This is a genomic window from Streptomyces wedmorensis (assembly GCF_000716445.1).
GTDB lineage: Bacteria > Actinomycetota > Actinomycetes > Streptomycetales > Streptomycetaceae > Streptomyces > Streptomyces wedmorensis.
The window spans coordinates 57672-115342 of record NZ_JNWK01000009.1 but is presented as its reverse complement, the minus strand read 5'-3'; the positions used below and the strand labels follow the sequence as shown (position 1 = coordinate 115342).

Sequence of the window (57671 nt, the reverse complement as noted above, 5' to 3'; positions counted from 1 at the left end):
CCTTCCATGGTCCCATCATCCTTCCGAGCGGTCGCGATCGCAGTGCGCTCGGTCCGGTCCGGACGGCCGCCGCACAGCGCGGGCGGGGGGCGCGTCCCGCAGTGCTTTCGCTCCTGGGTTCCGGTGGCACGGGGCGTGGCAGCGTTGCGAACGCTCTCGCGCTGAGGGCAGGGCTTCGCCCTCCCGATCCCGCCCCGCCCCGTCCATCCCCTGGACGACATCGGGCTCCGGGGCGAGTCCGTCGACCCGTCGAGCGGAACACGGCAGCCGGAACGCATCCGGACACTCCCTCCGGATCTCGCGGGGGACCCGACCGCGGTCGGCTTGCGGGGCGTCGGCGACGGTCGCATAGTCCGAGGTATGGACGCGCGTGAGGCGGCGCTCCGGCAGGCGTACGACCATGCTGTCCGGTGGCTGGCGAGCCTGCCCGACCGCCGGATTCCCGCCCGCGCTTCGGTCGACGAGATCGTGAGCGCGCTCGGTGTCGAACTGCCTGCCGGCCCCAGCACGCCCGCCGACGTCGTCGACCTGCTGGCCACTGCCTGTGAGCCGGGGCTCACCGCGTTCCCCAGCGGCCGCTTCTACGGGTTCGTCGTGGGCGGCACCGAGCCGGCCGCGCTGGCTGCTGACTGGCTGGTCAGCGCCTGGGACCAGAATTGTGTGATGCGCACCGTCTCGCCCGCGTACGCGGCGACGGAGGAGATCGCCGGCGCCTGGTTGCTCGATCTGCTCGGCCTGCCGAGGGACAGCTCCGTAGGCTTCACCACGGGTGCGACGATGGCGAACTTCACCTGCCTCGCCGCCGGGCGGGACACGGTGCTGCGCCGCACCGGCTGGAACGTCGCCCGCGACGGCCTCACGGGTGGTCCGCACGTGCGTGTCGTCGCCGGCGAGTCCCGGCACATGGCCATCGACCTGGCCTTGCGCTACCTCGGGCTCGGTCGGCCCGACCTGGTGGCGGCGGACGGTCAAGGACGCATCGAACCCGAGGCCCTGCGCAGGGCGCTGACAGAAGGCGGACAGAGCCCCACGATCGTGATCCTCCAGGCCGGCGACATCCATTCCGGCGCCTTCGATCCCTTCGCCGCGAGCATCCGTGCGGCGCGCGAGGCGGACGCCTGGGTCCACGTCGACGGCGCGTTCGGACTTTGGGCAGCCGCCTCGCCACGCCGCGCCCACCTGACGGCGGGCTGCGCGGACGCGGACTCCTGGGCGACGGATGCCCACAAGACGTTGAACGTCCCCTACGACTGCGGACTCGCGATCGTGCGCGACGCGTCCGCGGTCCGGGCGGCGATGGGCCAGCGTGGCGACTACCTCATCCACCACGAACAAGGCGACCCCATCGACAAGGTGCCCGAACTCTCGCGGCGTGGCAGAGCGTTCACCGTGTGGGCCGCCCTCAGGTCCCTCGGCCGATCAGGAGTCTCCGACCTCGTCGAGCGGCTGTGTCGCCACGCCTCCGCGTTCGCCGCCGGCATCGCCGAGATCGACGGCGCGACCGTTCTCAACGAGGTCGCGTTCACTCAGGTCTGCGCCGAGTTCGGCAGCGACGGACGCACCGACCGGGTACTCTCCCGGCTCCTCGACGACGGCACGGCGTGGATCAGCGGTTCCACCTGGCACGGCAGACGCGTCATGCGGATCTCGGTGAGCAACTGGTCGACCACCGACGACGACGTAGCGCGCACACTCGACGCGATCCGGCGCGCGGCCGCCGGGGCCTGACGACGGTCGAACCGCCCCCGCGCACCCCTGCACCAGGAGTGGTGCGAGCTGGTGGATGCACAGGGGGACGCCGCCACTCCGCGGGTGGTGTTCGAGAATCGGACCGGTGGGGGCGTACATCTTCTGCCGCGAGGCCCACGAAGTCCATGGCAGGAATCCCGAGGCCACGGAAGCTCACCGCTCCGCGCCGGGAGGCCGGTAGCGGACTTGTCCGGCGCTGCGGAGGGCGTCCAGTGTCTCCTCGACGGTCAAGAGAACGGTGGTCTCGAAGGAGCTGAGTGCACCGCCTCCGCTGATCGCCAGCGCGACGGCGGCCATGGACACGTTGTCCGGAGCTTCCCACAGGTTGTAGCCGTCATGCGTGCCGAAGGCGTACCAGAAGCCGTGGAGCTTCCCCCCGACAGACTCGATGTACGACCGAGCGGCCTCCGCGCGGTCCTCGGGGTGCCCGATCAGCCTCGCCCACGTCTCCGGCGTGTAGCTGAACCTCGACAGATAGAGCGGCATCAGGTCTCTCCTTCGTTTTCCCCACGGATGCCCGCGCTGGGGTGGAGAGGCGACGGACGCGGCCCGCGAATCCCCCGAACGGCCGGGCACGATGACCGGTACAGCCCACGATCGACGGTGAGCGTGCGGACCGGGCCGTGCGCAGAGGGTCGCTCCCTCGGCGTGAGGTGCGCCACAGGGACCGCCCGGAGGCAGGTCGGGCGCTTCCGTGGGCACCGTGCGCTCTGGTAGACGTGGTGGCGTACTTGTTCGATTCGTCCCGAAAGCACCGCCATGAGCCACGGCCCCGGTCCTCGTTCCGAACTGGTCGGCTTCAGCATCGACCTCACTGTCGAGGAGGCACGTCGGCGTGCCGAGGTCGTGGCCGCCCTGGGGCCCGACTGGGACCCCGTCGCCGTTCTGCGTGAGGAGGAGGCGGCGCACGCCCTGCTGTACTCGGGCTTGGACGAGGAGCAGCAGAGGCTTCACGCGATGCTGGTCGCGGCCGGTGTGCTGCCCGGGGAGGTGCCGGGCCGTGCGTCTTCCGCTTGACCCCCACGCCGACCCGGCTCGGCGGGCCTGGGTAGCGTGCCCCGGCTGCGACGACGCCCGTGACTGCGCGACCTGTCTGGAGCGCCGGAACTGCCGGAGCCACTGGCGCTATCTGATCGGGAACAACGGCCTCAGGGTCCACCTGCAGTGCCCGAACTGCACCCACACGTGGACCCTCGACACCTCCCGTGAGCGACGCGGCCGCCGGGCCTGAGCTCAGCAGATCCGCGGCAGCTGCTCTCCGAGCGGCATGTCCACGACGCGGGTGCCGCCGAGTCCGGTACGAGCCACCACCATGCCCGGGTGGGTCTCGACCGCCTCGCCGATCACCGCTGCTGCGGTGCCCATGGGGTGAGCGCGCATCGCGGCCAGTACGGCGTCGGCGTGGTCACGCGGGACGAAGGCCACGAGCTTGCCCTCGTTCGCCACGTACATGGGGTCGAGTCCGAGCACCGCGCAGGCGTTGCCGACGGCTTCGGGGACCGGGACGGCACGCTCCTGGATGACGACGCCCGTGCCCGACGCCGCCGCGATCTCGTTCAGCGAGGCGGCCAGGCCCCCGCGCGTGGGGTCGCGCAGCACGTGCAGGTCCGGCGTGACGGCGAGCATCGCCTCGACGAGGCCGCCGAGCGGCGCGCAGTCGCTGTTGATCTCGACACCGAATTCGAGGCCCTCCCGCACGCTCATGATCGCCACGCCGTGCATTCCGATCGGGCCGCTCACGATCACCACGTCTCCTGGCACCACCCGCTGCGGACGCAGGTCGACTCCGTCGGGGATCAGCCCGACCCCCGAGGTGTTGATGTAGACGCCGTCGCCGTGACCGGCCTCCACGACCTTGGTGTCACCGGTGACGACCTGGACGCCGGCAGCGCGCGCCGCCTCACCGAGGGCTTGCGCGACGCGGGCGACCACGTCGGTCTCGACGCCTTCCTCCAGGATGAACCCGCAGGAGAGGTGGCCGGCCCGGGCGCCGCTCATGGCGAGGTCGTTCACGGTTCCGTTGACGGCGAGGTCGCCGATGCTGCCGCCGGGGAAGAACAGGGGGCGCACCACGAAGGAGTCCGTGGAGAACGCCAGGCGGGCGCCGCCGATCCGGATCTCGGCCGCGTCGGCGGTGTGTGCGAGGGCCGGTCCGCCGTAGGCGGGCGCGAAGACGTGCTCGATCAGTTCGGCGGACAGCGCTCCTCCGCCGCCGTGGCCCATGACGATGCGGGGTTGGTCGCGCAGCGGCGCGGGGCAGGTCCAGGCGAGCATGTCGGGTACCGGCTGCGCGGTGTCGACCGCCGGGGTGGTGCTGACGGTGGTGTCGGGCACGGTGTCAGGCAAGGGGGCTGCCCTCCAGAGAGGCGGTGACCGGGGACGGGGTTCCGGAGGCCGCGCGGGCCGCCGCGGGAGGCCGCTGTCCCGGGGTTCCCGCGTCGAGCCTCCGGTAGAGGTAGTAGGCGGCGCAGGCGCCCTCGCTGGACACCATCGTGGCGCCGAGCGGGGAGCGGGGCGTGCAGGTGGTGCCGAACGCCTCGCACTCGTTCGGTTTCAGCAGGCCTTGGAGGACTTCGCCGCTGCGGCACTCGGCGGGCTCGCGGGTGTCGATTCCCTCGACGGAGAAGCGGTGCTCGGCGTCGTGGTCACGGTAGCGTTCGGACAGGCGCCAGCCGCTGTTCGGGATGACGCCGATGCCGCGCCAGGCCCGGTCGGTGATCTCGAAGACATCGCTCAGCATCGCCTGTGCCGCCGGATTTCCCTCGGCCGTCACGGCGCGCTGGTAGGCGTTCTCGACCGTGTGCTCGCCCCGCTCCAGCTGAAGCACGGTCCTGCGTACGCCTTCCAGGATGTCCAGCGGCTCGAATCCGGTGACCACGATCGGCACCTGGTGGCGTTGGGCCAGCTCCGGGTACTCGGCCGTGCCCATCACGCTGCAGACGTGGCCGGCGGCCAGGAACCCCTGGACGCGGCAGTCCGGGGACCGCATGATCGCGTCGATCGCCGGGGGGACGCGGACGTGGGACACGAGCAGGCTGAAGTTGCGGATGCTCCGCTTGCGGGCCTGATGGACCGTCATCGCGTTGGGCGGCGCCGTGGTCTCGAAGCCGATGCCGAAGAAGACCACCTCCCGGTCCGGGTTCTGCTCGGCGATCCGCAGTGCGTCCAGCGGGGAGTAGACCACCCTGACGTCGCCGCCCTGCCCGCGGACCTGGAACAGGTCGCGGCCCGTGCCGGGGACGCGGAGCATGTCGCCGAAGGAACAGAAGATCACCCCTGGCCGGGAAGCGATCTCCAGGGCCTTGTCGATCATCTCCAGCGGCGTGACGCAGACCGGACAGCCCGGGCCGTGGATCAGCTCGATCTCGGGAGGCAGGAGCTGGTCGATGCCGTGCCGGATGATGCTGTGGGTCTGGCCGCCGCAGACTTCCATCAGGGCCCAGGGTCGGGTCACCGTCGCACGGATCTCGTCGAGCAGCCGGCCTGCCAGGGCCGGGTCCTGGAACTCGTCGATGTACTTCACGGCCGCACCTCTCCGTGGACGCCGTCCTGCGCCTGCCACTCGCTTCCCGCGGCCTCGGCGGCCTCCCACGGGTCTCCGAACTCCTCCTGGAGCAGGCCGAGGGTCTCGAACAGCTCCAGCGTCCGCCTGGCCGACTCCTCGTCGAGCTTCTGGAGGGCGAAGCCCACGTGCACGATGGCGTACTCACCGGGCTTCAGGTCCGGCAGGTACTCCAGGCACACCTCCTTGACCACGCCGCCGAAGTCGACCGTGGCCATCCGGGTGCCGTCCCGGTCCTCGACGTCCAGCACTTTTCCGGGTACCGCCAGGCACATGGGTGTGTCTCCTCACTGTCGCTCTCGTCGTGGGGTGCCGGGGGCCGCCCGGTCCGTGCTCCGGGCGGCCACGACGAGCTGGCCGAGAGCCAGGCCGCCGTCGTTCGGCGGGATCAGGCGATGGCGCAGCACGGTGAAGCCGTCTTCCCGGAGTCCTTCGGCGCAGGCCGAGGAGAGCACCGTGTTGGCGAACACTCCCCCGGTCAGGGCCACGGTCTCCACGCCTGTCTCGCCGCGTGCGGCGGCGCAGACCGTCCGCACCAGTCGGGCCACGGCGCGGTGGAACCGCGCCGCGACGACGGCTGCCGGGGTCCCGGCCAGGACGTCGGCGGTCACCGCCGTCAGCAGCGGTGCGGGGTCCGCGGTGAGCGGGGCACCGGCCCGCGCCGAGCCGAGCCGGAAGGCGTAGCGTCCGTCCTCGGCCTCGGTGGGTGCGCGCAGGGCCGCGGCCTCCAGCTCGATCGCGGCCTGTGCCTCGTATCCCGCGTGATGGCGGATCCCCGCGAGGGAGGAGACGGCGTCGAACAGGCGCCCCATGCTGGACGTGGGCACGCAGTTCAGCTCGCGCGCCAACTGCCTTTCCAGTACAGACAGTTCCCCGGGCTCACAGGCTCGCGTGCAGGGCAGAGCTCGGTCGGCGGCGAGGCCCGCGGCCCGCAGATGGGACAGGGCCATACGGTAGGGCCGTCGTACGGCCGCGTCGCCGCCCGGCAGGGGGACGTAGGCAAGGTGCGCGAACCGCTCGAACCCTGCGTAGTCCGCGAGCAGGAACTCACCTCCCCACACGGCGCCGTCGAGACCGTAGCCGGTGCCGTCGAAGGCCACGCCGATCACGGGGTCCGTGCCGTCGAGGCCGTTCTCGGCCATCGCCGCCGCGACGTGCGCGTGGTGGTGTTGCACGGGGACGACGGGCCGTCCCGCCGCGTGTTCACGGGCCCAGCGGGTGGACCGGTAGGCGGGATGGCGGTCGGCGGCGAGCAGTCCGGGCCGTACGCCCGTGACGGACTCCAGCTGCCGCTCGGCGGAGGCGAGGGCGAGTTGGGTGGCGAGGTCGTCCATGTCGCCGATGTGGGCGGACAGCCAGGCCTGGCGTCCTTCGCCGAGGCAGAAGGTGTTCTTCAGGTCCCCTCCGACCGCGAGGGCGGGGGCGACCTCGACGGGCAGCGCGACCGGCAGCGGCGCATAGCCGCGGGAGCGGCGCAGCGTCAGCTGTTCGCCGTCGCAGACGCGGACGACGGAGTCGTCGCAGGGCACGTGGATGGGCCGGTCGTGCAGCAGCCAGGCGTCCGCCAGACCGGCGAGCCTGGTCAGCGCCTCCGCGTCGTCCGTGACGATGGGTTCGCCCGCGAGGTTGCCGCTGGTCATCACCAGCAGGCGGGGCCCTTCCCGGTCCGCCGAGCCGAGGCCGAGGAGGAGGTGGTGCACCGGGGTGTACGGGAGCATGAAGCCGAGGTCCGGGCTGCCCGGCGCCACCGCCCGCGCCGGCGCGGCCCCGTGGCGCGGCCGGGCGTCGTCGCGGCGGCACAGCAGGACGACGGGCCGGACGCCGCCGGTGAGGAGTTCACGTTCGAGCGTGCCGAGGTGCGCGAGGGACTCGATGTCGGCGAGGTCCGCGGCCATCATCGCGAACGGTTTGTCACCGCGCGCCTTGCGGCGGCGCAGTTCGGTCACCGCGTCGGGGTTCGTCGCGTCGCAGGCCATGTGGTAGCCGCCGAGGCCTTTGACGGCGAGGATCGCGCCGGAGGCGAGCATCCTGCGCGCGGCGGCGACCGGGTCGGCACCGGGATCGTGGCCGGGTTCGCCCCGGTCGTGCTCGGGAGCCGGGTCCGTACCGAGGGAGGCGGGGCCGCCTGGCGCCGTGACCAGCCGTAGCCTCGGGCCGCAGCGGGGGCAGGCGACGGGCTGCGCGTGGAAGCGCCGGTCGGCCGGGTCCGCGTACTCCCGGGCGCAGTCCGGGCACATCGGGAAGCCGGCCATGGTGGTGTGGGCCCGGTCGTAGGGCAGTCCCGTGACGATCGTGAACCGGGGGCCGCAGTTGGTGCACGTGATGAAGGGGTGCAGGTACCGCCGGTCGGCCGGGTCGGCGAGCTCCGCGAGGCAGTCGTCGCAGGTGGCGGTGTCCGGCGGGACGAGGGTGCGGACGGCGCCGCCCTGGCGGGAGGGCACGATCGTGAATCCGCTGCCGCCGCTCGCGGCCACCTCGGCCGCCTCGACCGACTCGACCCGGGCCAGCGGCGGGGCGTCGGGCGCGAGGCGGGCGCAGAAGGACGCGACGTCCGCGGGAGCTCCCTCGACCTCCGCGACGACGCCGTCCGCCGTGTTGGTGACGTGGCCGGACAGCCGCAGCCCGGTGGCGAGGGCGTAGACGAAGGGCCGGAAGCCCACGCCCTGCACGACACCGCGGACGACCACACGGCTGCGCCGCGGGGCCGTGGCGGGTGCGGGTCCGGGCCGCGCCGTGGTCACGCGCCGGCCCGGGCCATCACCGGGGTGTGGACACGGTTCCCCTCGGCCGTGGCGAGGGCCCGGTCGAGGAGCGCGCCGGCTCCCTTGCCGTCGCGCACCGAGCTGAGGACGACCTCGACACCGGGGTTGACCTGCTGCACGTTGGCGCGGAAGGCCGCCTCGTCGAACTCCGCGGCCTCGGCCATGTCGGTCTTGGTGACGATCACCAGCTGCGCGAGGCCGAACGCGGTGGGGTACTTGAGCGGCTTGTCCTCCCCTTCGGTGACCGAGGCGAGGACGACGCGGAGCGACTCTCCGAGGTCGTAGCCGGCGGGGCAGACGAGGTTGCCGACGTTCTCGACGAAGAGCAGCCGGGTGGACTCGGGCAGCCAGTCGTGGAGGTGCCGGGCGACCATGTCGGCCTCCAGATGGCACAGGCCGTCCGTGAGCACTTGCTTGACGGGGACGCCCGAGCGGGCCAGGCGGCGGGCGTCGTTCTCGGTGGCGAGGTCGGCGGTGAGCGCGGCGGCGCTGACGCCCCGTTCGCCGGCGAGACGCAGTTCGCGCTCCAGCAGGGCGGTCTTCCCGCTGCCGGGGCTGGAGAGCAGGTTGACCACGGTGGTGCCGCGGGCACTCAGTTCGGTACGCAGGATCTGTGCCGCGGCCTCGTTCTTGGCGAGAACGGCGCGCTGGAGATCGACGGCTCGGCACATGCTCAGCTCTCCTCGGTGATCGGGTGGCGATGTTCTTCGCGCGGCGCCTCGGGGTCGGCCCGGCGGCCCTCCCGGACCTCGGGGTCGGCCCAGCGGACCTCCCGGATACGGAGTTCACGGCCGGAGACCAGTTCGTCGGCGGCGCCGCCGCAGCCGGGACAGAGCAGCCGGGGCGGCATGCCGACCGCCCAGTCCTCGGCGCACGGTGCGCAGCGCGCGGTGCCCGGGACGGTACGGGTGATCAGCTCGGCGCCCTCGACGACGGTTCCGGCGCAGGCGAGTTCGAAGCAGAAGGCGAGGGCGTCGGCGACGACGCCGGCCAGCTCGCCCACGTCCAGTTCGATGCTGCTGACGCCGACGGCCCCGCGGGACGTCGCCGCGGCCTCGACCTGGTCGACGACGGCGACCGCGAGGGACATCTCGTGCATCGGTCTCCGTCCTGGGCGCGGGGGTCTCGGGCGCCATTAGAGAACGGGGAGCGGCGGGGGCACCCCCGGCGCGCCGGGACCGGACGGCGGTGTCGTCCGTTCGGTGCAGCCGCCGCCACCGGATCCGCAGGTGCGTCACATCCTGCTGATGCGCAGATAGCGCCGGAGGTCGGGGAGGACTCCGACGACGACGGCCGCGACGGCCAAGGCGGCGGTGGCGGCGACTGCGGCGCCGAGGACGTTCCTGTGCATGGTGCTCTCCGTTTCGGTTTTCATACGACGGCTTCCTGGCGGACCAGTTCGGTCACCATGCGCACCGCCTCGGGCACGGCCGCGGCGACCTGCGGACTGAGCCCGATGCCCTCGTCGAGGCAGGCCGGTTCGCAGCCGACGACGAGGATCCGCCGTGGCGGCGCGGCCCCGGTTCCCGCGCACAGGGTGTCGAGCAGGGCGAGGACGGCGTCAGGCGTCATCCGGTGGCCGTCGAGCGGCGCGGGCTCCGTACCGCCTGCGCGGTCGCCGCCCGCGGAGGCGTCGATCAGGTACAGCGTCCCCGGTTCGCCGCCGCGGGCGGTGACGTCGACGAGGACGAGGGTGTCCCAGCCGTCGAGGAGTTCGTAGGCGAGGTGGACGCCCCGCACCCCGACGTCGGTCAGCTCGACGGAGGCGGGGAGTTCCTCGCGGGTGAGCCGCCGCAGGGTCTCCACGCCGAAGCCGTCGTCGCCGAGGAAGATGTTGCCCACCCCGGCCACGAGGGTGCGGGCCGTGCCGGGCGCCGGGGCCACGGGTGCGGGGCCGTTCACATGTCCTCCAGGGCTTCGACCTCGTCGGGCTGGAAGTAGAGGAACCGGCCCTGTTCGCGGCGGATGTCGGCGCCCGGGTCGTCCTCCACGGTCACCGCGATGTGGACTCCGCCGTCGACGTCGTGGAGGACGGCCTCGACCAGCGCGCTGCGCCCGTCGAGGAACAGGTCCTGGGCGTCCGTGCGGCGCAGCCGGGGGCGCAGGACGACCCTGCTGCCCGCGCGGACCGCGCGTCCGTCGACGAGGACGTGGTCGCTGCCCGGATCGACACCGGTGTCGCCGCCCGGGTCCCACCAGGGCGTCTCCGGTTCGAGGATGTCTCCGCCCGGCTTCGGGGGGCCGGTGACGCTCTGGAGGCTCCGTACCGCTCCGTGCAGACGCTCGAGGACCTCGGGCGGCATGGTGTCCGCCAGCTCGATCACCGCCGCCGCGCGGGCGTCGGTCCCTCTGGCCTCGCGCTTCTCCTCGTCGGTGAGGGCCGCCGTGCGCAGGGCGAGGATCTCGTCGATCTCGGTCGCGTCGTAGAGGGCGCCGGGGCTCTCGGGAGCGATGGCCGGGTGGTCCTCCAGGATGATCGGCGAGGAGAGCATCAGGTCGTCGCGGCCGGGTTCGCCGGCCAGGACGGGCCAGGTGTGCAGGTTGCGGCAGGCGGCGACGGCGCCCTTGGCCCATTCCGGCGGGTCGGTCATCGACAGGAACGAGCCGCCGTCGATACGGAGCAGCGTGTGGGTGGCGACGAGGGAGTACGGCAGTGCCGCGTGGCGGTCGGTGCCGCGCTCGGCGGCCCAGTCGCTGGTGTTCTCCACCGTGACCGAGAGGCGCTCGACGCGGTACGGGCCGTCGAGTTCGTCCGCCGAGATCCGCAGGGTGCCGCTGACCTCCTCGCGGCGGCGTACGAGTCGGCCGAGGACGCGTCCGTCGGTGTCGGTGACCTCCTCCGTCTCCTCGGCGGCGGGACGGGTGAAGGGCAGGGCGGTGCCGTCACCCCGCAGTTCGGCGACGGGGACGACGAGGGTGACGCGCTCCTCGACACCCTCGTCCCAGGCCACCAGGACCCGGTCGGCCAGCCGGAGTTCACCGGTCGGAGCGAAGGTCCCGTCCTCGCGCAGTTCCTCGACGGTACGCCGCTGGGCGCGCAGGAAACGGACCTCCACGGCGAGCTCGGCGCCGGTCCTGGGCTCCATGAGGCATTCGGTGAGCTGGAAGTCGTGCTCTTCGGCGGCGGCGCTCCAGGACGGCGGCACCAGGACCCCGAACTGCCAGCGGAGCCGGTTCTTCGCGGCGGACGCCCGGTACGGGTAGAGGACGTAACCCTCGAAGAGGACGGCGTCGGCGACGTGCCGGGCGACGGCGAACCGGGCCTCGGTGCCGGGGGTGAAGGTGAGGGTGGTCATCGTGTCCTCTCCCCCGCCGCTTCGAGCAGGGACTCGACGGTGGCCTCCCACGACGGGAGGGCCCGGCGCGAGCGATAGGCGAGCAGGGCGTCCATCGCGTCGCCCGGGAGCCGGATCCATCCGCAGCCGGGGAAGTGCTGGTCGATCATCTCGCGCCATACCTTCACGGGCATGCGGTGGGAGACCTCCTTGTCCCAGGGAACGGGCTCGACGTGGAAGCCGCCGGCGCCGGTGAAGGCGGTGCCGGAGAAGAGCAGGAGCAGCGGGACGTCGCCGTCGGAGAGCGCCCGGAAGTAGCGGGACGCGGCGATGTCGGTGTCGTAGGTGCACGGCACGACGAGGTCGGTCTCGATCTCGCCGGTGAAGCCGGGCACCATGACGGAGGCCTGGGCGAACTGGACCGGGTTGAGGCTGCTGCCCCACCGAGAGCGCTCGCCGAAGAGATCGCCCAGGGCGGCGGCCTCGTGGTCGTCGTAGCCGCGCCGGGCGGGTTCGATACGGATCTGGCAGCGCAGGGCCATGGCGTGGACCCGGGTGCCGCCGGTGGCGGTGATCCGCAGCCGGAACACGAGCGTGGGTCCGGCCGCGTAGGCGTCGGCGCGGACGTCGGTGCAGCTGAAGGAGAACTCGGTCACGGCCGGCTCCCCTGCGGCTCGCGTGCCAGGCCGCGTACGTGGGTGAAGAGGGCGTCGAGGTCGGCCCGCGCCTCCGCGCCGCCGTCGAAGCCCTGCCAGTGCAGTCGCATGCGGCCCACCAGTTCGTAGCAGAGGTCGATCGGCACGAGGAAGCACTCGGTGCGGCCCTCGTGGCGGCGCAGCAGCAGGGCCTCGACGTCGGGTTCGAGGTGGGCGGCGAGCCGGGTGGCGTCGAGGACGGACCGCCAGGCGTCCTCCTCCAGCTCGCTCTCGGTGGCGCCGGCGGGGCTCGGGTAGAGCGCCACCGGCCGGTCGAGGGCGGAGTTGCGGAAGAAGAACGCGACCGAGACCGGGATCCGCAGCGCCTCCCAGGCCCGGTCGTCGATCCGGTGGCCCGGGTCACTGAGGAAGCGGCCGGGGACGGCCCGGAACCGCCCCGGTGAGGCGGCGGAGCGGTCCATGAGCTGCGCGCACGGTCCGCAGGCGCAGACCAGGGCCCGCTTGTCCGTGTCGACGAGATGCGGGTGACGCTCCTCGGCCGCCAGCGGGGCCCCGCACAGTTCGCAGCGCTCCTCGCGGGGCGGGCGGGGGGTGGTGAACCGGCGCAGGCCGGTGGGCGCCGGGGGCCGCACGGCGCTGTTCGGCGGCCCGTTCACCGGGCGGCCGGTGAGCGGCCGTCCGCGCCCGCGAGGGACGGACGGGTGCCGATCTGGAGCAGCGCCGGTTCGCGCGGGGCTCCGGTCTCCAGCTCCACGCCGGTGACCTCGGGGGCGAAGCAGGCGAGGGCGTCCACGGCCGCCTGCCGGAGGGACTCCTGGGTGCCGGAGCAGCCGCAGCCGGTCGAGGCGGTGACCCGGAGCCGCAGCACGCCCGTCGCCGGGTCGAATCCGGCGTTCTCCACGGGCTGCGGCAGGGCGGACAGGGCGCGGTCGATACGGGTCGGCGCGTCCTCGGGGTGCAGTCCGTGCAGGTTGAGGAGGCTCGCGACGAGTTCGTCCGCGAGCAGCGGGCCCAGCGGGTCGGCGGGCGGACGGGCGGCGGGGCGCCCGAGGAGCTCGACGACGCGGGCGATGCCGCTGCCGTAGAACTCCATGAGGACGCGTACGACTTCCTCGGCGGCAGCGCAGGCCTCGGCGTCGCCGTTCCCGGCCAGCCGGTCCAGGACCTCCTCGACCCGCCGGCCCGCCTGTTCGGCGGTGGTCGCGCTCATCCGGCGAGACCGCTCAGGCCGGTGGGCACGTGCATCTGCTTCACGGTCCTGCCGTTGCCCGTGTACATGTGGACGCCGCACGGCAGGCAGGGGTCGAAGCTGCGCACGGCGCGCATGATGTCGATGCCCTTGAAGTTCTCGGGCGTGTTCTCCTCGAAGATCGGGGTGTTCTGCACCGCGTCCTCGTACGGACCGGGGGTCCCGAACGTGTCGCGCGTGGAGGCGTTCCACGGCGTCGGCGGATAGGGGTGGTAGTTGGCGATCTTGCCGTCCCTGATGACCATGTGGTGCGAGAGGACGCCCCGTACGGCCTCGGTGAAGCCGACACCGATGGACTCGTCCGGCACCTCGAACTTCTCCCACGTCTGCGTGCGTCCGGCGCGGACCTCCTCCAGGCCCTTCTCGGCGCAGTGCAGGGCGACGGCGGCCGCGTACGCCTGGAAGTAGGTCCGGGCGCGGTTGCGCTCCAGGGCGTTGCTCCACTTCGGGATCTTCCACTCGAAGGTGGTCTCCGGCTTGGTCATCGTCCGGGGGAGGTTGATGACGACGCTGTGCCCGGTGGCCTTGATGTAGCCGATGTCGACGAGGCCGGAGAGCGCGGTGGACCACAGGCGCGCGATGGGTCCGCCACCGGTGTCGAGTGCCAGGTGGTCCTTGCCGTCGAACCAGCGCGGGGACATGACCCAGCTGTACTTGTCGTCGAAGTTCCGCTTCTGCGGGGCCGGGATGGTGTGCTGGTTCCACGGGTGGCGCGGGTCGACCGGGTTGCCGAGCGGATCGTGGGTGACGAACTGCTCCTGGCCCTGCCAGTCCTCGTAGTACGAGCTGCCGAGCAGGATGCGGATGCCGAGGTTGATCTCGGTGAGGTCGTTGGTCACCAGCTTGCCGTCGACGACGACACCGGGGGTGACGAACATCCGCCGGCCCCAGTCGGTCATGTTGGCGTAGGTGAAGTCGCAGTGCTCGGGGTCGTTGAGCGCGCCCCAGCAGCCGAGCAGCACGCGGCGGCGGCCGACCTCCTCGTAACCGGGCAGCGCCTCGTAGAAGAAGTCGAAGAGGTCGTCGTGGAGCGGGACGACCCGCTTCATGAACTCCACGTAGCGCATGAGGCGGCTCATGTAGTCGGTGAACAGCTGCACGGACGCGACCGTGCCGACGCCGCCGGGGTAGAGGGTGGAGGGGTGGACGTGCCGCCCCTCCATGAGACAGAACATCTCCCGGGTGTAGCGGCTGACCTGGAGCGCCTCGCGGTAGAACTCGCCTTCGAGGGGGTTGAGGGAGCGCATGATGTCCGCGATCGTGCGGTAGCCGTGCTCGGCGGCGTGCGGCGCCTCGGTGCGCTCGGCCAGCTCCAGGACTCCGGGGTTGGTCTCGCGGACCATCTTCTCGCAGTAGTCGACCCCGACCAGGTTCTCCTGGAAGATGTTGTGGTCGAACATGTACTCCGCGGACTCGCCGAGGTTGATGATCCACTCACCGAGGTGCGGCGGCTTCACGCCGTACGCCATGTTCTGCGCGTACACGGAGCAGGTCGCGTGGTTGTCACCGCAGATGCCGCAGATGCGGCTGGTGATGAAGTGCGCGTCGCGGGGGTCCTTGCCCCGCATGAAGACGCTGTAGCCGCGGAAGACGGAGGACGTGCTGTAGCACTCCGCGACGCGCTTCTGCTTGAAATCGATCTTCGTGTGGATGCCGAGGCTGCCCACGATCCGGGTGATGGGGTCCCAGGCCATCTCCACAAGGCCGGAGCCGTCACCCGTCGTCTTCGCCGGAGATGCCATGGTCGCTGTGATGCCCTTCGTCAACTCTTCGACTGAACGAACAGTGGGATGGATGGGGGGGTCCTGCGGGGTGGCGTGACGGCGTCACGTCACCAGGGCGGCGGGTAGCCGGTGGTGATGCGCTCGCCGGTGTGCCGCCACTTCGGCTCCTTGTCCACGGTCTTGGCCGTGATGGTCCGCAGGCGGCGGATGACGGAGCCGTACACGCCGCTGGCGGTGCTGGAGACCTTGCTGCCGGGAGGTTCGTCCATGAACGGCATGAACTTGTCCGGGAATCCGGGCATCGTGCACGCGATGCAGATGCCGCCGACGTTCGGACAGCCGCCGACGCCGTTCATCCAGCCGCGCTTGGGGACGTTGCACTTGACGACGGGGCCCCAGCAACCGAGCTTGACCAGGCACTTGGGCGAGTCGTACGTCGAGGCGAACTGACCCTGCTCGTAGTAGCCGGCCCGGTCGCAGCCCTCGTGCACGGTCGCCCCGAACAGCCAGTTCGGACGGAGCTTGTCGTCCAGCGGGATCATGGGCGCGGAGCCGACCGCCTGATAGAGCAGGTAGGTCAGCGTCTCCGCGAAGTTGTCCGGCTGGATGGGGCAGCCGGGGACGCACACGATGGGGATGCCGGCGTGCGACTTCCAGTCCCAGCCGAGATAGTCCGGGAGGCCCATCGCGCCGGTCGGGTTCCCCGCCATGGCGTGGATGCCGCCGTACGTGGCGCAGGTGCCGATCGCGACCACCGCGAGGGCCTTGGGTGCCAGCCGGTCGATCCACTCGCTGGTGGTGATGGGCTGACCGGTCTCCGGGTCGTCGCCGAAGCCGCTCCAGTAGCCCTCCTGCTTGATGGCCTCGTTCGGGATCGATCCCTCGACGACCAGCACGAACGGGTCGATCTCGCCCCGCTCCCCCTTGAAGAACCACTCGATGAACGTGTCGGCGCCGCCCACCGGACCGCACTCGAAGTCGATCAGTGGCCAGTGGACCGCGATCCTGGGCAGCCCTGGCAGCCCCGCGAGGGCGATCTCCTCGATGCTGGGCTGCATGGCGGCGGTCAGGGCCACCGAGTCGCCGTCGCAGCTCAGACCCGCGTTGATCCAGAGGATGTGGATCGGCTTCTCTTCGCTGCCGGGTGCGGCACCCTGGTCCTCGACCGGGGCCGGCTTTACTGCGCTCATGGGTCGCCTCCTGAGGAGGGATGGGGCGAAGGCCTCATTTCTGGCCTAGGTCTTGCTTAACAGTCGGCCGATCCACCCGCTCCCGCACCTGGGCCGTCCGGGAACGCCGCTCGGGGGCCTCCTTCCGGACGAAGGCCCGGCGCCGTGCGTGGTAGCTCGCGGCGGGATCGTCGAAGATCGCCCGCATCCGGGAGAGCTCCTGCTCACGGTGGGCCGCAAGGGGAGCGACGGACTCCCGCCGCTCGTGCTCCGCCTTCTTCGCCGCGATCCGCGGCTGGAGACCGCCACGGGATGCCAGCTGGAGGGCCAACCGGGTGATTTCGGCGGCGAACTCCCCGGGTCCGCAGTCGACGACCCGGTCGACCAGCCCCATGTCGAGCGATGCCGCCGCGGACACCGGCCGGGCCTCCTCGGTGAGGCGCGCGGCCAGGGCCTCGCCCACCTTCCCGGGCAGGGTGCGGGTCCAGTACTCCGATCCGTACAGCCCCATGCGCCGGTAGTGCGGATTGAGCACCGACCCCGAACGGCACCAGACCTCGTCGGCGGCGAGGGCGAGCATCACCCCGCCGGCGGCGGCGTTGCCGCCGATCGCGCTCACCACGAGCCGGTCGGTCGTGGTGAGAACCGCCTCGACCAGGTCGTTCATGGCGTTGATGTTCGCCCAGGACTCGGCGGCGGGGTCGGCGGCGGCCTCGATGACGTTCAGATGGATGCCGTTGGAGAAGAAGTCGCGCTGCCCGCCGAGCACCAGGACGGAGGTGGGGCGCCCGCGGGCGGTCTCGTACGCGTCCAGCAGGCGTCGACACTGGTCGGTGCTCATCGCCCCGCCGGGGAACGCGAAGGAAAGGACGCCGACCGGTCCCTGCTCGCGGTACCGGATGTCGGACCAGGTCCGCCGGCCTGGCGCCGGGTCGGCGGGGGCCGGCAGTTCGGGGAGCTCCGGCAACCGGCCCGCGAGGGCCAGGGTGGCGGGGAGCTTGCAGGCGCGCGGCCTGCCGGGGCCGGTGCGGGCGCGGAGCTCGGGGATCCACACCGCGCCGTCCACGGTGGCGCGGCAGACCGCGCCCGCCCGGGTGGCGAGCAGCGCGCCGGGCCGCCCCCGCAGACCGTCCTCCGCGTGGCCGCCGTGCAGGAACCACTCGGCGTCGAGCAGCCGGTCGGGTACACCGGGCTGCGAGTCGGCGGCCCGCAGGGTGCGCAGGACGGTCTCGGTGGTGTCCTCGCTCCAGGAGATCCGACGCTCCTCCTGACGGAGAGCGGGGCGGGCGCGGATCCCGCCGGTCTGCGGACGCGGTGTCGCCCCGGCGGCGACCCTCTCGACGGCGAGGAGCACGGCGGCCACGGCGGCGTCGGACAGCTCGTTGCGGTACAGATCGCTCTTGCCGGCCTCCGGGACGCGGAAGGTCTCGGACGCCCAGACGTCGCCCGCGTCCATCTCCTCGTCGGCCTGGAGGACGGTGACGCCCCACTCCTCGACCCCGTCGAGGATCGCGTGGTCCAGCGATGACGGGCCCCGGTCGCCCACCGGCCCCGGGTGCACGATCAGGCAGCGGTGTGCCGTCCACACGTCGCGGGGCACGACGGCCTTCAGCATGGGGGCCACGACCAGATCGGGCGCGTGGCGCGCCACCGCCTCGCGGACGGCAGCGCCGTCGGGCGTGACCTCCACGGGAACGGTGTGCCCGCGGTCACGCAGCTCGACCAGGACGCGCTGGGTGAGACTGTTGAAGCTGCTGGCGACGAGCAGGATGCGCATGGGCGGCCTTTCCGGGTCGCGGTGGAGGTACGGCCCTGGGAACCGCAGTCCACCGACCGCCTGCGATCATCGGGCAGCGCGAGCCGGGCAGCGGGGTGACGGAGCCCGCACCTCACCCGTTCGAGGTGTGCGTCCGACCGATTGGCGGGCTGATCGCCACGGTGCGCGGTCCAGGAGACGCGCCATGTGTCCCGTGGGAAAATCGAAGTCCTACAGGTGTGCGGATGCATACCCCCCGTACGGACGGGCAGGTCGGCTCATGGCCGAGAAATCGAAGTCCTCCAGGCCCTCGCGCGGCGAGCCCAGCCGCGACGGTATGGCCGGGCAGCACGGTTGGTCCCCCGATGTGGACGAGACGCGGCAGCAGGAGAATCCGAGCGCTTCGCGTTCCTTCCACCCCGAGAAGCACGCGCCCCCGCCCGGCAAGGGCCGGAAGGTCGCCAAGGAGGAAGAGCGGGAAGTCCCCGGCGACACCGTTCACAGCGACACGACCAGAGGTGAGAAGCGAGGCCGCTCGTCGGAGAAGGGCATGCGCGACACCGGCCGGAGGGGCCGGACACAGCGCCCCAGCGGCACGAAGGACGACTCGGCGTTCACCGGCGTGAACCCGGACGACGACTCCTCCGGCCCCCGCCCGGGCTGACGCGCGGTTCGCGGTTCGCGTGACCGCGCCCTCAAGTGCCGACGGAATCGCTCCCCGGAACGCGGAGGAGTGACCGCCGGAACGCGTCCAGGCTGCGTACCCAGGCCGGCCCCGTCGGGCCGTCGGGCCGGAGCGTGAGCAGATGAGGCCACAGATCGGCGGAGAAGGCGCGGCTCGACTCCGTGGGCAGCAGCGACGGGAGGTTGTCGAGGGCGATCACGTCGAGCGGCGGATCGCCCTCGTGGACCCGGACCACGGGTTCCGCCCAGGTCGTGGGCCGGTCGTAGACGGGGACCGCGTTGCAGGGTGATCCCACATCGCACGTGACATCGCACAGGAGGCGGAGTCGGCGGCCAGGATCGTCGAGGTCGGCCTTGGTCACGAAGGGCGCCACCGGCGTCGCCGTGCCGATGGTGTTGACCAGCAGATCATGGGCCAGCAGCGCCTTGCGGTCCAGGCGCTGCGTCTCGTCGTGCCCCCACCGGGTGGCGCGGATCCCGGCCCGCTCCAGCGCTTCGCAGGCTCCCGCACCGCAACGCCCGGCCGCGCCGATCACCAGGGCCGACGTCCTTTCGTGCGCGGATCGGCCCGTGTCGCCGAGCGCGACGAGCGCGGCGTCCCACGCGTCTCTGCCACCAGGGACCAGCGGACGGCCGAGTCTCCCGTACGCGTGCAGGGCGGCGACGTTCGCACCCACGTAGCCGGCCCAGTATCCGAAAGCGGCGATCCGCCGACCGGCGGCGTCGACGGCGTACTCGAGATCGAGCAGCGTCCCGCCTCCGGCAGTGAAGCGCCGCAGCAGCTCGGAGCCGCCTGGCTGACTCTTGTAGGCGTGTCCGAAGAAGACGTGCCGGTGCACCAGAGCGTACGGCCGCGGGGGAAGTTCCTTCAGGCCCAGGACGTAGGCGTCCACGGGGGCATCGGGCCAGGAGCCCGCCGGAGCCACGGCACAGCCGGCCGCCGCGTACGCCTCGATCGGGAAGGTCCGATCCGCCGACTCCTCCACCACCAGCCGGACACCCAGCCGCACCAGCTCACCCGCGTGCTCCGGCGCCAGCGGAGCACGCAGCTCCGACATCCGCGTCTCATGCCGTACCCACAACAACACACCCACCAGCGAAACGACCTTCCAGCACGGAAGCAGAGCCCAACGGGGACGCTCGACAGCCCATCAGACGGCCCGGATGTTCACGGCGGATACCGCCCACCGTGGGCACGGCGCCGGCGAGCAGGCCACCGCCGCCGACGTGCGCACCGCCGCTGAGCACCTTCTCGGCCGGACACGCCGACCACCGCTCCCGGCCGTCGGTCGGTCGTCTTCGGTCTGCGGCTCGCTCCGCGACGGTCACCGCGTATCGCTGGACCGCCGGTGTGCGGATCTGAACAGAAGTCCTGACTCGGAAGACCGGGAAGGCCCGCGACGGGACCTGTCACGCGGCGGCGATCGCCGCAGGTGTCGGCGGCAGAGGTCCGGGTGGTGGGCGACGGCGCGCCCGTCCGACTGTCCGGATCGCTGCGCCGCTGACGTCAGCGGGTTCGGCGGATTCACTGAGGGGCGGCGGACGCTTCGGGGGCGGGGGGTTCGCCGGCGCAGGTGGTCCGGCCGAAGGCGCCGGTGGCGGTGGCGCGTTGGACGTGCTTGCCGCGGACGGCCAGGGTGCAGCTGGCCGTGCCGCCGTTCTCGCCGAGGGTGACGTTGACGATCGGCGAGGCGCCGAGCGGAACGCTCACGGTCTTCCGCCAGGGCAGGCCGACATGCGTGACGACCTGCGTCTCGTCGCCGCCCGACCCCCGGTAGGAGACGTCGACCGCGCCTTCGCCGAGCACCTCGTAGGTCACGTCGTAGGACGCCACGGCGGTGGGCGTCGCGGCCCGCTTGCCCGCGGCCTCGTCATCGGTTCCGGTGTCGAGGAATCCGTACATGACGAACGCGCCGCACACGAGCAGTAGAGCCGCGGCGACGGCTACGCCGCGGCGGTCGATGCGGTCGATGCGGTGATTCGGTTCATCGGTCGTCGGCATGGCAGGACCTTCTGTCGAGGAATCGGATTGGGTTATACACCACCGGATTCGATGGACGCCAGGCAACGGAAATGTCGGGCAAGGCAGTCCCAAATCACCAATCGTCGGTCAGCGAAATGCCCTTTATGGGCAATCAGTTGACGGCACATCAGTTCCGTGGTGAAGAATCCCACCGCCCGCGATCGAAGCTCCGGCGAGGCCGCTTCCCCGTGCGGGGACGTGGCCTGGTTCGCCATGCGTTGAGGCGCTTCGGTCGATGTCGGATCCACCGAAGAGGGGAATGGCGTGAAAGTGAGATACGGGCCGGCGATAGCCTGCCTCGTGGTTTCGGCGGTCGTCGGAACCATGATTCCACAAGTCGCCTATGCAGCACCGGTTTCATCCGATGAAGGCGAGGGTATTGCCGATACTTTCGCCGGCTGGTTCACAGAGGACGAGAACGAGGACGGGCCGGAACTGCCGTCGACCGGCGGGTCCCCGGCGCTGCCGAGCCGGGAGAAGCTGCCGCAGGGAAAGGCGGCCGGAAAGCCGAAGCGCGTCGCGGAACTGACGGACCGTCGCACAGCGAACGCCCGGTACTGGAAGTTGTCCGACGGGCGCGTGCAGGCCGAGGTGTCGGCGGAGCCGACGGCGTACCGGTCGGGGAAGTCGTGGAAGGACATCGACCCGACGGTCACGGCGGCCGGGTCAGGGGGCTTCGCCTTCACCAACACGACGAACGTCGCGCGTACGTCCTTCGGCGCCGACGCGGCGAGGCTGCTGCGCTTCGAGGCCGGCGACGGTCACGCGGTGACCCTGGGCCTGGAGGGCGCGGGCACGCTCGCCCCCGTCGCCAAGGGCGACACCGTCACGTACAAGGACGCCGTGGCCGGCGCGGACCTGACGTACCAGGTGGGTCCGGGGCGGGTGAAGGAGAACATCGTCCTGGACTCCCGGCCGGCCGGCCCGGTGACGTTCACGTTCACGCTGGACGCGGGCGGGCTGACGCCGAAGGCCGGCAAGGACGGCTCGATCCGGTTCTACGGCGAGGGCGCGGATCCGGTCCTCGTCGTTCCGGCCGCGTTCATGACGGACGCGCGGAAGGACGCCTCCTCGCCGTACGGCACCGGGTACAGCTCCGCTGTCGAGCAGAAGCTCGTCCGGGCGGGCAAGAGCTGGAAGCTGACGGTCACGCCGGACGCGAAGTGGCTCGCCGCGCCGGAGCGGCAGTACCCGGTCACGATCGACCCGACGATCTCGATCGCGCCGACGCCGAGCACGGCGCAGGACGTGATGATCTCCTCGGACGGTCCGGGCGACAACTACGACGAGAACTGGCGGCTGTCGGTCGGCAACACCAGCACCGGCACGTCGCGTGCGCTGCTGCGGTTCCCGCTGACCGGCGTCCCGGCCGGAACCACGCTCGATTCGGCCGATCTGAAGCTGTACTACGACCAGACCCACACCACCGGTGACACCGAGGTCCAGCTGGAGGCGCACCGCGCCACGCAGGCGTGGACCGAGGACAAGGCCACCTGGAACAGCGCGAGCGCGCTCACGGGCGAGCTGTCGGGCACGTCGGTCGTGGTGGACGACGGCGACGCCGGACGGACGGCCGCCGTCGGCGCCTGGCCGGCCTCGGGCAACACCGCGTTCACGCAGTACGCGGTGAACCAGGACTACCTGTACAACAAGGACTCGGTCGCGGGTGGCACGTACACCTGGCAGCCGAACCTTCCCGAAGACGGCACCTACCAGGTCGAGGCGCATTACGTCCCGGCCTCGGACCGCGCGACCAACGCGCCGTACACCGTCACGTACGACGGCGGGTCGAAGACGTACACGGTCGACCAGCAGGCCGGCACGGCCGGGGTCTGGAAGACACTGGGCTCCCACCCGTTCAAGGCGGGCACGCTCGGCAAGATCGCCCTGGGGGACGGTCCGGCCTCGACGAGCACCTCGGTGATCGCGGACGCCGTCCGGTTCACCAAGGGCGGCGTGGTCACCAAGAAGCCGGGCGAGCTCAACACCTGGCACTCCTTCCCGGTGACGAAGACGGTCCAGCAGTGGATCGACGGCACCTACGCGAACAACGGCTTCGTGATCAAGGCCGGCGACGAGTCCGCGAACGGCCCGAAGGGCGGACCGCGGTACGAGGGCAGCGAGTACGGGTACGGCGGCGAGACCGCCCACTACCCGCGCCTCGTCATGACCTTCGGGCGTCAGGGCGTCGACCTCGCGACCCCGACCACCATCCACGACACGGGCGCGGAGCTCACCTGGTCGGCGTACCAGGACCCGGACCCCATCGGGACCGGCGACGACATCGCCGAGTACCAGGTCCACCGCTCCGTCAACCAGGCCTACACCCCGTCGGCCGCCACCCTCGTCGCGCCCCTCGCGTCCACGGTGACCTCGTTCACGGACACGAGCGCCGTGCCTACGAGGGCCGACGACCCCGACCCGTTCGGCCGCGCGTACTACTACATGGTCGCGGTCAAGACGAAGGACGGGCAGGTCCTCGCCGCGCCCAGCCGGCTCGTGCGGCTGCCGAAGGCGGGCCGGACGACGAAGGTGCTGGACGCGACGCAGGACACCACCCTGTCCTCCGCCCGGCCCACGTCCCTCCTGGACACGATCGACGACGGCGGCCCGAAGAACTGGCTCAGCGTCGGCAACAACTCGGCCACGTACGGCGACACCCGCGCCGTGCTGAAGTTCCCGGCCCTGGGCATCCCCACCACCGCGCGCGTCATCGAAGCCAATGTGCGCCTGTGGAGCACCCAGACCTCCACGGACGCCGCCGGTGCGGTCTACGAACTCCGTCCGCTGACCCGTGACTTCGACGAGGCCGGCGCGACCTGGGTCAAGGCCGACGCGACCACGAACTGGACCGCGCAGGGCGGTGACCTCGGATCCTCCGTCGGCGACGTCGGGGCGATGACGAACGACCCCGCCCGTCACGACTGGGACTTCACCTCGCTCGCGCAGTCCTGGGTGACGACTCCGTCGTCCCAGCAGGGCGTGGTCCTCAAGATGGCCGACGAGGCCGCGCAGCAGGAGCGGACCCTGTTCCTGTCCTCCGAGGGCACCGAGCAGCGCCTGCGGCCCAGGATCGCGGTCACGTACATCGACTCGACGACCGAGGCGACGTACTACGCGCCGCAGACCCCGGCCCGGATCACCCCGAACAGCGACCACACCGTCGAGTTCACCCTCACCAACACCACCACGTCCGTCTGGAAGGCCGGCACCCACGCCCTGAGCTACCGGTGGGCGCTCCCGGACGGCACGGACGCCACCACCGGCGGCAACCAGCTCCAGACGGCCCTGCCGGCCGATCTGCTGCCCGGTGACTCGGTCGTCCTGCAGGCCCGGCTCCGCGCACCGATCAACTCCGACTCCGGCAGCAAGCGCACCGAGTACGTCCTCACCTGGGACGTCCGGGACACGGCGGCGGGCACCTGGCTGTCCGGGACGGGCGGTCCGGCAGGGCTGCGGCTGAACGTCACCGTCGAGGACCCGACCTCGGACCAGCTGGGCCTGGAGAAGTTCTACTCGTACAACGGCAAGAACACCGGCGCGGGTTCGTCGCTGATGAACAACACCGCCGTTGGGAACGGCGTCTGGCAGTACAACGCCCTGAGCAACCCGGGCCGCGGTCTGAACACCTTCGTCCGCTTCGCCTACAACACCCAGGACACGTCGGACACCGTCGCCGGTCACGGCTGGTCCGTGCAGGCCGCGGGGCCGATCCGGCTCGGCGCCCCGCTGGACTTCCACCCGAACCCGAACCCGCGGGAGGTGCGGCTGCCCGACGGGGACGGCACCACCCACGTGTTCCGGGTGCAGGCGGACGGCACGTGGAAGGCGCCGGCCGGCGTCCACTTCCGGCTCTCGGCCAAGCCGGGTCTCGACTGCACCCCGGCGAAGGACCCCGTTCCGGACGCCTGGACGCTGACGCGCCCGGACGGCACCCGGTTCCTGTTCGGCTGTGACGGCTACCAGACGTCCGTCGTCGACAAGAACGGCAACACGCAGACGTTCACGTACCAGGAACGCAAGTCGAACAACAAGCCGACGAAGTTCCTCACGTACATCACCGACCCCGCCGGGCGGCAGACGCTCACCGCCACCTACTTCACCAAGGCGGACACGAGCAGCCCGAAGATCGTCGACCACCTGAAGTCGATCACCGACGTCTCGGGCCGCAAGCTGACCTTCGAGTACTCCGACAAGGGACTGCTCACCAAGCTGACCGACGGCGCGGGCTCGTCCCAGCCGAAGGTCTTCGGCTTCACGTACGACGCCGAGCAGGGCAACAAGAACGTCAAGCTGGTCCGCATCACCGACCCACGCGGCAACGCCACCGTTCTCGACTACTACTACCCGAGCGAGGGCGACGACCCGAAGTACCACTGGTGGACCCAGTCCATCACCGACCGCATCGGCGGCGCCACGCGGTTCGCGTACGCCGCGGACACGGCCGACACCCGCTTCACCTCCACCGTGGTCACCGACGCCGAGGGCCACGACGCCACGTACGTCACCGACGACTTCGGGCGTCCGGTGCGGTCCGTCAACGCCAAGTCGCAGCAGACGAAGCTGGCGTGGGACGCGGACAACAACGTCACGTACATGGAGGAGAACAACGGCGCCGTCACCGCGTACTGCTACGACCCGCTCACCGGCTACCCGCTGTGGAAGCGCACCGCGGAGCACAACAAGGGCGGGGTCCCGCCGCAGAGCGACTGCGCGCCCGGCAGGTACCCCGCCGACGCCCAGAAGTTCGAGTACGCCAAGCGACTGGACGGCTACTCCTCCGACCTGTCCCGCAAGACGTCACCGGAGGGCCGCGCCTGGCAGTTCGGCTATGACGCCTTCGGCAACCTGAAGACGGTCACCGACCCGAAGGGCGTCGCGACGCCCACCGCGGGCGACTACACGACCACGTACGAGTACGACGCCCACGGCCAGCTCACCAAGGCCACCGACGCCAACGGCCACTCCACGGTCAACGGCGAGTTCACGCAGACCGGTTACCCGGCGAAGATCACGGACGCCCTCGGCAACAGCACGGGCTACGAGTACGACGTGCGCGGCAAGGTCACCAGGACGACCGACCCGCTGGGCCACCGCACCACGCAGACGTACGACACGTACGGCCGGCCGCTGGTCAGGACGGCGCCGAGGGACCAGGACGCGGGCGACCTGATCACCGTTCCGGCACCCGACTACGACGCCAACGACAACGTCACCAAGGCGATCGCGCCCACCGGTGCCGTCTCCACGGCGGCCTACGACGCGGCCGACCAGCTCACCGAGGCCACCTCGCCGCAGGACACGCCGACCGCGCCGCTGCGCCGGACGGTCTACACCTACGACAAGACCGGCCACCTGAAGACCACGACCGAGCCGAAGGGCGTGGCCACGCCCGGGATCCCGGACGACTACACCACCACCCAGAACTACGACGAGATCTACCAGCTCGCCTCCGTGGTCAACGCCCTCGGCGAGAAGATCACGTACGCGTACGACGAGGTGGGCAACAACGTCAAGGTCGTCGACCCGAAGAAGAACCGGACGACCGACCCCGACGACTTCTCGTCGAAGATGACCTACGACCTGGAGCACCGGGTCACCTCGGTCACCGACCCGCTGGGCAACGTGACGCGCCGCGCCTACGACAAGGACGCGCTGGTCGTCGCCGACACGGACCCCGACGGCAACACCACCTACTCCGGATACGACGAGCGGGGCCGCAAGACCGAGCAGCGGGTTCCTCACTCGGGCACCGGCACCGACATCACGTACCGCACCACCCGCTACGAGTACGACCAGGTCGGCAACACCACCCGGGTCATCACCCCGCGCGGCACGGAGACCGCGAACGCCGACGACTTCACCAGCCGTACCGAGTACGACGAGCTGAACCGGCCGGTCAAGCAGTACCTGCCGTACGACCCGTCGGACGCCCGCTACAACAACCCGAACGTCTACACGCAGACGTTCTACGACGCGGCCGGCCGCGTCACGCGGACCTCGCAGCCGCCCTCGCAGGGCCAGACGGTCCGCAACGACACCGAGTTCACCTACTACGACAACGGGTGGACCAAGAGCTCCACCGACCCGTGGGACATCAAGACGAGCTACGAGTACGACGACCTGGGGCTGCAGACCTCCAGGACGCTCAGCTCCGCCGGCGGGTCCGTCAGCCGCACCATGGGCTGGAGCTACTACCCCAACGGCAAGCTGAAGGAGAAGACCGACGACGGCGTGCCCGTCGGCACCGCTGTGCCGCTCGTCGACAACTCCGACGCCCAGCACACCGGTTCCACCGGCACCTGGACCACGGCGAGCCTCACGGGACAGCAGGGCTTCGACCACCGCGTGCACGCGGCCGGAGCCGGGACGGACGCGTACTCCTGGACGCTGAACATCCCGAAGAACGGCAAGTACACCGCGTACGTGAAGTTCCCGCAGGTCGCGGGCGCCAGCAAGACCGCCAAGTACAAGGTCACGCACAGCGCCGGCAGCACCGACCGCACGGTCGACCAGTCCACCGCGGCGGGCACCTGGGTCAGCCTCGGCACGTACGACTTCACCCAGGGCAACGCGGCGAAGCTGGAACTGTTCCAGGCCGCCGACGGCAAGGTCGTGGCCGACGGGGTCAAGCTGGTACGCGACCTCACCGGCGACATCGACGCGGAGAAGCACCACTTCCGCTACGCCTACGACCTGAACGACAACCTCTCGCTGATCGACGACCTGTCGTCCGGCGCCGAGGTCGACGCGTACACGATCTCCTACACCGGCCTGAACCGGGTGTCCGGGATCACCGAGACCCTGGCCGGCCAGCAGAAGACCAGTACGTCCTACACCTACGACGCCAACGACCAGCCCGAGAGCATCACCCACCCGGACCAGTACTCGAAGTACACCTACGACCTGCGGGAGAAGGTCAAGGCGGTCTCGGTGGGCACCTCGCCCACGGACACCGACCCCAAGGTCACCTCGTACACCTACACCGACCGCGGTGAGTCCCTGCGGGAGACCAAGGACAACGGTAACACCGTCGACTTCGGCTACTTCCTCGACGGCGCGGTCAGGACCAGCGCCGAGAAGAAGGCCGACGGCACGCTCGTCGCCTCGCACACCTACGTCTACGACGCCAACGGCAACAAGGCGCAGGACGCGGCGAAGAAGATGAACGCCGACAACCACTCGGCGTACCTCGAATCCACCACCGCGTACACCTACGACCCGGTCGACCGGATCGCCAAGTCGGTGAAGACCGGCAACGGCGCCGCCACGGAGACGTACGTCCACGACGACAACGCCAACGTCGTCCAGCAGACCGTCGGCGGCACCGCCACCGACTTCCGCTACGACCGCAACCGGCTGCAGACGTCGACCAGCGCGGGCTCCGTCACCTCCTTCAACTACGACCCGCTGGGTCGTCAGGAGTCGACGTCCCAGGGCGGGCAGATCGTCTCGCGCAGCGTCTACGACGGCTTCGACCACGTCGTCGAGTCCCAGCAGCGGGACGGCATCGGCGCGATGAAGTCGACGAAGTACACCTTCGACCCGCTCGACCGCACCTCGTCGAAGACCGCGGACGGCAAGACCACCGACTACCGCTACCTCGGCCTCTCCCAGGAGGTGCTGACCGAGGAGGTGGCCGGCAAGCTCACCAAGTCCTACCAGTACAGCCCGTGGGGCCAGCGTCTCTCCCAGGTCAAGCACAACGAGAACGGGACGACCGAGGACGCCTACTACGGCTACAACAGCCACACCGACGTCGAGACGCTGACCGACGCCACCGGCAACACCAAGGCCACCTACGGCTACACGGCCTACGGCAACGACGACTCGTCGGAGTTCACCGGCATCGACAAGCCGGACGCCTCCGACCCGACGAAGGAGGAGTACAACTCCTACCGCTACAGCGCCAAGCGGTGGGACGCCGGATCCGGTACGTACGACATGGGCTTCCGTGACTACGACCCGGGCCTGAACCGCTTCACCAGCCGCGACATGTACAACGGGGCCCTGGCCGACATGGGCCTGGGCAGCGACCCCTTCACCGGCAACCGCTACGCCTTCACCGGCGGCAACCCGATCAGCAACGTCGAGATCGACGGCCACTGGTTCGCCCTCGCGATCCCGGCGGTCGCCGTCGCCTTCGTCGCGGCCGTCGTGGTGGTCGTCGCCGTCATCGCCGTCGCCGCGGCCGTCGAGTACGTCGTCAACGAGGTCCGGGACCGGATCGACGAGGCCAACCGGTCGCGGGACGACACCGCCGACGAGCCCGCACCCGACCCGCGGCGCGTTCCGCGGCCCCAGCCCGAGCCCGACAGCGACGACGATGACGACCAGTCGCGTTGCGGCAAGGGCTGGATCAAGTACGGCGACCGGGACGCGGCCAACGGCAACCGGGCCACGGCCGCCGAGGCCTGCCTGACCAAGGAGTACCTGAAGAACAACAAGGGAACCGGCGTGGGTTCCAACCCTCCGGGATACGAGTGGGCGCAGGACTACGCCAAGGGCAAGGGGCTCGACGCGCAGAAGAACGTCAACGCGTGCCACCTCATCGGCAACAAGCTGGCGGGCAAGGGAGTCCTGGCGAACCTCTCCCCGTGCGCTCGCGGTGCCAACGCCAAGCAGATCGGCTCAACGCAGGGCGAAGAGCACATGAGGGCGTACGAACTCCAGGTCTACAACGCCGTGATGGCGGGCCAGGACGTCATGTACACCGTGTCTCCCCGCTACGACGGCAACAGGACGGTGCCCACTGGTTACGACATGTCGGCGTACGGTGTGAATCCTGACGGTTCCGTCGGAATCAACTTCCAGGTGTTCATCCCGAACACACTCAGCACGGGAGACAATCTCGGCACACAGAGCAGCGGCGGTTCGCCGGTACCCACGGGGAGCACCCCATGACCCGGACCGGAGCGGACCGCACGGACAAGGAGCGAGGCACCGATGAGTGAGCCGACCGGCCTGGACGCCCTGCGACGGCTGATGCCGCCGCCGAAGGACGGGGACACGACGGTCGACTGGGCCGCCCTCGCCACGTCGTGGGGCAAGCCGTTCCCGGACGACTTCCGGCGTTTCATGGAGGTCTACGGGGCCGGCGCGGTGCAGAACTACCTGTCGATCGGCAGGCCGGAACCCAAGGTGCCGCTGGACCAGGCCCCTCGGGACGGCATGGTGATCGAGACGGCGAACGCCGAGGCCGACTGGGAGACGGAGGAGAAGTCGCCCGAGCTCGAGGGCACTTCTCCGGTGCTGATCTCCTGGGGGGTCTCCGCCACCGCGGACATGCTGTGCTGGGACGCGTCGAACGACGATCCCGCCAAGTGGCCCGTCGTGGTCTACCACCGCAACGACTGTCTGTGGAGTCGCTACGACTGCGGGATGGTGGAGTTCCTCGTCCGGAACTTCCGTGCCGAATGGCCGGAGAACCCGCTGGGCGGCGAGTTCCTCTGGGACGTGAGCGAGGTGACGTTCCAGGCGCAGGGCTGACGCCCCGCAGTGTGTGCGAAGCGCTCGGCCGGGTCTTCCCGGCCGAGCGTTTCGCGTGAGTGGCTGTCGACGTTTCTCGTGAGCGGCGGTCGAGTCGCGCGTCCTTGGACGGTCCACGAGCGCGATCACGTGCCCTGGGCCTACTCGGCGATCTCCGTACGTTCCCACCACTCGTACACCCGAAGGGTGCCCTCCTTGGTGTCGTGTCGGCGTGGGGTCTCCCTGAAGTGCTCGTATCCGCCTCGATGCGGGATCTTCACGTCCTCGCCGGGAGCGTCCACCGCGACGATCCGCTCAGGGAGGTCTTCCGGCCCACCTTCCAGAGATACCTTGTGTGCCATGACACCAGTGTCGCCACCCTCGGCGCGCATCGCACCCGGGAGGCGCCGCCAGGGCCTACAGCCGTGACGGCCCGTGCCCGGAATCTCCGCACGGGCGCACCCACCACGCGCCGCGTCCGTCTCTTCGCACGCATCGATCAGCATCGGCCGTAGACCCGGCCCCGTACGCCGGGGTCAGTGCCGCCCACCGCGAGCGCCGACGGCCACTCGCCGCAGGCGCACCGTGGATGGCGAGCGAGCCGCCCAGGCGCAGAGAACGGCAAGGGCGGCCAGGGCGTACGCCGTCGTGCCCGCGCCGTGGACGGCACGGCCGGTGACATAGGCGCCCGCACCTGCGAGGGCGACGGCAAGCCATTCCCAACGGCCGTCGAGCGCCACCAGGGCGACCAGGAGCAGGGCGTACCAGGAGTAGCCGGGGGTCGTCAGGAGGAAGGCGCTTCCGGTGACCAGGAGTGCCCCGCTCCACGGACGCTCGGGATCGCCGCGGCGGATCACGTACAGGCTCACGGCGAGCATGCCCGCGAGCACGGCGGGAAGCGCCCAGGCGTCGGGCAGCACCGAGCGCAGGAGGGCGTAGCGGCCGCCGGAGGAGGCGTCCTGGTAGCCCTCCTCCTCGGCGTAGCCCTCGAGATAGCCCATGACGGAATGGCGGGAGGCCCAGACGTACGGGAGGTAGAGCGCGGCGAGGACCGCGACGGCGGGGACCAGGATCGCCGCGGCGGGACGCGGGCGGTGTACGCCGGACAGGGCGCCGGGGATGAGGACGGCGGGCAGGAGTTTGACAGCGGTGGCCAGGCCCAGGAGGGCTCCTCCGAGGGCCCGGTGCCGGACCGTCAGTCCGAGGGCGGCGACGGAGAGCAGGACCGCGAGGACATCGGCGTGGGCGTTGTTGACGGCCTCGACGGGGACGGCCGGGCACCAGGCCCAGTAGGCGGCGGTGCGCGGGTCGCCTCGGCGACGCAGGATCCGCAGCAGGGCCAGGGTGGTGGCGACCGCGAGGGCGGCCCCACCGGTCTGGAGGGCCTTGTGCCGGACGCCGTCGAGGGAGACGGTGTGGACGAGGAGGAAGTAGAGCTCGCCGGCCGGGGGGTAGACGGTGTGCACCTGGGGGCGGTTGATGCGGGTGCAGACACCGTCGGCGACGGGGGCGAGATCCGGCTTGCCGCAGGCGGCGCCCGCGGGGAAGAGCCAGGTGTCGCGGAGGTGGGCGAGGGCGGGGTCGGCGGGGGCGTGGTCGTAGGGCGAGCCGCCGGCTGCTTGCACCCTGCCGTCCCAGGCATAGCGGAACGAGTCGGTACTGGTCCGGGGAGGTGCGACCAGACCGGTGACGGCCACTGCGACGCCCCCGGCGAGGACGAGAGCGGCGACGTGCCGGGTGGGTGCCCTCCGCAGGTTCCAGGCCGCGGCCGAGAAGAGCACCCAGCAGATGGCGTACCACCAGGAGAGACCCGCCGGGTCGGCGAAGTAGCCGTCCTTGCGGACCGTGAGGATGAGCGCGGAAGCGAGCGCGGCCAGCAGCACGGCGGTGACCGCCGTGCTGCGGGTGCCGGTGGTGGGCGGCTGGGTCACGCCGTCACCCTGGCAGGAGACAGGCCGTCGTGGGCGGTGGCGCGGCAGGGCGTCCGCGTTTCGCAGGGTGTCGGACCGCCCCCGCGACCGTCGAGCCGGTTGCATGGGCGCATGGGATCTCGAATCGGCCGGCGCCTGCACGTCCCGGCCTTCCGACTGCCCGCGCCGCTGCCACGCCTGCCCGCCCTCCGCCCACCGGCCTCCTCGGGGCGGCTCCACGATCCGCGCACCGCCACGGCGATCGGGCGGTGGCTCGGCGTGGCGCTCGCCGTGTGCTTCCTGACGGGGCTGATCAGTCACTTCCTGCAGAACCCGCCGGGCTGGCTGGCCGGCTACCTGCCGTCGCGGCCGGTGTGGGGGTACCGGCTGACCCAGGGGCTGCACGTCGGCGTGGGGCTGGCGGCGATCGTGCTGCTGCTGGCGAAGCTGTGGGCGGTCTACCCCCGGCTGTTCGTGTGGCCGCCGGTCCGGTCGGTCATGCACGGACTGGAGCGGCTGTCGGTGGCCGTGCTGGTGGCCTCGGGCGTGTTCCAGGTACTGACGGGGCTGCTGAACATCGCCGAGTGGTATCCGTGGCCGTTCTCCTTCGTCCCCGTCCACTACGCGGTCGCCTGGATCGTCGCCGGGTCCGTGCTGTTGCACCTCGCTGTCAAGGCACCCGAGATCCGCGCCCACTGGGGCAGGCGCTCCGCGGACACGCTCACCCTTCCCGACGCGCGACGCGACGGCCCGGACCGGCGGGCGCTGCTGATCGGGGTGGGTTCGGCCGTCGGCGCCGTGACCGTCACGACGGTGGGCCAGTCCTTCACCCCGCTGGCGTCCCTCGATCTGCTGGCACCTCGCCACCCGGGGTACGGGCCGCAGGGTCTGCCGGTCAATCGGACCGCTGCCGCCGCCGGGGTGACCGAGGACGGGCTGCGGGGCTGGTACCTGGAAGTGCTCGGACCGGCTCCGTTCCGGCTGACGCTGGACGAGCTCAGGACCCTGCCGCAGGTGGGGGCGCGGCTGCCGATCGCCTGTGTGGAGGGTTGGAGCGTGGACGCCCGGTGGAGCGGCGTCCGGATCCGGGACCTGATGGCTCGGGCGGGAGCCCTGCCGGGCTCCGGGCTGCGAGTGGTGTCGCTCGAGGTACGGGGCGCGTACCGGGTGATGGAGATGGGCCGGGAGTACGCGCAAGACCCGTTGACGCTGTTGGCCCTGCGGCTGAACGGCGAGGTGTTGTCGGCGGACCACGGCTATCCGGCGCGGATCATCGCGCCGAACCGGCCGGGTGTGCTGCAGACCAAGTGGGTCACACGGCTGGAGGTGCTGTGAAGCCCGAGTCCGGGGCAGAGTCCGAGTCGGTGCCCGAGTCGGTGCCCGAGCCGGTGCCCGGGCCCGTGTCGGCGGTGCGCTACGCGCTGGGCGTGCTGGGACTGCTGCTCATCGGCATCGGGGGCCGGCACCTGGCGTCCCAGCCCGACCCTTATGACGTCCTGGTGTGGCTGGGCGGGGCGCTGGTGCTCCACGACGGGGTGCTCGCGCCGCTGGTACTGGCCGTCGGTCTGCTGGTCGCGGCGGTACCGGCGCGTCGCGTGGTGCGCGGCGCCCTCGTCACCGGCGGGGCGCTGGTGCTGGTCACGCTGCCGCTGCTGCTTCGGCCGGGGGTCCCGCCCAACCCCTCCGCGCTGCCCCTGCCGTACGCGCGGAACCTGCTGCTCCTCCTCGCGGTGGTCACCGGTGTCACGGTGGTCTGGGTGGGCCTGACCCGGCTGCGGTGGCGGGGCACGCCGGGCGTACGGGACAAGCGGGCCATGTCTTCCGAAGTCGATTCCAGGGCACCGGAGGGCCGGGAGCCGGACTCTCAGGCGCCGCCGGAAGGCTGAGCACCGGGTACGAGGCCGGCGCGCGGTGCCGTCCAGGCGTGCGTGACCGCCCGGCCCGCCCGGGCCGCGTGGCGGAGCAGGGGCGCGGGACCGACCCGGGGGCCACGGATAGGACGTGCCGAGCCCGCCCCGCCCGTCGTCCAGCCGCACCTCGCAGCGCTCGTCCACCTCGACGCCGGAGGCTGTCAGCCGCCCGCCGGGGGCAGGAGCCCGGCGGTCAGGCGCTGGTGCAGGACCCCGAAACACCCGGCCGGTGCCTGGGCGGCGACCTCGCGGGCGTCGTCGGCGGTGTCCACGTCCCGGAGAACCGGCAGGAGTCCGGCGCGCAACCCGGCCGCCCGCAACCGCCCGTACTGAACGGCCCCGGTCTCCGGTACGGACATGGGCACGCCGAGCAGCAGCGCCGGATCGGGCACCGCCAGGCCCAGGGCCCAGAACCCGCCGTCGGCGGCCCGCCCGAACCAGGCGTCGTACCGGCCGAACTCCAGTGCGGGGGCGAGGAGCCCGGGCGTGACCTGTGGGGTGTCCATACCGATGAGCAGCGCTGGGCCGGTGCACCCTGCGAAGGCGGCGGCGAGGCGCTCGTCGAGGCCCCCGGCACCTTGGGGTACCACCTCGAAGCGGGGTGGGAGCCACGGTCCGGGGGCGCCGTCGAGCACCAGGACGTGCCGGTCGGCAGGGGTGGCGGCCACCGCCGCCAGGGTGTCGGCGAGGGCCGCTTCGGCCAGGGCCGCCGCCTCCTCGGGGGTGAACGGCGGGGTGAGGCGGGTCTTCACGCGTCCGGGCGATGGCTGCTTGGCGATCACGAGCAGGCTGGTCACCGCGCGCCCCCGGACCGCCCGGCGGCGGTGGCGTACGGAGGTTCGGCGAGGACCGCGCGCATGTCGCGGACCGCGTGCCAGGTGCCCCGCCAGGTGCCGGTGACCTTGGACTTCCCGGCCCGGGGCAGGTACGGCACGTCCTCCTCCCTGACCCGCCAGCCCGAGTCGGCGGCCCGTACCACCATCTGGAGCGGATAGCCGCTGCGCCTGTCGGTCAGGTCCAGGCTGAGCAGGGCCTCGCGGCGGGCCGCCCGCAGGGGTCCGAGGTCGCGCAACCGCAGCCCGGTCCGGCGGCGCAGCATCCGGGACAGGGCGTGGTTCCCGGCACGGGCGTGCAGCGGCCAGGCCCCCCGGCCCTGGGTTCGGCGGCGGCCGAGCACGAGGTCGGCCCGGTCCGCGGCGACGGTCCGTACGAAGCCGGTCAGCAGGCCGGGGTCGAGGGAGGCGTCGCAGTCGCAGAAGCAGACGTACTCGGCCTCGGCGGCCAGCAGTCCGGCGTGGCAGGCGGCGCCGAATCCGCGCCGGGACTCCGCCACCACGGTGGCGCCGAGGGAGCGGGCGAGTTCGGCCGAACCGTCGGTGGACCCGTTGTCCACCACCAGGGCCCGCCAGCCGGCGGGGATGCGGGCGAGGACCCAGGGCAGGGCCTCGGCCTCGTTCAGACAGGGAAGGACGACGTCCACGGTGTCTTGGCTCACGACTGCCACCGTAGGAACTCCCGGCGGACAGCGCGGGCATCGACTCCTCACGGAACACGGACGTCGACCGTACGGCGGGACGGCGGCGCGCCCGGCGGGCGGGCGGCGGCCGGTGACCGGGTGGAGGTTTGCGGCGCGCCCGACCCGGTCGTCCTCGACCTGATGCTCCCGGGTGGTGGGCCCGCAACTGGAACCTCGCGCACAGCGCCCGGGACTTCGGCGACGGCGGCAGCGTCGCCGCCCCGCAACCCGGTGCACCGCCGAACTGGCCGACCCGGCCCGGGAACCGGCCGCCACCAGCGTCGGACTCCACAGCCTCCGTCAACGCCATCCGGTCCACCCCGGCCGACGGCACGGTGGCCATGGCCTTCGACCAGCGCGACGGGAACGCCGTACTGTCCGTGACCGACGGCTGCGGCGCCATCCCCGAGGAGGGCCACCCTGCCGCTCGCCGACGCCCACGCCGGACGGACGGACGGCGCTACACCACCCCGGCCGAAGCCCGCTGTCCGGCGCGGGCGAACTCCGCCATGCCCTCACCGAAGCCCACCTGCGGACGCCAGCCCGACTCACGGCGCAGCCGGGACGAGTCCGCCGTGATGTGCCGTACGTCGCCCAGCCGGAACTCCCCCGTCACCAGCGGCGCGGGCCCGCCGTGCGCCGCCGCCAGCTCCGCCGCCATCTCGCCGACGGTGTGCGGGTCCCCGCTCCCTACGTTGTAGACGGTGTGGCCCCCGGACGGCAGGCCTGCGAGGCCTGCCAGCGCGGCCACGTTCGCCCCGGCCACGTCCCGGACGTGGACGAAGTCCCGGCGCTGCGCGCCGTCCTCGAACACCCGGGGCGCCTCTCCCCTGGCCAGCGCCGACCGGAAGAACGACGCCACGCCCGCGTAGGGGGTGTCCCTGGGCATCCCGGGCCCGTACACGTTGTGGTAGCGCAGCGACACCGCGGTCCCCCCGACGGACCGGGCCCAGGCCGCGGCCAGGTTCTCCTGGGCCAGTTTCGTCGTCGCGTAGGCGTTCCGGGGATCAGCGGGGGCGTCCTCGTCCACCAGCCCGGGTGCGAGCTCCGCCCCGCACACCGGGCAGCACGGTTCGAACCGGCCCGCCCGCAGGTCCTCGACCTCCCGGGGCCCGGGCCGCACCACACCGTGCCCGCGGCATTCGTAGCGGCCCTCGCCGTACACCACCATCGACCCCGCCTGCACCAGGGTGCGTACCCCGGTCTCCGCCATGCCGGCCAGCAGCACCGCCGTGCCCAGGTCATTGCAGGACACGTAGGCGGGCGCGTCCGCGAAGTCCTTCCCCAGACCGACCATGGCCGCCTGGTGGCACACGGCGTCCGCATCGCGCAGGGCGGCCCGGACCGTGCCCGGGTCTCTCACATCGCCCCGAATGAACTCGGCGTCCGGCAATTCCGGTTCGACGGCATGGGCGGCGGGCAGCAGGGCGTCCAGCACCACCGGCTCGTGCCCCTCGGCCGCCAGTGCGGCGACGACGTGCGAGCCGATGAACCCTGCTCCTCCTGTGACGAGTACGCGCATGGCGCGCACGCTACGGAATCAGGCCCGGCACCCGTGGTTCCCGCACCGGGCCGTGAGGCATCCGTCATCACCCCGCCCGGAGACGGTCGACGGAGACGGTCGACGGTCAGGGGCCGCCGCCGGTCGGAGTCGGCCGAGCCCCGCCGCGCGCACCGGGCGGCTACCGGCGGGCGATGGAAGAATGAGGACGGGAGGACCGCCTGGAGGAGACCGTCCGCCGACGCGTGACGGAGCTGCCCGAGGTCATCGTGAGGGACGGCACCGCGGTCGTGGGTGTGGTCGCCGACGACGCGGGCCGGCGCATCATCGGAGTCCGGTTGTCCGACGGTTCCGCCCTCGTCTGCGATCTGCTGGTCGACGCCACGGGCCGGCAGGCCAGGAGTCTGGGCTGGCTCAAGGAACTGGGCTACGCCGGGCCACCCGTCTCCCCCGTCGCCGTCGACACCCACTACGCCAGCCGGACCTACCGCCGCGAAGCGCTGCCCCCACGCGATTGGAAGGCGGCCGCGGTCATCGGCGCCCCCGAGACGAGGCGCCTGGCGGTGGCGCTGCCGTGGGAGGGCGGGCGGTGGATCGTGGGCCTGGTCGGCATCAACGGCGAACTGCCGCCGACGGACGAGGCAGACAGAATCGCCTTCGCACGCTCCCTCGGCTCACCGGTCATCGCCGAGCTCATGGAGGCATCGGAGCCCTTGAGTGAACCCGTGGCCTACCGCTTCGCGGCCAATCAGCGGCGCCATGTCGAGAAGATGCGCCACTACCCACTGGGCTGGGTCCTGATCGGGGACGCGGTGTGCAGTCTCGACCCGATCTACGGTCAGGGCATGAGCACCGCCGCCCAGCAGGCCGCGGCTCTCGCGGACTGCCTGGACCGCTCCAGCGGCATCGACCGTGCCTTCACCCGCAGCTACTTCCGCGCAGCGACGCTGCCGGTGGCCATGGCCTGGTCGATCACGGTCGGCGGAGACTTCGCCTACGCGGGCACCACCGGCAGGAAGCCGCCGGGTACGGACCTTCTCAACCGGTACATGGCACGGGTCAACATCGCAGCCCAGCACGACGCGACGGTCTGTATCCGCTTCAGCGAAGTCGCCGGCCTGATCCGGCGTCCCGAGTGGCTGCTCACCCCCGCGTTCGTGCTGCGCGTGCTGCGCTTCGCGCGCCGTGGTCCCGCCGGTGAGCATCCCGCGTCCGCGTCTGCCGGAACGCAGGCGGCGTAGGACGGATCACCGCTGCTTCGCGCAAGGCTTGGGCCGCTCGTCCCGGTCTGCCGCCCCGGGACTCACCCCTGCCCGGCGAGCTGTGGCGTCGGGCAGGGGCGAGGGGGTCAGGCGCCGAGGTGGGTGCGGATCGCCGACGCCAGTTCGGCGACGCCGTGCTCCTTCAGGACGCTGTAGTGGTCACCGTCCAGGTCGACGATGGTGGGAGGAGCCGCCGAGTAGCCCGTTCGACCCTCGATGAACGAGTAGTCGTCCCCCGAGGCCTTGAGGATGGTCACCGGGGCGTCGAGGCGCCGTTCGGCCAGCTCGCGGAAGCTGTACTCGAATTCGTACGTCTCGCCGACGATCCGTGTGATCCTGCGGATCAGTCTCTTGTCCAGGGCCGGGAGCAGGTCGTGGACGAACGACACGAAGCCGTCCTCGTCCTGCGCCGCCTTGAGGCACCGCGCCGTCTCGGGCCCGCTGATGGACCCGGCGAAGACGGACAGCAGGATCGTGAGGTACGCCGGATTGCGGTACGAGGCCTCCCGTCCGTGGCGGTCGCCGTCGGCCTCGCGGACCTTCGGGTTCCCGGGGCAGATCAACAGCAGGTTCTCCACGTGTTCGCCGGCCTGCTCCAGCTGCCAGGCGGCTTCGAACGCGACCCGGGCGCCGAAGGAGTACCCCCACAGCGTGTACGGCCCCTCGGGCTGCAGGCGTCGGATCTCCGTCACGTCGGCGGCGGCCATCTCCCGGATCGTGGGGTAGGGCGTCTCTCCGGCGTTGATGCCGTGGGCCTGCACGCCGTAGAACGGCCGGCCGGCTCCCGCCTCGCGTCCCAGGAGGCGGAGGTTCATCGGGTATCCGCCCAGTCCCGGCCAGCAGAACACCGGGCTGCCGGCGCCCTCGTCGTGCAACGGGACCAGTCGTGAGGACGGCGCGCTGTCGCCGCTGTCGATCCGGTGGGCGAGATCGGCCAGCTTCGGGTGCTCGAAGACGACCTGAAGCGGCAGCCGCGTACCGAACTCCTTGTTGATCCGGTTGATGAGCGCGACGGCGCTCAGCGAGTTTCCGCCGGAGGCGAAGAACTCGTCCTCCACCGACACGTTCTCGTACTTCAGCGCCTTCCCCCACGCCTCGGCGAGCCATCGTTCGGCTCGGGTCGAGGGTGCGACGTACGGGCTGCCGGTATCCGCCGACGTCACCTCCCCGGAGGCGGCCAGGGCCTTGGTGTCGACCTTCCCGTTCGCGGTCAGCGGGAGTTCGTCCACCACCAGGACCCGGCTCGGGATCATGTAGTCGGGCAGGAGCCCGGCCAGCTCGTCCTTGATGATCTCCGCCGGACCCTTCATGTGGACCGTGTCCTCGTACATGCCTTCGCTGCGGATCTGCTCCTCGCTGACCCTGCCGCCGAGGAAGAAGTACGACGCGCCGGACCCGATGCCGCACGAGGCCAGGATGTCGTCGACGCGTCGCGACGCCGGCAGTGGATGCCCGGACTTCGAGCTGTAGCCGGACGACATGAACCCCAGGCCGAGGCCGTTGCGCTGCAGGTGGTGAAGTTTCGTCCCCAGGCTGATGTACTCCAGCCACGGCTGGTCCGCCCGGCTGAGCGCGGTGACGCCGAGGCTCGCCCGCTCGTACACCTTCTGGTTGATGGCGATCACGTGCTTGCGCAGCACCAGATCGTCCGACAGGCGTTCCAACTCGCCTTCCGCGTAGCGGTACTGGCCCGTCGGCAGTCCCTCCACCCGTCCGGGGTGGGCCTGCACATAGATCTCGGTGGGGTCCTGCCGGGGCGCCCCGTCGCAGGGACGGATCGCGAACGTGCCCAGGTAGTAGTCCTCGTCCGCGACGTCCAGGCGGCTCTTGACGGACGGGCGGAAGGCCAGCGGGCCGATGTCCAGCCCGTACTCGGGCAGCACCTCCTCGAACAGGCCCACCATGTGTCCGGCCTCGAACTCCAGCACCTCCTGGATGTTGTTCTTGTACACCGGCTGGATCGCCCGCTTCTTGCCGACGAAGTGTGCCGACAGCCAGGCGCCGGAGCCGGCCGCGGCCGGGCCGATCCGCACCAGGGCGTGGTCCACGGGATGGTAGTAGTACACCCCGGAGTCCAGGCCGCGGATACCACCGGTCTCCAGGTACAGCTGGGTCGCGTACAGCGCGCCCGGGGAAGCGTAGGCGTACTTCGGCAGAAGCCGCTCGTCACTCCGGAACCGCCCGAACCACCGGAGCATCTGCCCGAGTTCGGCGAACGTCACCTCGTCGAGGCCGCGGGAGAAGTCGCCGGCCCGCCGAGGAGCGAGAAGCTCCAGCACGTCGGACCGGGTGACGTTCCCGCCCTCGTAGAAGCGGTAGGTCTTGCGCGCGAAGGTTTCCCGCCGCTGGCGCGGGGACTCCTGTCTGCCGGGCAGCTCCCTCACCGGCCTGTCGTGCAGCTCCTCGGGGTCCCTCAGGCCCGGGTTGGACAGCTGAGCCTTCACCTGCAGCTTGCCGGCCTTGGACCGGTGGTGACCACCGTGGTTCCCCTGGTCCATCAGAGCCGCTTCCTTCGGGTTCAGCTCGATGCACGCGACCAGGTTCCGGAAGCCGGTCCTCGTGTCGTCGGTGACGACGGCCGCGGCCCGCCTCACCCAGGTGTGCTCCTCGATGGCCAGGGCGATCTCGTCGAGTTCGACGCGGTAGCCGCGCAGTTTGATCTGGTTGTCCGCCCGGCCGGAGAACTGGATGGTGCCGTCCGGGTTCCAGTACGCCAGGTCACCGGTCTTGTACAGCCGTTCCGTCGGCACGAACGGGGAGGGGACGAACCGTTCCCTCGACTGGTCGGGCCGGTGCAGGTAGCCGCGCGCCAGCTGGACGCCTCCGATGTACAGCTCACCGGTCTCCCCGATGTCGACCGGCGCCAGGTCCTCGTCGAGGATGAAGCACTGGGTGTTGTCGACGGGCACGCCGATCGGGATCGTGCCGGCGCCTTCGCCGATCTCGTCCGGGTCGACGAGGTAGGCGGTCGCGTTGATGGTGCACTCGGTCGGCCCGTACAGGTTCACCAGGGACGCCCACGGAACCTCGTCGGCGAAGGTCCGTGCCAGTTGCCGCGAGAGTGCCTCTCCGCCGGAGAACACCCGTCTCAGGCTGGTGCAGAGGGTGAAGTCGTCGGTGTCCAGCAGCGCCTGGAGCAAGGTGGGCACGCACTGGAGCGTGGTCACCTCGTGCTTCACGATCGTCTCGGCCAGTGCCTGGGGATCCCGGTAGACGCCTGGAGCGCCCATGACGACCCGGGCGCCCATCGCGGGCGCCAGGATCTCCCACTGGGCCGCGTCGAAGCTCATCGGCGTCTTCTGCAGCACCGTGGTGCCCTTGCCCACGTGCCCGCAGGAGTGCATCCAGCGCATCTGGGACGTGATGCTGCGGTGCTCGATCATCACACCCTTCGGCCTGCCCGTGCTGCCCGAGGTGTAGATGACGTACGCCAACGCGTCGGGCCGGGGAGGCGGCGCGCTCGCCCCGGCGTTCCGCTCTTCCGGGCGGGCCTCCGCGTCGCCCAGGGTGACGACCCGCGTCCCGGAAGGGGCGAGCTCGGCCAGGCGGTCCGCCAGGTGGTCCTGGGTGACGACGACGCGGGTCCGACTGTCCTCGATCATGTAGCGCAGCCGGTCCTCGGGGTACTCCGGGGACAGCGGCAGATAGGCCGCCCCGGCGAACAGAATGCCCCACACCCCGGCCATCAGGTCCAGGGACGGCTCGACGTACAGACCGACGCAGTCGTCGGCACCCACACCCAGGCGGCGCAGGGAGGCGGCCAGTCCGCTGCCCGCCTGTACGAGTTCCCGGTAGGTGAGGCTCTGGTCGTCGCAGGCGACCGCGACGGCCTCGGGCTGTGCTTCCGCCTGCTCCCTGAGGAGGTCGGTCAGGCAGCTGCCCGGATGGGCTTTGTGTACGCGTGCGTTGAGCGGTGCGGTCTTCACGGATTCTCCCTGCCGGCCGGTGCGTGCTGACGAGACATGAGTGGCGGACCCCCGGTGCCCGCCCGGGCTTTCCGCTCCGGCCGGGGCTGGGCCAGGACGACGGCGACGACGACGGCCATGGCGCCGGCCGCCTGGAGCACCGACAACTTCTGGTCCAGGAACGCGTATCCGAGGAGCGTCGCGGCCAAGGGGCTGGCGAAGCCCAGGACCGACACCGCCAGCGCGGGCAGCCGTCCGATGCCCCGGAACCAGATCGCGTAGGCGAACAGGGCCCCGATCACGCTCAAGTACGCGAACCCGGTGATGTTCGCGCCCGTGATCTCGCTGGGCAAGCCCTCGGCGACCAGCATGACCGGCGCCAGAACGAGGCCGCCCACGGTCAACTGCCAGCCGGTGAACGTCAGGACGCCCACGCCCTCCGGGCGGCCCCAGCGTTTGGTGAGCACGACGCCGGAGGCCATGCTGACCGCACCCGCCAGCCCGGCGAAGACGCCGACGCCGTCCAGACCCGCCTGCGGCTGCAGGACCAGCAGCGCCACGCCCAACACGCCGAGCACGCACGCCGCCAGCTGCACCGGCCGGATCCGCTCCTTCAGCAGCAGCGCCCCGAACAGCAGCACCAGCATGGGCTGAACCGCGACCACCAGGGCCGCTACGCCGCCGGGCAGGTGGTAGGCGGCCACGAACAGCAGGTAGAAGAACGCTCCGATGTTCAACACCCCCAGGACCAAGGCACGCCACCACCACACGCCGCGCGGCAGCACGCGTCCGATCGCGAGCAGCACGAGCCCGGCGGGCAGAGCCCGCACAGTGGAGGCCAGCAACGGCCTGTCGGCGGGCAGCAGTTCCGTCGTCACCAGGTAGGTACTGCCCCAGACCGCCGGAGCCAGCGCGGTCAGGGCCGAGTCGAACGCCGGCCTGCCGCCCTTCACGCGATGCCCGTGGCGAGTAGGCACGAGAGGGCTGAATCGGCAGGAAATATGGCGGAATGTAACGATCTATGCACGATGAGTTCTCCTGTGTGGGCAGGGCTGTGCGTTGAAGAAGCAGCGCTGTGAGGGTGTGGGCAGGGGCTGCTACGGCTTGATGAGCAGCGTCACGGCTTGACGAGCAGCGTCACGGCTTGATGAGCAGCGTCACCGCGCCGGCGCCGAGGCCCAGCACGACGCCGGTCACTGCCGGGCGCATGCCGCCGCGAAGCCAAGAGCTCCGATCGGCGGGAAGCGAGTCGACGGAGAAGGAACCGGGGCAGTCCGTGTCCGCCAAGTGGCGCACACGGCGAGATCCCGGGAGGCCGACGGCTCCCGGTCGCATGCCCGGGGCGGCGGCGAGCGGAGATCCGGCCCGAATCCGTGAACGGCCGTTCGAGCACCGAAGTCGACACAGCCCGTCCGCGGCATTCGCCCATCGGCTATCTGCCGATGGCGCTGCCCGGTGCTCGCGTCAGCGCCGATACGGCCGGGGCAAGCGGGCTGGGAGCGATGGGCTGCACCATTGCGGACCTCCTTGGGGAACACGCGTCCCGTTCGATGGAGCTTGTGCGACGACGCAGGGTCTGACTCGCCAACAGTCGCTCCTCCATAGAGGCAGCGGCCTTGGCACACAGTGGCGCGACCGTGCCGGGATCTCACCGGGCTTCCGCACGCCGTCGCTTGACGCCGAAAAAATACCGCGCGGCACTTCCCTTCGGCCAGGGCCGACGGGAGCGCTGTTGATCACACTCATGACGACGCATGCGCCCGTGCGGGAGGGCTGCTGTGGACGGTGTCCTGGGCTACGCGGGAGTACCGGGTGAGGGGCCGGAGACGCGCGCACGAGGAGGGCGGGAAGCGTGGGGGCTTCCCGCCTCCCGCGACCTAAGATCACCGGGACGCGGGACGGCGGACGAGACACGGGAGAGGCGGCGGACGTGGCGGACGAACGCGTGTACCTGGTGACCGGGGGCGGAACGGGGATCGGGGCGGCGACCGCGCATTCCCTGGCCCGGGCGGGACACAAGGTGGCGGTGTCCGGGCGCCGCCCCGAGCCGCTGCGGCTGGTCGCCGAGGAGACCGGCGCCCTGCCCGTACCGTCGGACATCGGGGACCCCGCCGCGGTGGCCTCGCTCGTCGAGACCGTGGTCGGCACGTACGGGCGGCTCGACGGCCTGGTGCTCAACGCCGGCATCGGGCGGGGCGGCAGCGTGGGCGAGGTGACCCTGGAGGACTGGGACGAGGTCATGCGGACCAACCTCACCGGTCCGTTCCTCCTGCTGCGCGCCGCGCTCCCCCATCTGCTCGACGCCCGCGGCGCGGTGGTCGCGGTGGCCTCGGTGTCCGCCCTGCGCAACGGCGTCGGGAACGCCGCGTACGCCACCTCCAAAGCGGCGCTGCTCCAGATGTGCCGCTCGCTCGCGGTCGACTACGGGGGCGCAGGCCTGCGCGCCAACACCGTGTGCCCGAGCTGGGTGCGCACCGACATGGCGGACCGCCGCATGAACCGGTTCGCCGACGAGGCGGGCCTCGACGGGAACGGTCTGGACGCGGCGTACGAGGAGGTGACCCGGGTCCTGCCCGCAGGGCGGCCCGGTGAGCCGCAGGAGGTCGCCGAGGCCATCACCTGGCTGCTGTCGCCCGCCGCCTCGTTCGTGAACGGGGCGGTGCTCACCGTCGACGGCGGCGCGACCGCACTCGATCCGGGCACCCTCGGCTTCGAGTTCCGGCTGGACCCACGCGCCCCGCGGGCCTGACCGGCGGTCACGTCCCACTGATCGCAGGCCGCGGGCGTTCTACGCCGTGGGGAAGGCCGGGGCACGGGTGGCGAGGGTGTGCGTGTTCCCGGCTCCGTCGGTGATCCGCGCGGTGGTGTCGCGCGGCGGATGGTCCGACGTGAGGCCCAGGAGGAGGCCGCTGTTGCCGGCCGCGACCCCGGGGGTGCCGAAGTCTATGGTGAGGCGGTTCCCCCGCTGCGTGACGGAGACGGGCCGGATCGTTCCCGGGCCGCCCTGAGCGGTGACGAAGAGGTCCGCTCCGCCGGTCCCGTCGTAGTCGACACGGCTGACGGGCCCGAAGTCGAGGCTGAGCGTGCGGACGGCCGACGCCGGCAGCGGCCCCGAGACCGGTGTCATGTCGACGCGGTATTCGTACGGGTACTTGCCGGCACCGGCCGAGCCGGCGATGCCGCGCGGGTACAGGCGTGACTGGAGCGAACCCGATCCCGTGGCACCCGCGATCCGGATGGCCGGCGCGATGTCTTCGGGCACGGCCGTGCCCGAAGGGTCGAAAACGCACTCGATGATGGTGGACGTCACGTCCACCGCGCGCAGGGTCCGCTCGAACGGCTGCAGCGTGCGGCGGATCACGCCCTGGCACACGGCGCAGAAGGGCGTGAGGTTGCGCATCATGCAGTTGAACGCGGGCCGGTACAGGCCGCAGTGGTAGTAGCCGGCCCCTTCGAAGGCACCGATCGTGCCCGCCGCCACGGGGTTGGCCTGCGGGTCGCACACCGCGCAGTCGGCGTTCCTGGATGTGGGCATCGCGGTCGTCGCCCGCACCAGCGCCGCCCATTTGATCGTGGTGCGCCCGGTGTCCAGGGTGATGTTCGGCGCGGTGGGTTCGGTGCCGGTGTAGGAGTCGTGTCCGGTCTCCGAGGGACAACTGACCCAGGACTCGTACTCGTCGGCGAGTCCGAACGCGGAGTGTCCCAGCTCGTGCGCGGCGACCGTGACCCAGTCGGCGCTCGTCGAGGTAACGGCGACAGTGCCGCCCGAGCCTCCGTACTTGGCGCTGTTGACCACGACGAGAGCCTGGTGCCAGGCCGGGACCTGGGCCGTGAGCACGCCTTGCACGATCGACGTGTCGGCCGTCAACAGCCGGGCGAGCCCGCCGGTGCAGTAGGTGGCGTCGAAGTAGGTCTTCGGAGTGGCTCCCGTCCCACCGCAGGAAGCGGGGTCGTCGGCGCCGCTGCCGGTGGAGGTGACGTCCACGCGGTGGATGTTGATCCGGCCCTGGACCGCGGCCTCGGTGAACGGCGGTATGGAGAAGAGCTGGCTGACGAAGAACTGCGCGTCCGTGTGCCACTGAGCCATCTCGCTGCTCCGGTACCCCTCCGAGAGCAGAACGAGGTTCCAACGCGAGGCGGTCGGGCCGCTGTCGTGGATCAGCGTCGTACCGAGGACGGTGCCGTCGCCGGTTCCCATCAGGACCCTCCTCCCTCGGTGCCGTGTCCCAGCTGGTACCGGCCGACCGTCTGCGTCCGCACGGTGGTGCGCAGCACCGCCACCTCCTTGGCCTCCGCCAGCGCGGGCACCAGTACGAAGAAGCGCCCCTTGGGCTGATTGATCGGCTCGTGCGTGAACGGCCGGTCCGGATCGGTGGAGCGGACCTCCGCCTCTGCCCTGATCGGGTCGTCCAGCGGCCGGCTGTGGATCCGCTTTCCTCGCGCGTTCAACACGTCCACCCGGTAGCCGACCGACACGTCGGGCTGTGCGTCGGCGCGGCCCTGGGGCAAGCCGACCGAAAAGCCCTGCTGTCCGGCGGGAGCGTCCGGAATCACCAGGTCGACCGGCTCGCTGCCCACCAGTTCGATGTGCCGGCCCCGGTACTCGAAGGTGAGCCGAATCGCACCGCTCATCACGCACGCCTCCTCGAATCCGGTTCGACGCACACGCTCGTCACCCCAACCGGACCACCTTCGAGTGCGGCCCGCCACACCGGGCGGACGTCGTTGGGCAAGGTGCCCCGGGCACCGCTTGGTGAGCAGGAGAGAGGTCGAGTTACTCCGAACGGGTGGCACGCTGCCCGCGCTCGCAGGGATGAGCCGTCCCATGGCCGGCGGTTGGCCTGCCCCGTGCACCGGACAGGACCAGGGCCTGTCCGGCCATGATCCGCCGGACAGGCCCTAAGGCCTGACCCCGTCGCAGGCGATTCGCAGGTGGCGCGGACCGCGCAGTACGGCGTTCTGACGGTATGGGGGCGGGTCGTCCAGGAGGCGGGGGTTGTCGAGGCGGCGGGCGAGTTCGGAGAGGGCGAATTGGGCTTCCAGGCGGGCGAGGGGGGCACCGAAGCAGCTGTGGATGCCGCTGCCGAGGCCGAGGTGCTGGATGTCGGGGCGGTCGGGGTCGAAGTGGTCGGGGTTCTCGAAGCGCTGGGGGTCGCGGTTGCCGGAGGCCAGGATCAGCCAGAGGGTGGAGCCCTTGGGGATGGTGACGCCGCGGACCTCGATGTCGGCGAGGGTGGTGCGCTGTGGCAGGAGCTGGACGGGGGGCTCGAAGCGGAGGAGTTCCTCGACGATGGGCACGGCCAGGCGCGGTTCGGTCTTGAGGCGCTGGAGGACGTCGGGGTTGCGCAGCAGGGTGAGCATGCCGTTGGTGATGAGGTTGACCGTGGTCTCGTGGCCCGCGATCAGCAGCAGCGCCGCGGTGCTGAGCAGTTCCATGGTGGTCATCTGGCCGTCCTGGCTCTTGGTGGTGGCCAGTTGGGAGAGCATGTCGTCCCCGGGGTTCTTGCGGCGCTCCTCGATGAGACCGGCCAGGTACATGCCGAGCTGCATCCGGGCCTCGGCGGCGCCCTTGTCCCGCTCGGCGGCGTCGGCGTCCGGGTCGGGGTCCAGGCTGGCGGCGAGGGTGTCCGCCCAGGTGTGGAAGCGTGCCTCGTCCTCGCGCGGCACTCCGAGCAGCCTGCAGATCACGGTCACCGGGAAGGGGTAGGAGAACTCCTCCACCAGGTCGATCCGGCTCGGGTCGCCGATGCCGTCGATGAGGCCGCCGACGATGTCGTGCAGCTCGGGGCGCATCTGGTCGACCCGGCGGGGGGAGTGCGGGGGGCCGAAGTGCCGGTTCGTCATGCGTCGCATCCGGTCGTGTTCCGGCGGGTCGAGCCGTAGGAAGCCGGGCGGCAGGGCGCTCTGCTCGGAGGCCGGTTCCGCCAGCGGGTCGGCGTTGCCGGACGCCAGGTTGCGGGCGTCGGAGCTGATCCGGGGATCGTGGAGGAGGCTGCGGATCTCGTAGTACGTGCTGATCACGTACGGCCCGTCGGCCTCGTGGTGGACCGGTGTCTTCCGCAGCTCTTCGTAGATCGGGTACGGGTCGGCCCGGTTGGCGTAGTCCAGGATCTGGTGCAGCAGGGTTTGCGTCATGGCAGGTCCTTGTGGCCGTGCGGGTCAGTGCGCGGGGGTGAACGTCATCCGGCGGTCGGCCGGCGAGTATCCGCTGAGGGTCACGGTGGGGCCGTGGCTGGGGACCGACGGGTCGGGGAAGTCCGCGTCCAGGGGCCGTTGCCCGTCCGCGTGCCGGTCGACCGTGGTGAACTGCGGCGGGAACGGCGCGGTCTTCTCGATGAGTTCCTCGTAGAAGGGCAGCCATCGGCCGTGGTCGAAGGAGACGGCACCGATGACGCGCCCCTGGTATCCGTAGACGCCGACGAACCGACGGCTTTCCAGTGAGCCCTGCGAGATCAGGATCTCCGTCGCCATCGACGGCACTCCGACCGACTTGATGTTGACGCCGAACTGGGAGGACCAGAAGGCCGGCACGTCCATGTGGGGCAGTCGGTCGATGCTCTCGCTGAGCATGTTGTGCGCCGCGATCCGGCCCTGGGCGACGGCGTTGCCCCAGTGCTCCAGCGACAGGAACTGGTACCCGAACAGGGGGTGGGGGCAGCGGGCGACGTCGCCCGCCGCGTAGATGTCGTCGGTGACGATCCCGCGGATGTCGAAGGCCCTGCAGCCGGCGTCGCAGGCGATGCCGCGGGGCCCGGCGCCGAGCCCGGAACCGTGCAGCCATTCGGTGTTGCGGAGGGCGCCGAGCGAGACGACCACCACGTCGGTCTCCACGGTGGAGCCGTCGGACAGGTGCGCGGCGCGCACCCGTCCCGAGGCGTCGCCCTCCAGGGCGGTCACCATGACCCCGCACCGCAGGTCCACGCCGTGCTCGCGCTGGAGGTCGGCGGCCACCGCGGCGACCACCCCGCCGAGCGCGCCGACCAGGGGCGCGGCGCCTCGTTCGGCGACGGTGACGGGGAGGCCGCGTTCGCGGCAGGCGGAGGCGACCTCCGAGCCGGCGAACCCTCCCCCGATGACGAGGACCCGTTTGGGTCCCTCGTCGAGCCGCCGGGCGAGCGCGGATCCGTCGTCGCGGGTCCGCAGCACGAAGACGCCGTCGAGTTCCGCTTCCTCCTCGCGTGGCCACGGCCGCGCCCGCACACCGGTGGCGATCAGCAGGCGGTCGTACGGCACCTCGTCGCCGTCGGCCAGCCGCACCCTCCTCGCGGCCATGTCCAGGCCGGTGGCGGGAACGCCGAGCCGCCAGGTCGCGTCGACGGATCGGAGCCGGGGCAGCGCGGTGCGGTCGGCGCGCGCCCTGCCCAGCAGCACCCCCTTGGACAGCGGGGGCCGGTCGTACGGTTCGCAGGGCTCGTCGCCGATCATGGTCAGGGACCCCGCGAAGCCCTTGGCGCGCATGGTCTCGGCGGCCCGCAGGCCTGCCAGCGAGGCGCCGACGACGACGATGCGGCCCTCGCGTTTGAGCTGCGCCAAGGCTCCGTCACCGAGCACTGGGCACCGCCTCGGCCGGCTCGTCCACGGCATCGACGAGGATGGCCTGCACGGGGCAGGCCGCGGCGGCCTGGGCCAGCTTCTCGCGCTGTGCCTCGTCGGCATCCGGGTTGTACAGCAGCGCCTCGTCGCCGTGCATGGTGAAGATCTCGGGAGCGAGGAACGCGCACTGCGCGTACCCCTGGCAGCGGTTCAGATCGACGGCAATGCTCACCACGGGATCGGTCCTCTCCGATGGCTCGGTCGAGCCCCTGCGCCCACTCTCATCGGCCGGGAGGGCTGCAGCGACGGGGAGCGGACCGATCGGGTGAGCGGCGCGGCCGGATCAGGTCGAGGCGGTGGTCCGTGACGCGGCGGAACGCCGGCCCCACAGGGTGTTCAGACTGAGGACGAGCACCCAGGCCGGGAAGACCAGCTCCGACCAGGGCACGTTCGCTCCCACCACGAGCAGCGTCAGGCCCGCCAGGTAGCCGACGACGGTGAGCGGGCGCGGGAGGACGCCGAGCCGGTGGGCGATGGTCGTGGTCGTCATGACGAACACCGCCGCCATCCGCATGGCGTAGGTGGTCAGCAGGGCGTAAGCGACGTCGCGGCCGAAGGAGGAGCCCTGTCCACCCTCGTCGAGCACGCTCCAGGCAGCGGCCGCGGCGCCGAACAGCGTGGCGACGAAGACCAGACCGCTGCCCAGGAACACCGTGGAGACGAACTTGTCCTCGTGCTCTCCCGCCTGCTCGCGCAGCGCGCCCATGAACCACAGGAACGCGATCCCTGCGAACGGGATCAGCTCCAGCGCCGTCCGCACGGCGCTCCGCTGTCCTGCGTCCACGGTCGCTTGTGCCCCGTCGACGCCGCTCGGCATGGCGATGCGTACGAGGACGATCGCCGTGGCCGTCAGGATCGCGAACACCATCCCCGCCACCCCGGCGGCCCACGGCGTCGCCAGGCGCTTGTGCTTCCGCTCCATGGTCTCCCGCTTCCTGCCTGTGCTTCCTTCGTCCAGACACCCGTGATCGCGGGACGCGCGCCACCGGAATCACCCGGGAGAAGAGCTCGGTGCGCCATACAGACCAGGGCCGGGCCGGGCATCGCAGGGCAGGGCGAGGTAGGGGCCCCGTCCGGCCTCGCGCCCGGGCCCTGTCCCGTCAGCCCGGGCCGGAGGTGTCCAAGGCGAGGATCAGGAGGGTGACGTCGTCCTGGATCTTGGGGGCGAAGCGGCTCAGGTCGGCCCAGATCGCGTCGGGCAGCTCGTCGAGGCCGACACCGGTCATACCGGCCAGGCGCTCGACGAAGGGGTAGAACGCGCCGGAGGCGTCCCGTGCCTCCAGGACACCGTCCGAGGCCAGGAGCAGCCGGTCCCCGGGCCGCAGCGAGACCGTCGCGACGGTTCCGGGCATGACGTCGGCGAGGCCCAGTCCGAGGGGCGGGCCGGGGTCGAGTTCCAGGGTGCTCACGGCTCCGCCGCGCAGCAGGACCGGCGGCGGATGGCCGCAGGCCAGGACACGGACCTCCCGCCCGTGCGGTGCGAAGTCCAGAAGGACGGCCGTGGCGAAGAGTTCCGCGTGCTCCGTCCGCGCCGAGTCGACCACGAGCCTGCGGTCAAGCCGCGCCGCGATCGACTCCGGGTCCACGTCGTCCAGCACGGCCTCGCGGAACGCCCCCATGACGGAGGCGACCGTCGCGACGGCCGACAGACCGTGCCCCTGTACGTCGCCGAGGACCGCCCGCACCCCGTGGGGGCCGGGCCCGACGTCGAAGAAGTCGCCTCCCACCAGGGTGCCGCGCTCGGCGGCGCGGTACAGGCTCGCGCAGCGCACGGGCCCGACCCGCCGCCGTACGTCCGGGACGATGGCCCGCTGGGCCGTCTCGGCGACGGCGCGTTCGAGGTCGAGCTGCTCGTCCCGGCGCCCGCGTACGAAGGAGACGAAGACGCTCAGGGTCGCGACGAAGCCCAGGGTGAAGAGGTCGGTGTCGCCGGGCTGGTCCAGGTGGAAGAGGGGAATGGTCAGCAGCGCGATCGTCGCGGCGCCGAGGAGGGCCGTGGCCCATGGTCCGTAGGCCAGGACGGCCAGCGGAGGCACCGCGCCGAGCAGGAAGCCGATGTACAGCGGAACGGAGTCGGTGAGGGAGGCCGCTCCGACCCCGACGAGCAGCAGCACGGGCAGGACCCGCACCCAGCGGGGCGGTGGGGCCCCGCTCAGCCAGCTCCGGGGGTACGCGCCGTTCGCCGCCTTCCTTGGCTTCACCACACCACCAGGCTCCTATGCCGGAGTGCGCCGCGCACTCCACGGGTCGCGCCCGGGACGTCCCGGCACGGAGCCTCCCTCTTCCTCCCGCCCGTCTCCCACCCCTGGCCGGCGCTTCCGGACGCCGGCCGGGAAGTCGCTGTGGAAGCGGACGAGCACCCGTGTGGGTCAGCCGCGAAGGGCTTCGGCCGGTTGTACGGAAGACGCACGCCGGGCGGGATAGATCCCGGCCACGACTCCGGTCGCCAGACCGATGAGCGGGGCGGTCGCGAGGATCACCGGGTGCATGACCGGCGTCCACTCCCTGATCAGCGCCACCACCAGGACGGCCAGCGTGCCGATGGCCGTGCCGATGAGTCCGCCGAACGCGCCCAGCGTGCCCGACTCGGCGAGGAACTGGGCGGTGACATGCCGTCTCTGCGCGCCGAGAGCACGGCGCAGGCCGATCTCCCCGGTGCGCTCCAGGACCGCTACCAGGGTGGTGTTGGCGATCCCGACCGCTCCGATGACCAGGCACACCCCGGCGAGCAGGAGAAACAACTGTTCGAGGTCGGAGGTCACCGAGGACCGCAGGCTCTTCGGGTCGGGCGGTGGAACCGCCTTCAAGTACTCCGGGTGGTCGGGGCGCAGCGCCGTGGGGGCTTCCCCGGCCACCTGACGGGCGGCGCCCAGGTCGGTCGCGATGAGCATTCTGGCGCCCTGGGCGGGCCGCCCCCAGAGTTCGACCGCGGTGGTGTGCGGTACGAGAACGGAGAGGAGCACGTCCGGCTGGCGCTGGACGTCGTCGACGATGCCGGTGACGGTGAACGGCTGCCCTCCGATGAAGATCGCCGGTTGGGTCTCCAGCGTGGTGATGCCCAGGCGTGCGGCGATGCCCGAGCTGATGACGGTGACGCGCTGGCGGGTGTCGCTGTGGAAGTCGTCGTACAGCCTGCCCTGGGAGAGCCGGGGTTCGGCGGCGCGCAGTGTGCCGGGGGCGGCAGCCACCACGTTGAGGGTTTCCCCTCCGGTGCCGCCGACCGGGGCGGCGGTGACGGCGAGTTCGGCGGCGCCGTACCGGGGTTGCACCGTCCACAGCACGCCGGCGTGCCGCACCCCGTTGAGCCGTTCGACGCGGTCCGAGGCGTCGTCCGGGAACGCCGCGTCGGCGAACTCGTCCTGGTCGCGGGCGACGTCCTCGACCGTCACCTCCGTCGCGGAGAGCACGTTGAAGCGGGAGTCGATCTGCGAGGAGGCGGTGGCGGTGAGGCCGAGTACGGCGACGAAGGCGCCGACGCCCAGGACGGTGCCGAGCATGGTGAGCGCGGAGCGGGCGGGGCGCTGCAGCATCCCTGCCAGCGCTTCGGCCAGCAGGTCCCGTGCCACGAACGTGGAGTGCCCGATGGGGGGCGGGGGCGCGGTGTCCCGTGCCTTTCGGTTCCGGCTCAGCATGCGCGTGCCCGCTCGCTCTCGCTCAGTACGCCGTCCCGGATGGTGACCGTCCGTCGGCCGCGGGCGGCCACGGCAGGGTCGTGTGTGATGAGGACGATCGTGATGCCCTCGGCGTTGAGGGCTTCGAGGAGCCGGAGCACCGCCTCGGCGTTGCCGGTGTCGAGGTTTCCCGTCGGCTCGTCGCACAGGAGCAGCGAGGGCCGGGCGACCAGGGCCCGTGCGATGGCCACCCGCTGGCGTTCGCCGCCGGACATCCGGGTGGGCAGTGCGTCGGTCCGGTGGCCGAGGCCGACCCGATCCAGCGCCTCGCGGGCCCGCTGGGGGCGTTCGCGGCGCGGGGCGCCGCCGTAGACCATGGCGAGTTCGACGTTCTCGCGGGCGCTGCGGTGCGGCAGCAGGTGGAAGGCCTGGAAGACGAACCCGATGCGGCGGCCGCGCAACGTGGTGCGCTCGGTGTCCCTGAGCCGGCCGGTGTCGATGCCGTCGAGGAGGAAGCTGCCCGTCGTGGGCGTGTCGAGGAGTCCGGCGATGTTCAGGAACGTGGACTTGCCCGATCCGGAGGGGCCTACGACGGTGATGAACTCGCCCTTGTGGACCGTGAGGTCGCTGGGGCGGAACGCCTCCACGGGCGGCGGACCCGGATAGGTGAGGCCGACCTGCCGGAATTCGATGACGGGCGGTTCGGACGGGGTCGCGGGCGCGGTCATCCGGTGCCTTCCTGCGCGGTGGAATCGGCGCGGACGCCGGTCACCACGCGGTCGCCCGCGCCGAGGGCCCCGCGGTCCAGGGGGATGACCTCGACATGGCCGTCGCCGGTGGTGCCGGGCCTCACCCGGACCCGGCGCTGCCGGCCGTCGTCCTCGAGCACGGTGACCGCGGTGGAGCCGTCGGCGCCGGCCGACACCGCCGTGACGGGTACGACCAGGACCTTGCCGCGGGTCGTGGCGGCCAGGACGGTCAGGCGGACGTTCTGCCCGGTCCATTGGGCCTCCAGCGGCCGGCCCGGCGCCAGGATCATCAGATAGCCGTCCGCGTCGGACTGCCCGCCGGCCTGCTGTCCGTCCTGCGTGTCGCCGGCGGGTTGCGGGGTCGTACGGGCGGTGGCGACGGACCGTACGAAGGCCGGGGCGGTGGCGCCGTCGAGCTCGGAGAGGATCTCCGCCTTCTGGCCCGCCCTGATCAGGCCCTTCTGGTGGTCGGGCACGTAACCGTGCACCACCAGGGGGCCCGCGGCGACGGTCATCACGGCTCCCTGCACCTTCGTGCCGAGCCGTACGGGGAGGTCCTGCACCCGCGCCGGGAAGCTCTCCAGGAACGCGACCTCGCCGGACGGGACCATGGGGCCCGCGGCCGCCCGCGCGGCGACGAGGGCCTCGCGTGCGGTGGCCAGGTCCTCCCCGGCACGTGCGACGGCCTTGCGCAGGCCCTCCAGGTCGCGGCCGCCGCCCTTCGCCTCCCCGGCCGTTCCCTCGGCCGAGCCGGCCGTCCCCTCGGTCGAGCCGGCCGTCTTGCCCGAGCCCGATTCGGAGCTGCCGGAGCCGGAGCCGGAGGGGGAGTGGGAGCCGGCATCGGATTCGGACCGGGAGCCTGCCTCGGCGGTCTTCAGCGCGTCCTCGGCGTCGTCCAGCGCCCGTTCGGCCGAGGTCACCTGTGCTTCGGCCGAGGTGACGGTGTTCGATCCGTCGGCGCCGCCGACCTGGACGGGTTCGTAGCCGAGCGCGTCGTAGAGCGCGGTGACCGCCGACTTCGTGCCCTCGCCGAAACGCCCCCGGTTGTCGGGGGAGGTGGAGTGGCCGAGCCGCTGGAGCGCGTCCTGGAGCCGGCCCACGTCGCTGCCCTGGGCACCGGGCTTGAGGTCGCGGTAGAGCGGAACGGTGCCCTGGAGCGCGATCACCGGACGGCCGGAGACCTCGACCAGCAGCCGGCCCGCGCGCACCTGGTCGCCTGCCTTCAGCGGCAGCTTGGAGACCGTGGGGCTGCCTCCTTCGGGCGCGCCGCCGGGGGTGATCTCCACGCTCTGGCCGGCGACCACGGTGCCGCGAATGATCATCGAGGATGCCAGCGTCCGGTACTCGACCGGCGCCGTGATCACGGAGGGTGCCGGGGGCCGAGAGTCCGCCGCCGCCTGCGCGGGCGACTTGATCAGCAGGGAGGCCCCGAAGCCCGCCCCGGTGAGCGCGACCGCGCCCGCCGCGATCAGGGCGAGCCAGCGGCGCCTGGTCCGTACGCCGTCACCCCCGTGACCGGCGACCGTCTCGGCCGCCTCCGAGGAGTGCTGCTCGTCGTTCTGCATTCAGTTCGCCAGTGCCGCGTTGGCCGACTTGATGACCGCGCCTTGGTCCTTCTTGATCTCGGCGAAACCGGCGGCGTTCTGCTCGATGTAGTCGTTCTGGATCTGCGTTTCGAGGCGGAGCAGGACGGTGGCGAGCTTCGTGTCCTGCTTGCACTTCACATCGGCCTTGGCCGCGGCCTTCTCCTGCGGTGACGCGGAGTTCCCTTGGAGCGTGAACTTCTCGCCGGGCTGCAGGAACGCGGCGTGCTGGTATCCGGCCTTCTTCATGCAGGACACCCATGCGTCCTGGACCTTGATGAATTCCGGCATCCTCTGGGCCTGTTCGAAGCTGGAGAAGTCGATGCTGAGCAGTCCGATCTTGCCCTTCTCGGGGTTCTGCACCTTCTCGAGCCCCAGCTTGCGCTGGGCCTCCCCCACGCAGCCGCCTTCGGGAATGTCCTTGCCCCGGTAGCTGCCGCCCGAGCCCGCCTGGCCGCCCTTGGGACCCTTGGCGCCGAAGACCATGTACGCCTCGGGCGGAAGCTTGGCCTTGCCGGACACCGCGCCTCGGGCGTGGTCGTCGCCTGCCAAAGGGATCACGTGGTAGCCGTGCTCGGCGGCGACCTTCTCGCTGACCACGCCGTAGCGACGGCTCACGGCCTTGACGGGCTCGGCCTTCGTGACCGGCCAGTCGAACCCGAACCGCTTCATGCAGTCGGAAGCCAGGGTGGAGTGCGCGGTGTCCACCAGCGCCTGCTGCTCGGGGGTGAGGAAATAGGCGGACACCGGGAGGACGATGTCGGCCTCCGTGACGACCTCCCGGGCAACGGAACCGCCGGCACCGATGCCTTCCGGGGCGTCCTCCGCGCACCCGGTGAGCAGCAGCGTGCCGACCCCGGCGGCGATGACAAGACGTGTGTAACGCAAAGGGATCCCCTGGATAGAGTGGATGTGCTGTGGTGGGGCGGAATTGGCCTCCGCCCCACCACGGTCATGGGCCGGGGATCAGGAGTCGTAGACGGTGCCCGAGCACTGGTTGCCGAAGCGGTGCCCGCCCATCACGTCATTGGCGTTCTGACCGCCGCTCAGGGTGATGTAGGCGAAATTGGTCACGGAGCCGTAGTTCGCGATCTTGAAGCAGGGGCCCATGAAATAGGGCGCGCGGTACACCGAGATCCTGGTGTCCACGTGTCGGAGTCCGAGTAGAGACAGGCGTTGTCGGGGGTGCAGGAGGCCGCCTGCGCGGGCGCGGCCATGGCGACTCCCGCGGTGAACAGGGATGCCGCGGCTATGAGCATCGCCGAAGTGCGTCGAATCATGAGTGTTCCTCGTTTCGATCCATGCCGAGATGACGGCCGTTGAGGGTCGGTTGACGTGCTGCGGTGGGGCGGAATCGGCCTCCGCCCCGCCACGGTCATGAGCCGGAGTCGTAGACGGTGCCCGAGCAGTGGTTGCCGAAGCGGTGCGAGGCCATCACGTCATTGGCGTTCTTGCCGCTGCTCAGGGTGATGTAGGCGAAATTGGTCACGGAGCCGTAGTTCGCGATCTTGAAGCAGGGCCCCTGCCACTGGGAGTGGTAGTACACCGAGACCCTGGTGTCCACGTCCCAGTTGTCGAGCGAGCTGAGTCGGAGTCCGAGTAGAGACAGGCGTTGTCGGGGGTGCAGGAGGCCGCCTGCGCGGGCGCGGCCATGGCGACTCCCGCGGTGAACAGGGATGCCGCGGCGACGAGCATCGCCGAAGTGCGTCGAATCATGAGTGTTCCTCGTTTCGATCCATGCCGAGATGACGGCCGTTGAACGGCGAGGGAGCGGAGGGCGGGGTCAGGAGTAGACGGTCGTCCAGTCGCCGCTCTGCTCGGTGGGGACCCACACGATCGTGTCGTCGTAGTACGTGGCGAAGGAGCAGGAGTTGGTCTTGTAGAAGGTGACCCTGACCTCCCCCTTCCACCACCAGCCGCCGATCCAGGTGTCCTTGGTCGGCGTGCTGAAGCAGCCCGACACCGACTCGCCGTTCTGGTTGTAGCCCTCGACGCGGATGGAGTAGACGACGGTGCTGGTGTCGTGGAAGTGGAGCTGCTGGCCGTTCGATCCG

At 71.4% G+C, this 57671-nt stretch carries 51 protein-coding genes and 1 pseudogene (2 of these 52 cut by a window edge); 11 read left to right on the top strand and 41 right to left on the bottom strand.

Features of this window, described 5'->3' with window-relative positions:
- A protein-coding gene (locus OO54_RS10015) for a SpoIIE family protein phosphatase (protein WP_200146760.1) crosses the window boundary here: on the bottom strand, positions 1-8 show its beginning. 2389 nt of this gene lie to the left of the window's left edge; the window shows 8 of its 2397 coding nt (coding positions 1-8); its start codon is at positions 6-8; the stop codon falls past the left edge of the window.
- A 352-nt stretch (positions 9-360) separates the two neighbouring features.
- Between OO54_RS10015 and OO54_RS10010 the strand changes: the two genes are divergently transcribed.
- On the top strand, positions 361-1728 hold the full coding sequence (locus OO54_RS10010; RefSeq protein WP_033202490.1) for a pyridoxal phosphate-dependent decarboxylase family protein: 1368 nt from the start codon (positions 361-363) through the stop codon (positions 1726-1728).
- 174 nt (positions 1729-1902) lie between these two features.
- Here OO54_RS10010 and OO54_RS10005 read toward each other — a convergent pair whose 3' ends face one another.
- Positions 1903-2235 (bottom strand): GYD domain-containing protein, encoded by a 333-nt coding sequence (locus tag OO54_RS10005; protein WP_033202489.1) that lies wholly within the window; start codon positions 2233-2235, stop codon positions 1903-1905.
- A 273-nt stretch (positions 2236-2508) separates the two neighbouring features.
- On the opposite strand from OO54_RS10005, the gene OO54_RS10000 reads away from it, so the two are divergent.
- A complete protein-coding gene (locus OO54_RS10000; RefSeq protein ID WP_017237502.1) occupies positions 2509-2766 on the top strand; it encodes a DUF6400 family protein in 258 nt (85 codons plus the stop codon).
- Positions 2750-2980, top strand: a complete 231-nt coding sequence (locus OO54_RS43420; RefSeq protein ID WP_037967665.1) for a hypothetical protein — start codon at positions 2750-2752, stop codon at positions 2978-2980. Before OO54_RS10000 ends, OO54_RS43420 begins: the two co-directional genes overlap by 17 nt.
- A 2-nt stretch (positions 2981-2982) precedes the next feature.
- On the opposite strand, the gene hypE is transcribed toward OO54_RS43420, so the two are convergent.
- From hypE to OO54_RS09930, 15 genes are all read right to left on the bottom strand, one after another.
- Entirely contained in the window at positions 2983-4023 is a 1041-nt protein-coding gene (gene hypE, locus OO54_RS09995) for a hydrogenase expression/formation protein HypE (RefSeq protein ID WP_051786840.1), read from the bottom strand.
- A 64-nt stretch (positions 4024-4087) separates the two neighbouring features.
- Entirely contained in the window at positions 4088-5272 is a 1185-nt protein-coding gene (gene hypD / locus OO54_RS09990; RefSeq protein ID WP_033202487.1) for a hydrogenase formation protein HypD, read from the bottom strand.
- Complete coding sequence (locus tag OO54_RS09985; protein ID WP_078905126.1) at positions 5269-5586, bottom strand: HypC/HybG/HupF family hydrogenase formation chaperone; 318 nt, start codon at positions 5584-5586, stop codon at positions 5269-5271. Before OO54_RS09985 ends, hypD begins: the two co-directional genes overlap by 4 nt.
- Before the next feature lie 12 nt (positions 5587-5598).
- Positions 5599-8052 carry a carbamoyltransferase HypF gene (hypF, locus tag OO54_RS09980; RefSeq protein WP_033202485.1) on the bottom strand — a complete coding sequence of 818 codons (2454 nt, stop codon included), beginning with the start codon at positions 8050-8052 and terminating at the stop codon, positions 5599-5601.
- The gene (hypB, locus tag OO54_RS09975) at positions 8049-8744 is read right to left on the bottom strand and encodes a hydrogenase nickel incorporation protein HypB (protein WP_033202484.1); all 696 of its coding nucleotides are present in this window, start codon (positions 8742-8744) and stop codon (positions 8049-8051) included. The genes hypF and hypB overlap by 4 nt, the downstream gene beginning before the upstream one ends.
- Before the next feature lie 2 nt (positions 8745-8746).
- The gene (locus tag OO54_RS09970; protein WP_033202483.1) at positions 8747-9172 is read right to left on the bottom strand and encodes a hydrogenase maturation nickel metallochaperone HypA/HybF; all 426 of its coding nucleotides are present in this window, start codon (positions 9170-9172) and stop codon (positions 8747-8749) included.
- A gap of 135 nt (positions 9173-9307) precedes the next feature.
- Positions 9308-9448: a DUF6893 family small protein gene (locus OO54_RS45780; protein WP_017237509.1), complete on the bottom strand. Its 141-nt coding sequence runs from the start codon at positions 9446-9448 to the stop codon at positions 9308-9310.
- Positions 9445-9975 (bottom strand): hydrogenase maturation protease, encoded by a 531-nt coding sequence (locus OO54_RS09965; protein ID WP_200146761.1) that lies wholly within the window; start codon positions 9973-9975, stop codon positions 9445-9447. The genes OO54_RS45780 and OO54_RS09965 overlap by 4 nt, the downstream gene beginning before the upstream one ends.
- Positions 9972-11369 (bottom strand): hypothetical protein, encoded by a 1398-nt coding sequence (locus tag OO54_RS09960; RefSeq protein ID WP_033202482.1) that lies wholly within the window; start codon positions 11367-11369, stop codon positions 9972-9974. Before OO54_RS09960 ends, OO54_RS09965 begins: the two co-directional genes overlap by 4 nt.
- A complete protein-coding gene (locus OO54_RS09955; RefSeq protein WP_033202481.1) occupies positions 11366-12004 on the bottom strand; it encodes a DUF6084 family protein in 639 nt (212 codons plus the stop codon). The genes OO54_RS09960 and OO54_RS09955 overlap by 4 nt, the downstream gene beginning before the upstream one ends.
- On the bottom strand, positions 12001-12660 hold the full coding sequence (locus OO54_RS09950; protein ID WP_078905125.1) for a DUF5947 family protein: 660 nt from the start codon (positions 12658-12660) through the stop codon (positions 12001-12003). The genes OO54_RS09955 and OO54_RS09950 overlap by 4 nt, the downstream gene beginning before the upstream one ends.
- Positions 12657-13214 carry a hypothetical protein gene (locus OO54_RS09945; RefSeq protein WP_033202480.1) on the bottom strand — a complete coding sequence of 186 codons (558 nt, stop codon included), beginning with the start codon at positions 13212-13214 and terminating at the stop codon, positions 12657-12659. The genes OO54_RS09950 and OO54_RS09945 overlap by 4 nt, the downstream gene beginning before the upstream one ends.
- Positions 13211-14995 (bottom strand): nickel-dependent hydrogenase large subunit, encoded by a 1785-nt coding sequence (locus OO54_RS09940; protein WP_026057905.1) that lies wholly within the window; start codon positions 14993-14995, stop codon positions 13211-13213. Before OO54_RS09940 ends, OO54_RS09945 begins: the two co-directional genes overlap by 4 nt.
- Before the next feature lie 89 nt (positions 14996-15084).
- Positions 15085-16167, bottom strand: coding sequence for an NADH-quinone oxidoreductase subunit B family protein (locus OO54_RS09935; RefSeq protein ID WP_033202479.1), 1083 nt, complete (start codon positions 16165-16167; stop codon positions 15085-15087).
- A gap of 34 nt (positions 16168-16201) precedes the next feature.
- Positions 16202-17923, bottom strand: a complete 1722-nt coding sequence (locus tag OO54_RS09930) for an enoyl-CoA hydratase-related protein (protein WP_033202478.1) — start codon at positions 17921-17923, stop codon at positions 16202-16204.
- Between the two features lie 259 nt (positions 17924-18182).
- Here OO54_RS09930 and OO54_RS09925 point away from each other — a divergent pair, with 259 nt between their 5' ends.
- Positions 18183-18566 carry a hypothetical protein gene (locus OO54_RS09925; RefSeq protein ID WP_033202477.1) on the top strand — a complete coding sequence of 128 codons (384 nt, stop codon included), beginning with the start codon at positions 18183-18185 and terminating at the stop codon, positions 18564-18566.
- 31 nt (positions 18567-18597) lie between these two features.
- Here OO54_RS09925 and OO54_RS09920 read toward each other — a convergent pair whose 3' ends face one another.
- Complete coding sequence (locus OO54_RS09920) at positions 18598-19683, bottom strand: Rossmann-fold NAD(P)-binding domain-containing protein (protein WP_033202476.1); 1086 nt, start codon at positions 19681-19683, stop codon at positions 18598-18600.
- A 428-nt stretch (positions 19684-20111) separates the two neighbouring features.
- The gene (locus tag OO54_RS48280) at positions 20112-20588 is read right to left on the bottom strand and encodes an MmpS family transport accessory protein (RefSeq protein ID WP_267888967.1); all 477 of its coding nucleotides are present in this window, start codon (positions 20586-20588) and stop codon (positions 20112-20114) included.
- A gap of 345 nt (positions 20589-20933) precedes the next feature.
- Here OO54_RS48280 and OO54_RS09910 point away from each other — a divergent pair, with 345 nt between their 5' ends.
- Together OO54_RS09910 and OO54_RS09905 are read left to right on the top strand one after the other, a co-directional pair.
- The gene (locus OO54_RS09910; protein WP_157856448.1) at positions 20934-29513 is read left to right on the top strand and encodes a golvesin C-terminal-like domain-containing protein; all 8580 of its coding nucleotides are present in this window, start codon (positions 20934-20936) and stop codon (positions 29511-29513) included.
- 42 nt (positions 29514-29555) lie between these two features.
- The gene (locus OO54_RS09905; RefSeq protein ID WP_033202475.1) at positions 29556-30098 is read left to right on the top strand and encodes an SMI1/KNR4 family protein; all 543 of its coding nucleotides are present in this window, start codon (positions 29556-29558) and stop codon (positions 30096-30098) included.
- A gap of 140 nt (positions 30099-30238) precedes the next feature.
- Here the strand turns inward: OO54_RS09905 and OO54_RS09900 are convergent, their stop codons facing one another.
- Both OO54_RS09900 and OO54_RS09895 read right to left on the bottom strand, forming a co-directional pair.
- Positions 30239-30439, bottom strand: a complete 201-nt coding sequence (locus OO54_RS09900; protein WP_033202586.1) for a DUF5988 family protein — start codon at positions 30437-30439, stop codon at positions 30239-30241.
- 174 nt (positions 30440-30613) lie between these two features.
- Positions 30614-32008, bottom strand: a complete 1395-nt coding sequence (locus OO54_RS09895; RefSeq protein WP_051786820.1) for a glycosyltransferase 87 family protein — start codon at positions 32006-32008, stop codon at positions 30614-30616.
- A 111-nt stretch (positions 32009-32119) separates the two neighbouring features.
- Between OO54_RS09895 and OO54_RS09890 the strand changes: the two genes are divergently transcribed.
- Both OO54_RS09890 and OO54_RS09885 read left to right on the top strand, forming a co-directional pair.
- Positions 32120-33322: a molybdopterin-dependent oxidoreductase gene (locus OO54_RS09890; protein ID WP_078905122.1), complete on the top strand. Its 1203-nt coding sequence runs from the start codon at positions 32120-32122 to the stop codon at positions 33320-33322.
- The gene (locus tag OO54_RS09885; protein ID WP_234439540.1) at positions 33319-33873 is read left to right on the top strand and encodes a hypothetical protein; all 555 of its coding nucleotides are present in this window, start codon (positions 33319-33321) and stop codon (positions 33871-33873) included. Before OO54_RS09890 ends, OO54_RS09885 begins: the two co-directional genes overlap by 4 nt.
- A gap of 185 nt (positions 33874-34058) precedes the next feature.
- On the opposite strand, the gene OO54_RS09880 is transcribed toward OO54_RS09885, so the two are convergent.
- Together OO54_RS09880 and OO54_RS09875 are read right to left on the bottom strand one after the other, a co-directional pair.
- Positions 34059-34694: a TIGR04282 family arsenosugar biosynthesis glycosyltransferase gene (locus tag OO54_RS09880; protein WP_033202473.1), complete on the bottom strand. Its 636-nt coding sequence runs from the start codon at positions 34692-34694 to the stop codon at positions 34059-34061.
- Positions 34691-35401: a glycosyltransferase family 2 protein gene (locus OO54_RS09875; RefSeq protein WP_033202472.1), complete on the bottom strand. Its 711-nt coding sequence runs from the start codon at positions 35399-35401 to the stop codon at positions 34691-34693. The genes OO54_RS09880 and OO54_RS09875 overlap by 4 nt, the downstream gene beginning before the upstream one ends.
- A 311-nt stretch (positions 35402-35712) precedes the next feature.
- Here OO54_RS09875 and OO54_RS47255 point away from each other — a divergent pair.
- Positions 35713-35835: pseudogene (locus OO54_RS47255) on the top strand (two-component sensor histidine kinase); the annotation flags it as partial.
- 38 nt (positions 35836-35873) lie between these two features.
- Here OO54_RS47255 and OO54_RS09870 read toward each other — a convergent pair.
- Positions 35874-36935 (bottom strand): NAD-dependent epimerase/dehydratase family protein, encoded by a 1062-nt coding sequence (locus OO54_RS09870; RefSeq protein ID WP_033202583.1) that lies wholly within the window; start codon positions 36933-36935, stop codon positions 35874-35876.
- A gap of 224 nt (positions 36936-37159) precedes the next feature.
- On the opposite strand from OO54_RS09870, the gene OO54_RS09865 reads away from it, so the two are divergent.
- Entirely contained in the window at positions 37160-38155 is a 996-nt protein-coding gene (locus tag OO54_RS09865) for an NAD(P)/FAD-dependent oxidoreductase (RefSeq protein WP_051786819.1), read from the top strand.
- A gap of 107 nt (positions 38156-38262) precedes the next feature.
- On the opposite strand, the gene OO54_RS09860 is transcribed toward OO54_RS09865, so the two are convergent.
- The 3 genes from OO54_RS09860 to OO54_RS45775 all read right to left on the bottom strand — a co-directional run bounded on the left by OO54_RS09860 (position 38263) and on the right by OO54_RS45775 (position 43377).
- On the bottom strand, positions 38263-42102 hold the full coding sequence (locus OO54_RS09860) for an amino acid adenylation domain-containing protein (RefSeq protein ID WP_033202471.1): 3840 nt from the start codon (positions 42100-42102) through the stop codon (positions 38263-38265).
- Positions 42099-43034 carry an EamA family transporter gene (locus OO54_RS09855; RefSeq protein ID WP_033202470.1) on the bottom strand — a complete coding sequence of 312 codons (936 nt, stop codon included), beginning with the start codon at positions 43032-43034 and terminating at the stop codon, positions 42099-42101. Before OO54_RS09855 ends, OO54_RS09860 begins: the two co-directional genes overlap by 4 nt.
- Positions 43035-43218: 184 nt before the next feature.
- Entirely contained in the window at positions 43219-43377 is a 159-nt protein-coding gene (locus OO54_RS45775) for a hypothetical protein (protein ID WP_157856447.1), read from the bottom strand.
- 634 nt (positions 43378-44011) lie between these two features.
- Between OO54_RS45775 and OO54_RS09850 the strand changes: the two genes are divergently transcribed.
- Positions 44012-44830: an SDR family NAD(P)-dependent oxidoreductase gene (locus OO54_RS09850; RefSeq protein WP_033202469.1), complete on the top strand. Its 819-nt coding sequence runs from the start codon at positions 44012-44014 to the stop codon at positions 44828-44830.
- A 39-nt stretch (positions 44831-44869) separates the two neighbouring features.
- Here the strand turns inward: OO54_RS09850 and OO54_RS42320 are convergent, their stop codons facing one another.
- From OO54_RS42320 to OO54_RS09780, 14 genes are all read right to left on the bottom strand, one after another.
- Entirely contained in the window at positions 44870-46279 is a 1410-nt protein-coding gene (locus tag OO54_RS42320) for a M64 family metallopeptidase (RefSeq protein ID WP_051786818.1), read from the bottom strand.
- Positions 46279-46713 (bottom strand): hypothetical protein, encoded by a 435-nt coding sequence (locus OO54_RS09840; protein ID WP_033202468.1) that lies wholly within the window; start codon positions 46711-46713, stop codon positions 46279-46281. The genes OO54_RS42320 and OO54_RS09840 overlap by 1 nt, the downstream gene beginning before the upstream one ends.
- Positions 46714-46980: 267 nt before the next feature.
- Complete coding sequence (locus OO54_RS09835; protein WP_033202467.1) at positions 46981-48216, bottom strand: cytochrome P450; 1236 nt, start codon at positions 48214-48216, stop codon at positions 46981-46983.
- Between the two features lie 24 nt (positions 48217-48240).
- Complete coding sequence (locus OO54_RS09830) at positions 48241-49665, bottom strand: NAD(P)/FAD-dependent oxidoreductase (RefSeq protein ID WP_051786817.1); 1425 nt, start codon at positions 49663-49665, stop codon at positions 48241-48243.
- The gene (locus OO54_RS09825) at positions 49622-49846 is read right to left on the bottom strand and encodes a ferredoxin (RefSeq protein WP_033202580.1); all 225 of its coding nucleotides are present in this window, start codon (positions 49844-49846) and stop codon (positions 49622-49624) included. The genes OO54_RS09830 and OO54_RS09825 overlap by 44 nt, the downstream gene beginning before the upstream one ends.
- A 111-nt stretch (positions 49847-49957) precedes the next feature.
- Entirely contained in the window at positions 49958-50596 is a 639-nt protein-coding gene (locus OO54_RS09820; protein WP_033202465.1) for a hypothetical protein, read from the bottom strand.
- A 178-nt stretch (positions 50597-50774) separates the two neighbouring features.
- Positions 50775-51878, bottom strand: coding sequence for a PP2C family protein-serine/threonine phosphatase (locus tag OO54_RS09815; protein WP_033202464.1), 1104 nt, complete (start codon positions 51876-51878; stop codon positions 50775-50777).
- A gap of 165 nt (positions 51879-52043) precedes the next feature.
- Positions 52044-53306, bottom strand: coding sequence for an ABC transporter permease (locus OO54_RS09810; protein ID WP_051786816.1), 1263 nt, complete (start codon positions 53304-53306; stop codon positions 52044-52046).
- Positions 53300-54013, bottom strand: a complete 714-nt coding sequence (locus OO54_RS09805) for an ABC transporter ATP-binding protein (protein WP_033202463.1) — start codon at positions 54011-54013, stop codon at positions 53300-53302. The genes OO54_RS09810 and OO54_RS09805 overlap by 7 nt, the downstream gene beginning before the upstream one ends.
- The gene (locus tag OO54_RS09800) at positions 54010-55599 is read right to left on the bottom strand and encodes a peptidoglycan-binding protein (protein WP_051786815.1); all 1590 of its coding nucleotides are present in this window, start codon (positions 55597-55599) and stop codon (positions 54010-54012) included. The genes OO54_RS09805 and OO54_RS09800 overlap by 4 nt, the downstream gene beginning before the upstream one ends.
- Positions 55600-56505 carry a hypothetical protein gene (locus OO54_RS09795; protein ID WP_033202462.1) on the bottom strand — a complete coding sequence of 302 codons (906 nt, stop codon included), beginning with the start codon at positions 56503-56505 and terminating at the stop codon, positions 55600-55602.
- Positions 56506-56583: 78 nt separating this feature from the next.
- Positions 56584-56766 (bottom strand): hypothetical protein, encoded by a 183-nt coding sequence (locus tag OO54_RS47250; RefSeq protein WP_033202461.1) that lies wholly within the window; start codon positions 56764-56766, stop codon positions 56584-56586.
- Positions 56767-56992: 226 nt separating this feature from the next.
- The gene (locus tag OO54_RS47245; RefSeq protein WP_033202460.1) at positions 56993-57181 is read right to left on the bottom strand and encodes a hypothetical protein; all 189 of its coding nucleotides are present in this window, start codon (positions 57179-57181) and stop codon (positions 56993-56995) included.
- Positions 57182-57400: 219 nt separating this feature from the next.
- Positions 57401-57671 carry the 3' portion of a hypothetical protein gene (locus tag OO54_RS09780; RefSeq protein WP_033202459.1) on the bottom strand. It continues 89 nt past the right edge of the window, so 271 of the gene's 360 nt are visible here — the last part of the coding sequence; its start codon lies beyond the right edge, outside the window — the gene reads right to left on this strand; the stop codon is at positions 57401-57403.

Excerpts from the sequence above, each read along its gene's own strand:
- OO54_RS09800 (WP_051786815.1), bottom strand. The coding sequence starts at position 55,599 with ATGCAGAACGACGAGCAGCACTCCTCGGAGGCGGCCGAGACGGTCGCC.
- OO54_RS10010 (WP_033202490.1), top strand. The coding sequence starts at position 361 with ATGGACGCGCGTGAGGCGGCGCTCCGGCAGGCGTACGACCATGCTGTC.
- OO54_RS09870 (WP_033202583.1), bottom strand. The coding sequence starts at position 36,935 with ATGCGCGTACTCGTCACAGGAGGAGCAGGGTTCATCGGCTCGCACGTC.
- OO54_RS09935 (WP_033202479.1), bottom strand. The coding sequence starts at position 16,167 with ATGAGCGCAGTAAAGCCGGCCCCGGTCGAGGACCAGGGTGCCGCACCC.
- OO54_RS09890 (WP_078905122.1), top strand. The coding sequence starts at position 32,120 with ATGGGATCTCGAATCGGCCGGCGCCTGCACGTCCCGGCCTTCCGACTG.
- OO54_RS09925 (WP_033202477.1), top strand. The coding sequence starts at position 18,183 with ATGGCCGAGAAATCGAAGTCCTCCAGGCCCTCGCGCGGCGAGCCCAGC.
- OO54_RS42320 (WP_051786818.1), bottom strand. The coding sequence starts at position 46,279 with ATGGGAACCGGCGACGGCACCGTCCTCGGTACGACGCTGATCCACGAC.
- OO54_RS09960 (WP_033202482.1), bottom strand. The coding sequence starts at position 11,369 with ATGACCACCCTCACCTTCACCCCCGGCACCGAGGCCCGGTTCGCCGTC.
- OO54_RS10000 (WP_017237502.1), top strand. The coding sequence starts at position 2,509 with ATGAGCCACGGCCCCGGTCCTCGTTCCGAACTGGTCGGCTTCAGCATC.
- OO54_RS09905 (WP_033202475.1), top strand. The coding sequence starts at position 29,556 with ATGAGTGAGCCGACCGGCCTGGACGCCCTGCGACGGCTGATGCCGCCG.
- OO54_RS09805 (WP_033202463.1), bottom strand. The coding sequence starts at position 54,013 with ATGACCGCGCCCGCGACCCCGTCCGAACCGCCCGTCATCGAATTCCGG.
- OO54_RS09940 (WP_026057905.1), bottom strand. The coding sequence starts at position 14,995 with ATGGCATCTCCGGCGAAGACGACGGGTGACGGCTCCGGCCTTGTGGAG.
- OO54_RS09810 (WP_051786816.1), bottom strand. The coding sequence starts at position 53,306 with ATGCTGAGCCGGAACCGAAAGGCACGGGACACCGCGCCCCCGCCCCCC.
- OO54_RS09900 (WP_033202586.1), bottom strand. The coding sequence starts at position 30,439 with ATGGCACACAAGGTATCTCTGGAAGGTGGGCCGGAAGACCTCCCTGAG.
- OO54_RS48280 (WP_267888967.1), bottom strand. The coding sequence starts at position 20,588 with ATGCCGACGACCGATGAACCGAATCACCGCATCGACCGCATCGACCGC.
- hypB (WP_033202484.1), bottom strand. The coding sequence starts at position 8,744 with ATGTGCCGAGCCGTCGATCTCCAGCGCGCCGTTCTCGCCAAGAACGAG.
- OO54_RS09840 (WP_033202468.1), bottom strand. The coding sequence starts at position 46,713 with ATGAGCGGTGCGATTCGGCTCACCTTCGAGTACCGGGGCCGGCACATC.
- OO54_RS09910 (WP_157856448.1), top strand. The coding sequence starts at position 20,934 with ATGATTCCACAAGTCGCCTATGCAGCACCGGTTTCATCCGATGAAGGC.
- OO54_RS09930 (WP_033202478.1), bottom strand. The coding sequence starts at position 17,923 with ATGCGCATCCTGCTCGTCGCCAGCAGCTTCAACAGTCTCACCCAGCGC.
- OO54_RS09985 (WP_078905126.1), bottom strand. The coding sequence starts at position 5,586 with ATGTGCCTGGCGGTACCCGGAAAAGTGCTGGACGTCGAGGACCGGGAC.
- OO54_RS09820 (WP_033202465.1), bottom strand. The coding sequence starts at position 50,596 with ATGGAGCGGAAGCACAAGCGCCTGGCGACGCCGTGGGCCGCCGGGGTG.
- OO54_RS09970 (WP_033202483.1), bottom strand. The coding sequence starts at position 9,172 with ATGCACGAGATGTCCCTCGCGGTCGCCGTCGTCGACCAGGTCGAGGCC.
- OO54_RS09830 (WP_051786817.1), bottom strand. The coding sequence starts at position 49,665 with ATGCCGTGGACGAGCCGGCCGAGGCGGTGCCCAGTGCTCGGTGACGGA.
- hypE (WP_051786840.1), bottom strand. The coding sequence starts at position 4,023 with ATGCTCGCCTGGACCTGCCCCGCGCCGCTGCGCGACCAACCCCGCATC.
- OO54_RS45780 (WP_017237509.1), bottom strand. The coding sequence starts at position 9,448 with ATGAAAACCGAAACGGAGAGCACCATGCACAGGAACGTCCTCGGCGCC.
- OO54_RS09835 (WP_033202467.1), bottom strand. The coding sequence starts at position 48,216 with ATGACGCAAACCCTGCTGCACCAGATCCTGGACTACGCCAACCGGGCC.
- OO54_RS10005 (WP_033202489.1), bottom strand. The coding sequence starts at position 2,235 with ATGCCGCTCTATCTGTCGAGGTTCAGCTACACGCCGGAGACGTGGGCG.
- OO54_RS09945 (WP_033202480.1), bottom strand. The coding sequence starts at position 13,214 with ATGAGCGCGACCACCGCCGAACAGGCGGGCCGGCGGGTCGAGGAGGTC.